Annotated in this window: 34 protein-coding genes (1 of these 34 running past the window's edge); 6 read left to right on the top strand and 28 right to left on the bottom strand. The window is 34.1% G+C overall.

The features are described from left to right. Window positions 1-238: 238 nt before the first annotated feature. Entirely contained in the window at window positions 239-976 is a 738-nt protein-coding gene (locus GKG00_RS06285; RefSeq protein WP_110058695.1) for an LPXTG cell wall anchor domain-containing protein, read from the bottom strand. 559 nt (window positions 977-1,535) lie between these two features. Between GKG00_RS06285 and GKG00_RS06280 the strand changes: the two genes are divergently transcribed. Both GKG00_RS06280 and GKG00_RS06275 read left to right on the top strand, forming a co-directional pair. Next, complete coding sequence (locus GKG00_RS06280) at window positions 1,536-2,087, top strand: hypothetical protein (protein WP_154254769.1); 552 nt, start codon at window positions 1,536-1,538, stop codon at window positions 2,085-2,087. A gap of 62 nt (window positions 2,088-2,149) precedes the next feature. After that, window positions 2,150-2,362 (top strand): hypothetical protein, encoded by a 213-nt coding sequence (locus GKG00_RS06275; RefSeq protein WP_154254768.1) that lies wholly within the window; start codon window positions 2,150-2,152, stop codon window positions 2,360-2,362. A 36-nt stretch (window positions 2,363-2,398) separates the two neighbouring features. Here the strand turns inward: GKG00_RS06275 and GKG00_RS06270 are convergent, their stop codons facing one another. The 12 genes from GKG00_RS06270 to secA form a co-directional block, all read right to left on the bottom strand. Then, window positions 2,399-2,905, bottom strand: coding sequence for a M50 family metallopeptidase (locus tag GKG00_RS06270; protein ID WP_154254767.1), 507 nt, complete (start codon window positions 2,903-2,905; stop codon window positions 2,399-2,401). 35 nt (window positions 2,906-2,940) lie between these two features. Continuing rightward, window positions 2,941-3,414: a site-2 protease family protein gene (locus GKG00_RS06265; RefSeq protein ID WP_002840771.1), complete on the bottom strand. Its 474-nt coding sequence runs from the start codon at window positions 3,412-3,414 to the stop codon at window positions 2,941-2,943. Window positions 3,415-4,179: 765 nt separating this feature from the next. Next, window positions 4,180-5,175, bottom strand: coding sequence for a DUF5633 domain-containing protein (locus GKG00_RS06260; protein ID WP_154254766.1), 996 nt, complete (start codon window positions 5,173-5,175; stop codon window positions 4,180-4,182). A 936-nt stretch (window positions 5,176-6,111) separates the two neighbouring features. Further along, on the bottom strand, window positions 6,112-6,534 hold the full coding sequence (locus tag GKG00_RS06255; RefSeq protein WP_094206380.1) for an ATP-binding protein: 423 nt from the start codon (window positions 6,532-6,534) through the stop codon (window positions 6,112-6,114). A 44-nt stretch (window positions 6,535-6,578) separates the two neighbouring features. Continuing rightward, window positions 6,579-7,514: a TIGR01212 family radical SAM protein gene (locus GKG00_RS06250; protein WP_154254765.1), complete on the bottom strand. Its 936-nt coding sequence runs from the start codon at window positions 7,512-7,514 to the stop codon at window positions 6,579-6,581. Continuing rightward, complete coding sequence (locus GKG00_RS06245; RefSeq protein WP_094207729.1) at window positions 7,507-7,947, bottom strand: peroxiredoxin; 441 nt, start codon at window positions 7,945-7,947, stop codon at window positions 7,507-7,509. Before GKG00_RS06245 ends, GKG00_RS06250 begins: the two co-directional genes overlap by 8 nt. Further along, complete coding sequence (locus GKG00_RS06240; protein ID WP_154254764.1) at window positions 7,940-8,776, bottom strand: Cof-type HAD-IIB family hydrolase; 837 nt, start codon at window positions 8,774-8,776, stop codon at window positions 7,940-7,942. Before GKG00_RS06240 ends, GKG00_RS06245 begins: the two co-directional genes overlap by 8 nt. Continuing rightward, window positions 8,766-9,089 carry a DUF1292 domain-containing protein gene (locus GKG00_RS06235; RefSeq protein ID WP_002836077.1) on the bottom strand — a complete coding sequence of 108 codons (324 nt, stop codon included), beginning with the start codon at window positions 9,087-9,089 and terminating at the stop codon, window positions 8,766-8,768. The genes GKG00_RS06240 and GKG00_RS06235 overlap by 11 nt, the downstream gene beginning before the upstream one ends. 14 nt (window positions 9,090-9,103) lie before the next feature. Further along, the gene (pepD, locus tag GKG00_RS06230; protein WP_154254763.1) at window positions 9,104-10,495 is read right to left on the bottom strand and encodes a beta-Ala-His dipeptidase; all 1,392 of its coding nucleotides are present in this window, start codon (window positions 10,493-10,495) and stop codon (window positions 9,104-9,106) included. Between the two features lie 64 nt (window positions 10,496-10,559). Next, window positions 10,560-11,678, bottom strand: a complete 1,119-nt coding sequence (locus tag GKG00_RS06225; protein ID WP_154254762.1) for a HipA domain-containing protein — start codon at window positions 11,676-11,678, stop codon at window positions 10,560-10,562. A gap of 53 nt (window positions 11,679-11,731) precedes the next feature. Next, window positions 11,732-12,827, bottom strand: a protein-coding gene (gene prfB, locus GKG00_RS06220) for a peptide chain release factor 2 (protein WP_194164429.1) whose coding sequence is annotated in 2 segments (ribosomal slippage) — window positions 11,732-12,754 and window positions 12,756-12,827 — 1,095 coding nt in all. Because the reading frame shifts where the segments join, the coding sequence is not laid out codon by codon here. A 359-nt stretch (window positions 12,828-13,186) separates the two neighbouring features. Further along, window positions 13,187-15,916, bottom strand: coding sequence for a preprotein translocase subunit SecA (gene secA, locus GKG00_RS06215; protein ID WP_154254761.1), 2,730 nt, complete (start codon window positions 15,914-15,916; stop codon window positions 13,187-13,189). Window positions 15,917-16,552: 636 nt separating this feature from the next. Between secA and GKG00_RS06210 the strand changes: the two genes are divergently transcribed. Both GKG00_RS06210 and GKG00_RS06205 read left to right on the top strand, forming a co-directional pair. Further along, window positions 16,553-16,861, top strand: a complete 309-nt coding sequence (locus GKG00_RS06210; protein ID WP_154254760.1) for a type II toxin-antitoxin system RelB/DinJ family antitoxin — start codon at window positions 16,553-16,555, stop codon at window positions 16,859-16,861. Beyond that, a complete protein-coding gene (locus GKG00_RS06205) occupies window positions 16,858-17,193 on the top strand; it encodes a type II toxin-antitoxin system RelE/ParE family toxin (protein ID WP_154254759.1) in 336 nt (111 codons plus the stop codon). Before GKG00_RS06210 ends, GKG00_RS06205 begins: the two co-directional genes overlap by 4 nt. 812 nt (window positions 17,194-18,005) lie before the next feature. Here GKG00_RS06205 and GKG00_RS06200 read toward each other — a convergent pair. From GKG00_RS06200 to GKG00_RS06155, 10 genes are all read right to left on the bottom strand, one after another. After that, a complete protein-coding gene (locus GKG00_RS06200; protein ID WP_154254758.1) occupies window positions 18,006-18,716 on the bottom strand; it encodes a transaldolase in 711 nt (236 codons plus the stop codon). 33 nt (window positions 18,717-18,749) lie between these two features. After that, window positions 18,750-20,108, bottom strand: coding sequence for a PTS ascorbate transporter subunit IIC (locus tag GKG00_RS06195; protein ID WP_094209087.1), 1,359 nt, complete (start codon window positions 20,106-20,108; stop codon window positions 18,750-18,752). A 28-nt stretch (window positions 20,109-20,136) separates the two neighbouring features. Next, window positions 20,137-20,412 carry a PTS sugar transporter subunit IIB gene (locus GKG00_RS06190; protein WP_154254757.1) on the bottom strand — a complete coding sequence of 92 codons (276 nt, stop codon included), beginning with the start codon at window positions 20,410-20,412 and terminating at the stop codon, window positions 20,137-20,139. Continuing rightward, complete coding sequence (locus GKG00_RS06185) at window positions 20,405-20,875, bottom strand: PTS sugar transporter subunit IIA (RefSeq protein WP_154254756.1); 471 nt, start codon at window positions 20,873-20,875, stop codon at window positions 20,405-20,407. The genes GKG00_RS06190 and GKG00_RS06185 overlap by 8 nt, the downstream gene beginning before the upstream one ends. Window positions 20,876-20,982: 107 nt before the next feature. Continuing rightward, complete coding sequence (locus tag GKG00_RS06180; RefSeq protein ID WP_277752817.1) at window positions 20,983-21,888, bottom strand: AEC family transporter; 906 nt, start codon at window positions 21,886-21,888, stop codon at window positions 20,983-20,985. A 792-nt stretch (window positions 21,889-22,680) separates the two neighbouring features. Continuing rightward, entirely contained in the window at window positions 22,681-24,141 is a 1,461-nt protein-coding gene (locus GKG00_RS06175; RefSeq protein WP_094225197.1) for a flippase, read from the bottom strand. Between the two features lie 189 nt (window positions 24,142-24,330). Continuing rightward, window positions 24,331-25,476, bottom strand: a complete 1,146-nt coding sequence (locus GKG00_RS06170; protein WP_154254754.1) for a double-cubane-cluster-containing anaerobic reductase — start codon at window positions 25,474-25,476, stop codon at window positions 24,331-24,333. 679 nt (window positions 25,477-26,155) lie between these two features. After that, entirely contained in the window at window positions 26,156-27,592 is a 1,437-nt protein-coding gene (locus GKG00_RS06165; protein ID WP_154254753.1) for a UDP-N-acetylmuramoyl-L-alanyl-D-glutamate--2,6-diaminopimelate ligase, read from the bottom strand. A 109-nt stretch (window positions 27,593-27,701) separates the two neighbouring features. Then, window positions 27,702-28,556, bottom strand: coding sequence for a beta-carotene 15,15'-monooxygenase (locus tag GKG00_RS06160; RefSeq protein WP_154254752.1), 855 nt, complete (start codon window positions 28,554-28,556; stop codon window positions 27,702-27,704). A 19-nt stretch (window positions 28,557-28,575) separates the two neighbouring features. After that, window positions 28,576-29,442 carry a polyphosphate kinase 2 family protein gene (locus tag GKG00_RS06155; protein ID WP_154254751.1) on the bottom strand — a complete coding sequence of 289 codons (867 nt, stop codon included), beginning with the start codon at window positions 29,440-29,442 and terminating at the stop codon, window positions 28,576-28,578. 198 nt (window positions 29,443-29,640) lie between these two features. On the opposite strand from GKG00_RS06155, the gene GKG00_RS06150 reads away from it, so the two are divergent. Beyond that, window positions 29,641-30,627, top strand: a complete 987-nt coding sequence (locus tag GKG00_RS06150; RefSeq protein WP_154254750.1) for an LLM class flavin-dependent oxidoreductase — start codon at window positions 29,641-29,643, stop codon at window positions 30,625-30,627. 150 nt (window positions 30,628-30,777) lie between these two features. Here the strand turns inward: GKG00_RS06150 and GKG00_RS06145 are convergent, their stop codons facing one another. The 4 genes from GKG00_RS06145 to GKG00_RS06130 all read right to left on the bottom strand — a co-directional run bounded on the left by GKG00_RS06145 (window position 30,778) and on the right by GKG00_RS06130 (window position 43,445). Continuing rightward, a complete protein-coding gene (locus GKG00_RS06145; RefSeq protein ID WP_154254749.1) occupies window positions 30,778-32,394 on the bottom strand; it encodes a cell wall-binding repeat-containing protein in 1,617 nt (538 codons plus the stop codon). 155 nt (window positions 32,395-32,549) lie between these two features. Beyond that, on the bottom strand, window positions 32,550-33,428 hold the full coding sequence (gene rbsK / locus GKG00_RS06140) for a ribokinase (RefSeq protein WP_154254748.1): 879 nt from the start codon (window positions 33,426-33,428) through the stop codon (window positions 32,550-32,552). 148 nt (window positions 33,429-33,576) lie between these two features. Next, window positions 33,577-37,548, bottom strand: a complete 3,972-nt coding sequence (locus GKG00_RS06135) for a leucine-rich repeat protein (protein WP_154254747.1) — start codon at window positions 37,546-37,548, stop codon at window positions 33,577-33,579. Window positions 37,549-37,820: 272 nt separating this feature from the next. Continuing rightward, on the bottom strand, window positions 37,821-43,445 hold the full coding sequence (locus GKG00_RS06130) for a leucine-rich repeat protein (protein ID WP_154254746.1): 5,625 nt from the start codon (window positions 43,443-43,445) through the stop codon (window positions 37,821-37,823). Between the two features lie 272 nt (window positions 43,446-43,717). On the opposite strand from GKG00_RS06130, the gene GKG00_RS06125 reads away from it, so the two are divergent. Then, the gene (locus GKG00_RS06125; protein WP_154254745.1) at window positions 43,718-44,572 is read left to right on the top strand and encodes a hypothetical protein; all 855 of its coding nucleotides are present in this window, start codon (window positions 43,718-43,720) and stop codon (window positions 44,570-44,572) included. Between the two features lie 114 nt (window positions 44,573-44,686). On the opposite strand, the gene GKG00_RS06120 is transcribed toward GKG00_RS06125, so the two are convergent. Continuing rightward, a protein-coding gene (locus GKG00_RS06120) for a G5 domain-containing protein (RefSeq protein WP_241673662.1) crosses the window boundary here: on the bottom strand, window positions 44,687-49,309 show its 3' portion. Its footprint extends 4,035 nt past the window's final position; 4,623 of the gene's 8,658 nt are visible here — the last part of the coding sequence; the start codon falls outside the window, past its right edge; it ends in the stop codon at window positions 44,687-44,689.

Below are 49,309 nucleotides of genomic sequence, written 5' to 3'. Positions count from 1 at the left end.
TTCTGTTCTATATTTTGCCATTAAAAAACTGACCTCCTTTAGTTAGTTTTTTGGTCTAACTTTTGGGGGTCAGTTCATTTCTCTGATGCATTTAATTATATCATGTAACAATATTTATCTTATCATCAGTTAGTATAGTCTGCAAATCAACTTATCTAACAAGATTGGTATTTAAAAATGGGACCAATATTGATCCCATTTTCTCTTTAAATTAATTTCTTATTCGGTTAAGGAAAAGCTATTTACGTTTTTTAAGTGAAACGAATGCACCTGCTGCTGTTGATAATGCTGCTACTGATAGTGTTATGATTTCAGCTTCGCTACCAGCTTTTGGTAATGTAACTTTTGCTTTTTTCTTTGGAGTTTTAGTGGCTTTTTTATTTTGTTGTTTTGCTAGTTTTTCATTAGTACCAACCAAAATTACTTCATCAACAACTTTATCTTTAACTTCAACATTAGTTTTAATATTATTAAGTTTACCAGTTACAGGGTCAACATCATAAGTCACAGTGTTTATAACTTTTCCGTCTTTTCCTTTAACTTTAATTTTTCTAACACCTTTTGCTAAAGTATCATCTTTCTTTTCGATTGTTTTGAATTTAGTTATTTCTTCTTTGACTTCTTTATTTCCTACTTCAAAAATACCAGCTTGTTCTTTAACAAGAACTTCTTCTTTTTCTTCTTTAACTTCTTTTCCATCAATAATCTTAGTAGTAATAGTTACTTTAACTTTACCATTAACAGGTTTTTTTAAAGGTTTTTTACCAATTTCACCTAATTTTAATTTGTCAGATGCTTGATATTTAATAGGTGCTTCAATTTCTCTGATTTCAACCTTTGTAATAACATCAGGTGTGTTTTTTTCATCGACTTGAACATTATCCGCAGGTTTTTCTGCTGCATAAGTGTTTACTCCGCCACCAACTACGATTGCACCTGCAAGTGCAGCCATCAATAATTTTTTACTAAGTTTCATAATATCATGACAATGGAAACTTCCCCAATAAGGGTGGAATTTGTCTCCTCCTTTTAAAATTTTTGCAATTGAATGCTATTTAAATCAAATTCGTTTCCAAGCAATTTCTTGCCATTCCTCCCTAGAAATCATCTCTCAATTACTGTGAGCAAACAATTTCCTAAAATATATCATGAACTATTCACGAAAAAGTGTCCTCGCTTGTGTTTATCACACTAATTTTTCGAGGATAGGCTTGGCTAGTTCATAGCCTGCCTTATGTATTGTAGCTACTTTTATAAGTAGTTATAATTGTGGTAAAAAAGTTGCTTCCATAAGAAAATTTGAATGCTTTATTCGTTAATCTTAATTATATATTAACTATTCTTCTTAAGTTTATTATACTATATAATTTTAAATAGTACAATGAATAAAACCTGTTTTCATATATTTATTTTCATGATATTTAAATTGATGGTTGTTTGGAGATTTATTATCAATTTTAATAGATTTTGTAACAACGGTTACAGAAACCTTCACTTCTTATTAGTATAATATAATCAAAAAATGGAGGGATAATATGTCAAGATTTTTAGGAAAAATTCATTATATAATGTTCGATAAGATAAATTACGTTGATGAGATTACACGCAAGATGAGTGAGTTGTTGGATGAAAATGTCGATTTGAAAAATATTGAACGTGGAGCGTTGGAGGATTTGATTGACACGGACAATATTCACGGATGGTTGCAGGTGAGAGTTGGAATCGTCGAGGATAATTTGGCGAAGGTTTTGAGTGAACTTAAAAAGGAAGATAAGCTTGAAGATGTTCTTAAAATCGCCTATGATTTTGGTGCGAAAGAGGATTTTTCGGGTGATGCTTCTGATGCTTTTCAATTTATGTCCGATAAATTCTTGGATGGGATGCCTTGTGATATGGCTAATTTGCCAGTGGAATCAGATAACGGAGAGTTCCGTTGGCTTAAGAGAATTGATGTGCATGAACAGTATTACATCTACGGCGAGCCTTCTGAAGTTTACGATGAATTCCGTCGTGCTTGGATGAATGGATTGTTGAGTAATTGTGATTTGAAATACGTCGTGGAAGATGGAATTAATATTATAAGGTAGATTTGTGCGTTTTTGGGGTATAATTATATGTAAGATAACAACAAGTGTAGGAGGTATGTTATATGTATATTAGAGAAGAAGTACTTAAAAACGCAAATAATAAGGAAAAAGTGTCAGAGATTTTGGAAAATTATTTCAAAACAGATGCAAATTACGAAAACGAACACGAACGTGACGAACTTCGCCGCCGTGGCTTTGAAGAATTGAAGTTAATCGGAGAAATCCAAGTTTATCAATTGTTGATGAACTCAGATAATGATAGAAGTAAATTATAATAATCAATCCCTTGTCGTGTGGCAAGGGATTTTTAGTTAGTTGTTGTTTGATTTTCGTGAGTTTTTCATCGCTTTTATAATATTAAGAAGTTTCAATCCGTCAGTTTGATTTACTTTCATATTTTCATATTCTTTTGGTAACAAACTAATCAAAGCCTTCCAGAAATTAATATAAAATGTGATAAATACGATGTTACGGTAAAAACCACTCACATCAGTTGAATGATTAATATCATAGATAAATGGAATCATACTTACAAATAAAATAACATTAACAAGTGGCCCCGCCAAAAACACGATCAAATTTTTCTTGTAATACCATTCTTCATAATCATCATCTAAGTAGCATGCTCCATCGGCGGGAATTAAATGTATTTTAAACCTTTTGGTTTTCAATATTTGTTTGCCTCTTCCGATTTCAATTCTCCATTTCTTTGATTGATAAGCTAAGCGATAAGCAATAGCATGTCCCATCTCATGTAAGAGTTGAGAAATTTGATAAACAAAATAAGATATTACGACTATCATTAGTGTATTAAACATTTTAACCTCGATTATGTTAATTATACAATTATAAATTAGTTCTTAATTATTTCAATTATTCTTCTTCCGTCGCTAGGAACATCTCTTTTATAATAAATTGGCAACAAAGTCCAGAAAAGTTGTGCCATATTGAATCGCAACAAAAACTTTATTGATTCTTGAAAAAGATGTGAATATCCAGCTATCATTTTCCCTTCACTTATTAATAATGGAATTGTAACAATCAGTACTATTAAATTAAATAATGGTCCACCTAATGGAATCATTATTTTTTGTAATTTGCTCTTGCTATTATAATATTCCCCATCTAACTGTGGGAGTATCTTCCCAACAACAATTATAGGTCTTATAATAAGTCTTTTAGTTTCAAATAAAACCTTACCAAGTCCCATATCTATTTTCCAATCTTTACATTTAAAGAAAATAATACACATTAAAATATGTCCCATTTCATGACAAAAAACAAGTACAATTATTATCAAGTATTTAATGATTAACTCAATCATCATCGTCTCCTCCTGAATATTTATGATTACGATTTCATTCTAACCCTTCCCACTATTTTTTGTCAAGTATTTTGTGAAAAATTATGCATTTAGGGAGTAGATGGTGCATGGTGCCTTTCCCTTGTCAGTGAAATAAATCAGATTACTTCGTTTTTCTAGAATCAATTGTAGCACTCTAATAAAAGATCGTAACTAAGCGAGTCATCTGGAGTAAATTGTGTCAAATTCAATCGAAGAAATTCGTTAAAAAATCTCATTGTCTGAGTGCGTAGCACGAGTTTGAGATTTTAGAATTTCGAGGTTAGAATTTGTCAATTTACGTAAGCCAGACGATGCGTGTCACGACTTTTATTCCGTATGTTTGTATAGCGACAGATTGCCTTTTCCTTGTCAGTGAAACAAATCAGATTACTGCTTTTGCTAAGAATATCGTCTGGATAAAATAACTAAAAATCCAAGCGAAGTGACCCGTCAAAAATCTCACTCGTGAAAGCCGTAGGCGCACTTGAGATTTTAGGGTCACAAGCGTGAGGATTTTTTTATTTTCGTAAGCAGATATTCGTGCAAAACAGTTTTCTGATTTACCTACGTCTGAAACAATTTCGGCATTCAATTTACGTAAGTGAGACTCTGCGTGGTGAGACTTTTATTCATTATCTTTGTGTTGCGACTTATCCTCTCGTCCATGTGTTCATGCGATCAAGTATTTTACTTTCCAAATAAAAAATGGGATCAATAGACCCCATTTTACTTTTTTAAAATTAAATTTTATTTGCGTTTTTTAAGTGAAGCATACACACCAAGAACACCTGCTAATGATGCTGTGGCCAGTGTTAATACTTCTGTTTCAATACCAGATTTTGGTAGTTTTTTCTTATCTGTAGTAGTTTTCACTGGTCGACTAACTTTGTTGTCTGAGGTAGTTGTATTAACTTTTTCTGATTTTCTAACAAGAGTTACTTTTTTCTTTTCTGCGTTTTTCTTGAATTCTTCGGCTTTTTTCTTAGCTTCAGCTTTCATCTCTTCATATTTCTTTTCTTCCTCAGCTTTTTTTGCTTCCTCGGCCTTTTTCTTTTCTTCTTCAGCTTTCTTCTTTTCTTCTTCGGCTTTTTTTGCTTCTTCTTCAGCCTTCTTATTTTCTTCTTCTTTTTGTTTTTCTGCTGAATTTTTCAATCCATCTACTTTCTTTTCATTTTCTGCTTGTTTCTTTTCTTCGGCAGTCTTTTCTTCTGTTTTTTCTTTTTTATCTGAATTGTTTGATTTTTCTGGTTTGATTTCCTTAAATTTTAATGTGTAGTGCCATTTGCCATCTTTTTCTTCCACGTCAAATGCATTTTTTACTAATTCTGTTTCCAAGTCTTTCTTGGCTGCTTCTTCTGCTTTTTCTTTAGTATCAAATTCGGATTGAGGCTTTAATTGTTTGATTTTTTCAATTGCTTCATCAAAACGTCTCAACATTCCTATTGCGTATTCAGTATTTAAACCTGTTGGTATATCAAAGACCGCTCTTTCTTTTTTTACTTCTATCTTTAATTTTTCTACTTCAGAAATTTTTCCTTGTTTTTTTAACTCAGGATTTTTTTCTAATTTTTCTATAATTTTATCAACATTACTCAATATTTCATTTAAAACTTCAACAGAAACTTTTTCTTGTAGCATTTTCGCATTATTTGTATTGTCCGCTGTAGCATAAGTGCTAACTCCACTGCCAAGAACTAAAGTTCCCGCAAGCACTGCTACCAATATTTTTTTATTAAATTTCATATTAATATGACAATGGAAACTTCCCTCAACGGGTGGAATTTGTCGCCTCCCTTCAACTTTTCAAATACATTTCAAATCCGTTTCCAAGCAATTTCTTGCCATTCCATTCACACTATCTACTCGTATTATCTCCAACAGAAATATTCCTACCGAAATACTCCTCGTTTTCTGCACAAAACAATTTGAATTTTTTGTTAAAATGTATGCAAATTTTGGTTTGTCAAAAGTAGTTTTGCATATAACTATTTATATTGATATTTTTATTATACTATATGATTTTAAGTAATACAATATATCCTTAATATTTCAACCTCTTTTCCTGTTTTTTCTCTACTGTTAAACAAAATCAGATTTTTGTTCTTTTTTAAAAACCAATACTAGCACTCTAATAAAAGCTCGTAACTAAGCGAGTCATCTGGAGAAAATTGTGTCAAATTCAATCGAAGAAATTCGTTAAAAAATCTCATTGTCTGAGTGCGTAGCACGAGTTTGAGATTTTAGAATTTCGAGATTAGAATTTGCCAATTTACGTAAGCCAGACGATTCGTGTTACGACTTTTATTCTGTATGTTTGTGAAGCGACAAATTTTTTTGCATGTCAGTGAAACAAATCAGATTACTGCATTTGCTAAGAATATCGTCTGGAGAAAATAACCAAAAATCCAAGCGAAGTGACCCGTCAAAAATCTCACTCGTGAAAGCCGTAGGCGCACTTGAGATTTTAGGGGCACAAGCGTGAGGATTTTTTTATTTTCGAAAGTCAGATATTCGTGCAAAACAGTTTTCCGATTTTTTCATAAATCTAAACTATCTTTGCATTCACAACAATTTACGTAAGCCAGACGATGCGTGTTACGACTTTTATTCCTTACCCTCGTGCAGCGACAATTTTTCACCAAAAAAATAGACCCTATCAAAGGGTCTATCGTGAAGGAATTATTCGTGCAATTCCACTGTTTCTTCGTGGTATTTTGCTGGTAAGCTTGATTTTTCTTTGTTCATTCCTATGAAGAAGTTAACATTAGCTTCTTTTGATAAAACTTCCAAGTTTTCTAGGAATTCTTCTAATTGTTGTTCTGTCATTTCAACGATTGAGTAAATTCCGTCTACGTAAATTGTTTCGATGTCGAAATCTTGTGACATTATTCCTGCCAAAAATCCATACAAACTTTCTGGACTTGAGATGTGGAATGTCGATGCATCTATAAGTCTTACTGAGTGATCAAGCGAGAATATGTGCTTGTCATCAGAGTCTATAAATATTATGTTACCGTTTTTGTTTTGTTTTTCGTCGTTGGCCTTATCGATCAACCATTTTGTTTTTCCGCTACCTTTAGGACCTACTACAAATTTAACCATTATTATCATCCTTTCTTAAACCATTTTAAAAAGTTTAATTTACTTTATATTATTATACCCATTCTTTTACTAAAATTATCACCTTGGAAAATATTTTCTCGTTCCATTTTTTCAATTATCATATCTTGTATTTTCCAGTGACTTGTATTCCAGTTGCAAAACACGGAAGTCTCTTCGGGCATTCTGCCGACTAGGCGTTGAATGAGGATATCCTTATCCAAATATTTCAAAAATTCACAAACTTCATTCACGTAATCGTCCAGTGATTTGAGTTTCACTTTTCCTTCTTCGTACCACTTCGCAAGTACTGTGTGTTTGGGAATGTACAGTGAATGGATTTTGCATTCGTCGATTTTTAATACCGACAAAAGCTTCGCAGTTTCCCTGACATCGTCCATGTCATCCCAAGGAAGTGCCAATATCACGTGTGTGCAAATTCTAAATCCGTATTCTTTTATCATCAAACAAGCACGAATGAAATCCGCGACTGTGTGTTGTCTGTTGATTATCTTCAAAGTTTTATTGTTGGATGTTTGAAGTCCAAGCTCTATAATAATGTCGACGTTTTTTTCGTTTTGAAGTTGTTTCAATATTTCCAAATGCTCACGTGCTATGCAATCCGGTCTTGTGGATACGCTGACCGCAACTACATTTTCTACAACTGCTTCGTTGACGTATTGTCTGAACAATTCAAGCGGCATGTATGTGTTGGAGTAATTTTGAAAATACGATATAAATTTGTGGGCGTTGTATTTGTTTTCGATGGTTTGTTTGTCTTTTTCCAATTGCTCACGAATTGAAAGGTGTTTTTCTTTGTTTTCGAAGCTTCCACCTTCTTCGTGACAATAAATGCAACCACCATGCCCCAACCTTCCATCTCTGTTGGGACAAGTCAAATCCAGTTTTATGGGAAGTTTGTAGACTTTTTCTCCGTAATGTTCTTTTAGATATTTGCTGTAAATGTTATATCTATCAGTCATTTAGGTTGTCTCGTACGAAATCCAACACTTCTTGTGGATTTTCGTCTGGTTTTACTTTTCTGAATTCTTTGACCAAGTTCATATCCTTGTCAAATACAAACGTGCTTCTTTCTGTTTTGGTAACTTCTTTGCCGAACATTTTGCCCTTGTAAACGCAACCAAAATTGTTCAAGAATATTCTTTCTGGGTCGGATATTAATTCTTGTTTTAGTCCTTGTTTTTTTCTGAAATTTTCGTGTGTTTTTTCTGTGTCCTTACTGATTCCCACAACTTCTGTGTTAAGCTTTTGAAATTCGTCGTAAATTTCGGAAAATCCGTCCGCTTCTATTGTGCATCCACTTGTGTTATCTTTTGGATAAATGTATACTACCAAGTTTTTGCCCTTGTATTTGTCATAATATTCTTCATTCAAAAATTCTTTTAAATTATTCATAATCCCTCAACTCAAATAGTTCTTCTAAAAATTTCGCCAGTCCGTCTTCTTCGTTTGTGTATTGTGTTATTATGTCTGCGTTTTGTTTCAAAATATCGTCGGAGTTTTTCATCGCAACTCCAAGTCCACTGTTCACAACCATTTCCAAATCGTTGTGCGCATCGCCAATAGCAACCACTTCATCACTTGTTATTCCAAAATGTTTAAGCACATGAATTGCCCTTTTGTATTTGTCTGTGTTAACGTTTTGCACTTCGAGCATTCTAATGTTTTTGGAAAAATATTTCGTGTGAATGTGATATGTCACGTTAGGATTGGGCTTGATATGATCAACAATATCGTAAATACGGTCTTTTCTTGCTATCATAATCATGCTTACACAATCATCTATCGGCAAATTCCTCTCAGACACTGTCATGATTTCACCAATATCCCCAACGCTATCCTCAAAATTCTTCTTATCATCTTCATCTTGGATGAGAAGTGCGCATTTGTTTTCCACAAAAAAATATGGTCTTATCCCATACTCCTCTGATAGAGTGCTAAGCTCATCCACCACTTTGGATTCCAACTTCAAATCCTCATCCGTTGCAATATTGGAGCTACTGTGAATAATAGCTCCATTATTTGCAAGGATTATTTTGTCAAAATCTAATTTTTCGGTTAATTGCTTAGCTCTGGATAGACCTCTTCCTGTCGCAATAATAATCTTTATGCCGTTGTCATAAAGTTTTTGTAAAATTTGATTACTGAAATCAGTAATTTTTTTATCATCTGTCAGAAGAGTTCCGTCCAGATCAATCATAACAGCCTTAAAATTATTCTTCATCTTCTCCTTCGAAATCTACGAAAAGAGATTCAAATGTTTCTTTTGCTTTTTCGTATTCAGCATCGTCTTCGATAACATCTAAGTTAGCTTCTTCTTCGTTGATTTCTTCGTATTTGTAAATCATAATTTCGTTGTCATCTTCAGATACAAGTGCGATGTAATCACTGTCGTAGCCTTCAACTTCGAATACTCCAAGGATTCCACATTCGATTTCGCCGCCATCTTCTAATGTTAGTACGATTGTATCTAACTCTTCTTCATCATACATTTCTTCGTTTAATTCTTCGTTTTCTAAATTTCTTTCGTCACTCATTTTTATCCTCCATTTTATAATGATTCTACTAATTTCTTCAAGAATTCGTACACCCTAGCTGTAGATTCCAAATCCAAAGTTTCTTTTGGTGTGTGAACTCCCGTCATATCTGGACCGATGGAAATCATGTCCATGTCCGGATATTTCTTTGAAAATACTGCACATTCAAGACCTGCGTGAATAACATTCACTTGCATATCTTTTCCTGTGACTTCCTTATAAACTTTCAAACATTTGTCTCTTAGTTCGCTATCTTCTCGGTATTCCCGAGGTTCGTAGAATCCTTCAGATTTAACTATTCCATTGTTTGATTTTGTTGTATTTGTAATCAAATCTTCAACTTCTTTTATCTTATCCAAAACTGAGGATCTGATTGATACCATAAACACGAATTTGTCTTCTTCTGTTTTTGCGATTGATTGGTTAAGAGAAGTTTCCACCAAATCGGCGTTTCCTTTTACCATGTCCACAACTCCGTTTGGAATTGTAGTTAGAAAATTCAAGATGTGTTCAGTAGATTGTTCGTCCATTGGAGTTTTTTCATCTACTTGTTCAAACTTAAATTCCATCTTTTCTTCGACTTGTTTGAAACCATCGACGTTTATTTCGTCGTCTTTGATTTCATCTTCACTTGCAATTATAAGTTCACAATTTCTTGGGATTGCGTTGTGTTTTGTACCACCATTTAATGATACAATTCTCAAATTGTGACGTGTCGACAATTCTTTTAGGATTTTAACTGTAGATTCGATGGCGTTAAGGTGATTTTTGTTGATATCTTGACCACTGTGACCACCTCTGAAACCATTGATTGCTATCCTGTAGAAATATTTTCCAAAATCTTCACGTTTGATTGCAAATTCAGAATTCAAAGTGTTTCCACCAGCGCAACCACAAGTCATGATTCCTTCTTCTTCGCTGTCAACGTTGATAAGGTATTTGCCTTTTAAGAAATCTTCGCTTACGGCATTCGCACCGATAAGTCCAACTTCTTCGTTTGTCGTAATCATCAATTCCAAATCAGGATGTGACAAGTTTTCATCTTGCAAAATAGCAAATCCCATTGCGATTGCTATTCCATTGTCAGCTCCAAGTGTTGTTTTGTTGGCAGTTAACTTGCCATCTTTTTCGATAAATTCTATCGGATCTTTTGTAAAATCATGATCGCTATCATCTTCTTTTTCGCAGACCATGTCCATGTGACCTTGCAAAATAACTCCTGGATGACCTTTTTTATCTTCTGTTGCAGGCTTTCTGATTACGATGTTTAATTCATCGTCAACATCGTATTCTAGACCCAATTGTTTTGCTTTATTTACTAAGTATTCGTTAATTCTTTTTTGGTCAAATGAACAACGAGGAACATTCGACAATTCTCTAAAATTTTCTAATACTATATTTTTCATTTAATTACACCTCAAGACTTATATACCCAATATGAAATCAAAAACCACAAATTTTATGCATTAATTATATAGATTTTGCTACTCTGTCTGCGATGATTTTTTTCCTATCAGGTGCAAATTCTTCGAGATAATCACTTTCTGAAAGTACGTCTACGATTATTTCGTAAATTTTATTCGCATCGATTTTTTTGTCGATTTTTTCTTTGATTAGCTCAAACTGTTTTTTTCTGTCAGTGTAGAACGGCTTCACATCAGGATTGTAAGAATTTATCGCAGTATCAAGTGTGTTGTAGAATAAGCTTGTTCCCGAATCATAAATCGGAGCCATTCCTCTAACTTCAAGCGTTTCAACATCTCTTATGAATCCAAAATTATTAAAATGTCTGTCTTCGTTGAAAATTATATAATCAAGAAATAGCATGTCATCGATTTTGGCTTTTGCATCAGATATCCCAAGTTTTTGTAATTCTTCTATCACAAAATCATACATAGATATGTGGTTAGGTTTTTGAGTGTTTTGGACAATCGCATTAACTGGGACAAGCTCCGTGTTTTCATCGATGAAATTCTCACACACCGAACAATATTTATCTCCGATTTTTTTAATCTCGTATTTTATATGATTAATTCCAAGAATTTTTGAGATTTCATACGCTATTTTTTCGTTGAAAGCTTCTTGATAGAATGGTTTCGAAGATCCTTTAACGAGAATTCTCTTACCTTCATTTAGCATCCATGCTTTTTTTAGCCAACCATCTGATGTGTTGTTCGGAGTTTTTAGTGAAAAAGAACTGTCGGATTTACCAAACATAAAAAGCCCCATATCTTGTGAGAAATCATTTTGGAAAAAGTTGATGTCTTTCCATTCTACGCTGTCGTTTTTTTCTTTTATCCAATATTGATCCGAAAGAGATAGTCCGAAATACGCCAAGCTAAGTTCGTAAAGCGATTTGCCTTGAATGTTTTTCAAAATAATGTCCTTGTCCTGTCTAGTATCTGGAATTCTTCTACCTTTTAGAAAATGTTCAAAGCTACTTTTTTCGATTATATTTTTCTTGTTATTGTATTTAACTTGCACCGGTCTGTATTTTGGATTGTATATTTCTATGATTTTTATAATTTTGTTGTGAATCATTTCAAACGAAAACACCGGCGTGTTTTTATTGTAGATTACATATTCCATTCTATCCCCTCCTTTTCTATATTGTACTATATTTGTGTTATTTTATTGTAAATTTAATTGTGGCTCAAATACGCATTTATGAATTTATCCAAATCACCGTCAAGCACATCTTGCACTTGTGAGCTTTCAAAGTTTGTTCTGTGATCTTTTACCAATGTGTATGGTTGGAAGACGTAGGATCTGATTTGGGAGCCCCACGCTATTTGGTTGTATTTGCCTTGGATGTCTTCGATTTTTTCACGCTTTTCTTCTTCTTTTATCATGATAAGCTTGGCGATAAGCATATCCATGGCGTATTTTCTGTTGGCGATTTGCGATCTTTCTGTTTGACATTGGACTGTGACTCCTGTTGGAATGTGTGTGATTCTAACTGCAGAGTCTGTCATGTTGACGTGTTGTCCACCGGCACCTGATGCTCTGTAAGTGTCCACTTTCAAATCTTTGTCGTCTATTTGGATGTTGTGACTGTCTTTGATTTCTGGGAAGACGTCCACTGATGCGAATGATGTGTGGCGACGTTTTTGTTGGTCAAACGGAGAAATCCTGACAAGTCTGTGTACTCCTTTTTCGCTTTTCAAAAAACCATAGGCGTTAATTCCTTGTACGATTAACGATACTGATTTGATGCCACCTTCTGTATCTTGGTTGTAGTCGGTGATTTTATAGGAATATTTCTTGTCCGCAATCCACCTCGTGTACATTCTCAGTAACATTTCCGCCCAATCTTGTGCTTCAGTCCCACCTGCACCTGCGTGAATGGACATAATCGCATTATTTTTGTCGTATTCTCCCACCAAGAGCGTTTTGATTTTGAATTCGTCGACTTTTTCTTCCAAACTTTTGAGTGTCTTGGAGATTTCTTTTTCGTATTCTTCTGTATTGTCTTCCTTGCTAATTTCGAGCATCATCTTGACTTCTTCGATTTTTTCTTCGATTTCATCGTATTTTTCGACATCAGCTTTTATGGAATTCAATTCGTCGAAGATTGCTTGTGCTTTGTCGCTGTCATCCCAAAAGCCCTGTTTCAATGTTTCTTGTTGCAATTCATCTAATTTTTTTCTTAAATTGTCTAAGTCAAAGAGACTCCTTTATTTCTTTTAGATTTTGAGATAAATTTTCTATTTTTTCGTTAATTAAAAATACGTCCATTTTTATCCTCCAATTGCATATATTTTTTGAACAAAAAAGGAGGATTTCTCCTCCTTTGTGTTTGTATTTGTTATTATAATAGTGGTGGTGTTTGAAAAGTTTGATAAATGACACCAAACTTTATAGCACGGATATCTACCTTTTCGCATTCTAAGAAGTATTTATTCTTGTGCTAAGAATATCATACGGAAAAAATTGTTCTGATTTGAAATTGAAGAGCTCCGCCTAAAAATCGGACTGCTCGAGCTTTAGCGAGGCTTGCGATTTTAGGAGCTTGAAATTATGAAATCATCAATTTTTGTAGTCAGATATTCGTGCATAAGGATAATTTACTTCGCCTAGGGCTTTTCCACTATTTATTATCTGTTTTTACCACAGCAGTTTTTGTATTTCTTACCACTTCCGCATGGACATGGATCGTTTCTACCGATTTTCTTACCTTTAACTACTGGTTTGTTGATTTCTTCTTCACCACTTGATGCAGAAGTTTCGTGAGCTACTTGTTTTCTTTCGATTTCTTCAACTGGTTGAACGTTGAACATTCCTCTAACTGTGTCTTCTTTTATAGAGTGGTTCATATCTTCAAACATTTCGAAACCTTCGTTGTTGTAAGCTCTTACTGGGTCTTGTTGACCGAACGCTCTTAGACCGATACCTTGACGTAATTGATCCATCGCATCAATGTGATCCATCCATTTTCTATCTACAACCATAAGAAGAATTACACGTTCGATTTCTCTGAATTTTTCTTTGCCGATGGCTTCTTCTTTTTCTCCATAAACTTCCAATGCTTTTTGTGTTACATAATCTGTGAAAGTTTTCTTGTTGTAGCTGTTAAGTCTGGTAAGATCCAATGTTCCTTCTGGAATGAATGTGTTAAGATATGTCATCAATGCTTCCATTTCCCAATTTTCTGATTTTGGATCTTGGCAATATGTGTCAATTGCATTAGCAATGATGTCCTTAATCATAGCCACGATAGATTCGTGCATGTCTTCACCGTCAAGTACTTTATCCCTTTCAGTATAAATTACTTTACGTTGTGCATTCATAACGTCGTCGTATTTTAATACGTTCTTTCTGATACCAAAGTTATTAGATTCAACTTTTGTTTGCGCTCTTTCGATTGCTTTAGTGATTGTTCTGAATTCCATTGGTTCGTCTTCTGGGAATTTGCCAGATTCAGCGTATTTTTGGATAGTTTCTCCACCGAACAATCTCATTAAGTTGTCTCCTAATGATACGAAGAATCTTGATTTACCAGGGTCTCCTTGACGGCCAGAACGACCACGCAATTGGTTGTCGATACGACGTGATTCGTGACGTTCAGTACCAATTATATATAATCCTCCGACTTCAAGAACTTTCTTCTTATCTTCGTCAGTCATTTTTTTGTATTTTTTGTATAATTCATTGTATACATTTCTTGCTGCAACTAATTCTTCGTCTGTACTTGGCAAGAATGAATCCAAACTTTCGATTACGTATTCGCCGTAACCTTGTTTTTTCATATCGTGTTTTGCTAAGAAATCTGGGTTACCACCTAAAAGAATGTCGGTACCACGACCTGCCATGTTTGTTGCGATAGTAACTTTGTCAAACATACCTGCTTGTGCTACGATTTCTGCTTCACGTTCGTGTTGCTTAGCGTTCAATACGTCGTGTTTGATTCCGTTTTTCTTCAACAATTTGGACAATCTTTCTGAAACTTCAATTGAAATAGTACCAACTAGAATTGGTTGTCCAGTCTTGTGAATTTCTTTTATTTCTTCAACGATTGCGTTGAACTTAGCGTTTTCGTTGATGTAAACTCTGTCTTGTTCGTCAACTCTGGCTACTGGTTTGTTAGTAGGGATTTCAACAACGTCCATCTTGTAGATTTCGTTGAATTCCGCTTCTTCAGTCTTGGCAGTACCAGTCATACCACTTAATTTGTTGTACATTCTGAAGTAGTTTTGGAATGTAACTGTTGCCAAAGTTTTGGATTCGCTCTTAACTTCAACACCTTCTTTTGCTTCGATAGCTTGGTGAAGACCATCAGAATATCTTCTACCTTCCATGATACGACCAGTAAATTCATCAACGATAAGTATTTCGTCATCTTTTACTACGTAATCAATATCGCGTTTCATTGTATTGTTAGCCTTCAAAGCTTGGTTGATGTGGTGAGCTAATTCCATGTTATTAGGGTCAGACAAGTTTTCCACGCCGAAATATTCTTCAGCTTTTTTAGTACCAATTTCTGTAAGACTGGCAGTTTTTCTCTTTTCGTCAACCAAGAAATCAACAGTTTCATCCTTGAATTCACGATCGAAAATATCTGGCTTGTCTTCTTCTGGATCCATAATACGTCCAGTCAAACCATTAGCAAACATATTTGCTCTCATGTACATGTCTGTAGATTCGTCGCCTTGACCAGAAATAATAAGTGGAGTTCTAGCTTCATCTATTAAGATAGAGTCAACTTCGTCCACGATTGCAAAGTTAAGACCTCTCTGAACCTTGTCTTTTTTGTAAATAACCATGTTGTCACGCAAATAATCGAAACCGTATTGGTTATTAGTACCGTAAGTAATATCACAAGCGTAGTTTTCACGTCTTTCATCATTGTCCAAACCATAAACGATAACGCCTACAGTTAATCCCAAAAATTCGTGAACTTTTCCCATCCATTCCTTATCTCTCTTTGCAAGATAATCATTGACAGTAACCACGTGAACGCCCTTACCACTAAGCGCATTCAAATATGCAGGTAAAGTTGCAACCAAAGTCTTACCTTCACCAGTTTTCATTTCTGCAATTCTACCTTGGTGTAATACAAAACCACCGATTAATTGCACACGATATTGTTTCATACCCAAAACTCTGTAGCTGGCTTCTCTAACTACAGCAAATGCTTCTGGTAAAATATCGTCCAAAGTTTCGCCGTTTTTTAATCTTTCCTTGAATTCAACAGTTTTATGCTTTAATTCATCATCTGATAATTGTTGCATAGACTTATCATATGATTCAATTTTTTTAATAATTGGTTCTATCTTTTTTAGTTCTTTTTTGTTAGCTGAGCCAAAAATAGATTCAAATAATCCCATATAAATCTCCTTACTTTAATATCTATAAATACTACCTTTTATTTTAACATTAAAACACATCATTTACAACAAAAACATCAACATTTAAAGGAAATCACTTATAAAATTTTCCAATAAATTACAGAGCATATAATTTTGGGTGTAATTCATTCCTCTCTCCTCGTTTAAGTTAAATTACACTCTGTAATTCTTCGAAAACCTTCAAGCAATTGAGTTGAATATCCTCAATTTATGTAAACAGTCAAGCCTTTTTGCTAAGAATATCATACGGAGAAAATTTTCACACAGGATATTTGTTCCACTCTCCCTGTGTAAAGTCGTGCACTCCGCAATCATCATTGTGTCCGTTCAAGAAAGCAATCGATCTGAATATCATCATAGAAAATTTAATGTTTCTTATGAGCGACGCTTCGAACAAGAAAATCTTCACTTCATTTTCCTACACAGAAGATTTTCGCAGTGAGGCTGAGCGAATGAGATTATTAAATTTTCCCCAAGATATTCGTGCAAAATGCTTGATCTGTGATTTCTTGCGAATAAGATGATTAAACTGAGAATACATGTTATTTGTATTGCTGTTGTACGCACATTTTGATATAATAATATTATAAAAATATCAGAAAGGTGGTGCTTTATATGGCAGCAAAATCAGCAAATCTTTATGCTCGTATTGAACCGGAGGTAAAAGAAAAAGCAGAAAGTATTTTATCTGCACTTGGTATTCCTGCATCCAGTGCTATTAATATGTTTTATAAACAGATAATTCTTCAGAGAGGACTTCCTTTTGAAGTAAAATTGCCATCTTCTCATCCTGTAGATATGTCCTTTTTATCAGAAACAGAACTGAACGAAGAGCTTGAGAAAGGATATGCGGATATCAAAGCAGGAAGAACAAGAGAAGCAAGCGCAGTTTTTGCAGACATCCGTAAGGATTATAACCTATGATTTATGAAATCAAAATTACTGACCAAGCTTATAATGATATTCGTAATATATATGAATATATTGCCTACGAATTGCAGTCACCTGAGAATGCCAAGGGTCAACTGGACAGAATTGAAAAGTGTATTATGAGTCTTCACGATATGCCAGAGCGCCATCGTTTTTATGATAGCGAACCGTGGAAAAGTCGTGGACTTCATATTGTTCCGGTAGATAATTATTGCATTCTATATATTGTAGATAATGATGATACAACAGTTTCCATCATGCGAGTGATGTATTTAGGTCGTGATATTGATGTTCAACTTAACAAATACACAAAATACGAAAAGTAGAGCAAATTAGAATTTGTGAGGTTGATGTAATGATTAGAAATTGCATTAACTGCTGTTTATAATCATTTCAAAATTTTTGTTTCATTCTTAACTTTCCTTTTTTTATACACATATTCCCGTACCATAAAAGATACGTCAGACCAATTGAAAGATATCATTATATAATTAATTAAATTAAAAAGGCTAAGAGCATCTCTGCTCTTAGCCTTTTAACTTGCCACTAAAGACTATCTAATTTAGTTTTCTAAAATTCACTCTGCAATCATCCTTGTGTCCGTTTAATCAAACAATCGAGCATACGTATATTGTAAATCCATGTAAACAATCAAGCCTTTTTGCTAAGAATATCATACGGAAAAAATAAGTATAAATTCAAGTGAAGTGAACCGTTAAAAAATTGTGCTGTCTGAGTGCGTAGCACGAGTTCACAATTTTAGGTTCACAAGCTTAGAATTTATTTATTTTTATAGTCTAGATATTCGTGCAAAATGCTTGATCTGTGATTTCTTGCGAAGGTTGTAATCTACATTTGTCCTGCATTCCTAAATCCTGCGAAACCTTTAAGCAAACAATCAAGCTGAATATCATCATAGAAAATTTAATGTTTCTTATGAGTGACGCTTCGAACAAGAAAATCTTCATTTCGTTTGCCTACATAGAAGATTTTCGCAGTGAGGCTGAGCGAATAAGATTATTAAATTTTCACCAAGATATTCGTGCGCGATTGTTGCCGTAGCCTAGATATTCGTGCATGATGATTTTTCAATCACAGGACTAAAAAAAGAGCCCACATTTGTGAGCTCTTGTATTTATTAAAGAATTGAAAATCCTAATTCTTTTGAGTCTTTGCAGAATGTTTTCACTGTGTCTAGTGAATATTCGTTTAAGTCTTTTCCCATCAATGAAAGTTTCTTGATGATTGCAGGAGTACATGTGATGATGTCTACTCCCAATTCATTTGCTTGGTAAATGTTGAACACTTCTCTTGGAGATGCCCACAACAATTCACAACCTTTTTTAGTTTTGCAAATTTCCAAGGATTCTTTCATGATTGGCATTGGATCAACTCCAGTGTCTGCAATTCTTCCAGCAAATACTGAAACGATGCTAGGCACTCCTTCTGTCAAGTTGTCTACGACTTCTCTTACTTGATCCACTGTGAAGATTGCTGTTACGTTAAGTTTAATTCCTTTTGAGCTAAGTTTTTTCAATAGTGGAGCAGTTGATGTTCCATTACTTGTAGTCACAGGAATTTTGACGTAAACATTGTCTCCTAATGAAGAGATTTTGTCTGCTTCTTTTTCCATAGTTTCCAAATCATCTGCAAATACTTCAAATGATACTGGATATTCTGTGATTTCTTCTAAAACTTTCTTGGCAAATTCAACGTAATCTGTGATTCCAGCTTTTTTCATCAAAGATGGATTAGTTGTAAATCCAGTTACTTTTTTTGATGCCAATGATTCTAACATATCTTCTAAGACTGCACCGTCTGAATAAATTTTTGTATTAATTTTCTCCATTTCAACCTCTCTTTTCGTGTAGTAAAATGTGAATTATTGTTCGTTGTTAATTGCAGTATCTTTCTTTGTAATTATTGATGGAGCGATTAACGCTACTAATAAAACTGCGATAATGATATACACTCCGACATTACCCATAGCATTTCCGATTTTTCCTAATAAAATTCCCAAAACTCCGAAGTCAAAATCCCCGAATGTTGTATTGTTAAATCCTAATTGTCCTAAAACTGGAAGTAAGAATGCTGGTAAGAATGCCAAGAATAATCCGTTGATGAATGAACCCACCATAGCTCCTCTTCTACCACCTGTTGCATTACCGTAAATACCAGCAGTTGCACCGCAGAAGAAGTGAGGAACAAGTCCTGGAATAATTAATACTCCACCGATAGCTCCCAAAATAAACATACCGATCAATCCGCCTACAAAACTACATGCAAATCCCAAAATAACTGCTGTTGGTGCGTATGGGAAGAATACTGCACAGTCAACTGCAGGAACAGAGTTTGGAATTAATTTTGTAGCGATACCTTCGAATGCAGGAATTAAATCTGCCAAAATCATTCTAACACCGGCATATACGATTGCTACACCAACTGCGAAGTTTAACGCAGAGATGATTGCAAACAAATATGGGTTTTGTCCGTTAGACATTTTGCCGACGAAATCTGGACCAGCTTTGATGCTTGCGATTAGATAGAACACAATCATTGTCAACGCTGTTGAAATTGTAGTATTTCTCAAGAAACCCCATTTTTCTGGAATTTCGATATCTTCAGTTGATTTGGAATCTTTTCCAACTAATGAACCGATAAAAGCTGACAAATAATATCCCAATGATCCGAAGTGACCAAGTGCGATTTCGTCTCCGTCAGTAGCTTTCAAAGTGTATTTTTGTCCGATTGCTGGAGAGATTGAACTCCAAGCTCCCAATATAAATCCACCAGCCAATACCAAAGCTACGCCCTTAAATCCTATGGCTCCTAATGTTGCTGATAGTAAACAAGCCATGAAAAAGCTGTGGTGACCAGTTAAGAAAATATATTTGTATCTTGTAAATCTTGCTATTAATAAGTTAAAAATAAGTCCTACTAACAAAATTGACATTGTTTCAACGCCCAAAACTTTTTGAGCAACAGATGTGATAGCTTCGTTATTAGGAACAACACCTGTGATGTTGAATCCGTGTTGAATCATTTGACTCAATGGATCCAAGTTAGTTGTAATAACATTCGCACCTGCAGCCAACATTAAATATCCCAAAATAGGACCCAATGTACCAGTCATTACCTTGTGAGCTGGTTTTTTAAGTGCGATAAGACCTACCATTGCGATAAGACCCATCAAAAACGCAGGCTCAGATAGAATGTCTTTTAAAACATTTAAAAATCCCATAAATTCCTCCTTAATTTTTTAAATCAATTTATTTGAATTCTTCTAAAATAGGAACCAAATCTTCTTCGATTTTCTTTCTGTTAGTGTAGCTTTTTACTATGGCTACTTTTTGATCATCTGAAAAAATTGACTTAAATTCCTTAACAGTTACAAAAAGGTCAGCGCCTTTTCCTACAGCTGCGTTAGAATCACAAGATTCTACGTTAGCTTCAATTCCCATATCCTTGCAAATAGCTTCCACTTTCATTTTCAAAAGAAGACTACTTCCAATTCCGTTTCCACAAACAGTTACAATATTAATCATCATTTCCCTCCTCTAATTTTTCGTTAATAATATCCAACATTTCGTCCTCAGATTTTGCGTCGATAAGCTCATCTGTGATTTCGTCCGAATCCAAAAGCACTGCCAATTGTTGAAGTGCTACAATGTGTGATGAAGAATCCACAGCTGCCAAACAGAACAAAATTCTTACCCAGTTGTCCTCATCTTCTTCTTCGTTTCTAAAATTCACAGGCTCATTTAATTTTGTCAAACTAATAGCCATTTTGGCTACATTGCCGTTTGGTCGTGCGTGAGGAACCGCAACATTCGGAGCAAGCACAATGTAAGGGCCAGCATCCTCAACGCTTTTTATCATGTCTTCTACATATTGTTCGTTAATGTAACCATTGTCCAACAAACTTTTTGCTGCAATTCTGATTGCATCCTTCCAATCATTTGCATGATCTTCAATTCGTATCAATTCTTTTTTGATTAAATCGCTCAAACTATCACCTCTTTACAAAAAAATATTGGTTAACAAAAGTATTGTTAACCTTATTTTACCATATATTTACATTAGATTATATATGCGTTTCAAAAAATTTTGCCAATTTAAAGGATTAAACTACCAATCAAAATTATAACCGGCAAAGTCACCACTGAAAAAATCGTCGACAGACACAAAGCCCTCGATGGAAAATCCGTCGATTTGTCAAACATCAAACAGAAAAGCACACTCACACCTGCAATAGGAGCTGATGCCATCGCCAATGTTGCAATCTTTGCATCTGTTTTCATCGGAATAATTAACAAAATTGCGATATAAATCAAAGGAAACAAAATATTTCTGATAAAAGAAACTTCCCACGCCATTTTGTCCCTGTGAAAAGGCTCAGTAATACTCACGAAATTTGCACCGATAATTATCATACTAAGAGGAGTATTCATACTAGCCAAATAAAAAACAGGTTTTGTCACAACATTCGGCATTTTATAAATAACCCCGAAGAAAAACAAAATAAATCCCAAAACAGACGAAATAATACAAGGATTTTTCACAACTTTGTTCCATTGAATCTTGCCATTTCCAGTCATCTCGTACAAACCAATTCCATGACTCCACAACAAAATATTGAACACTGCCAAATAAGGAATAGCGAAAAAAGTTCCTTCCGCACCAAGCAACGCTTCAATCAAAGGAATTCCCATGAAACCACAATTGCTGTATACAGATGCGAATTTGTATGTACTTATGTTTTCGTTCTTAGAAAATCTATCAAATTTGAACAAAAAATGAGAAATCAAAATAGATGAACCCATCAAAACTACTGCAGCAAGGGCAGTCATCAAAAAATTATTCAAAAGCACTGGCGTAACAGGTCTATTAAACGCGTTAATAATAACGCTTGATCCCACAACATACATTACAAACCCAGTCATCTCTCTGATAGTTTCTCTACTGAAAAACCCAGTTCTTGCAAAAATATATCCCATAGCCATGAACACAAACATAATCAAAATCTGCTGTAACGTAACTAAAAAAATAAAAAACCACTCCTTAATACTCAATTATTTTATTATACCATCATTGTGAAAATTTTCTAGTATTATTTTATCGATTTTAGGCGTGAAATAAGTGATTGGAAAAATATCAACTAAATTTTCGAATGCACTAAAGCAGAAAACCAGCTTTGTTATTCTTGTTGCAATGAAAAAAGCAGATTACCAAGTTTGCTAAGAATATCATACGGAGAAAATAATCATAAAATCAAGCGAAGTGAACCGTTAAAAAATTGTGCTGTTTGAGTGCGCAGCACGAGTTCACAATTTTAGGTTCACAAGCTTAGAGTTTATTTATTTTCGCAGTCTAGATATTCGTGCAAATTGGTTTTCTGCTCTGTATGTTATGAATCTACCTACGACAATTTTTGTAGACAGATGAGCGATTTGCGAGTTTTGTAGTTTTCTTCGTTCGAAGTCTAGATGTTCATGCAAATTGGTTTTCTGCTTTGCAATTTTTGAAACGGTCTACAACATTTTCGGATTTTAGTGAAATAAAATAGACACCCGATACGGTTAGAATATCATACGGAAAAAATTGTTCTAAATTAAAGCGAAGTGAATCGTTAAAAAATCGCACTGTCTGAGCGATAGCGAGTTTGCGATTTTAGATTCACAAGAGATGAATTTATCAATTTTTGTAGTCTAGATATTCGTTTGTATCGATGTCTATTTTTGTATGTCCCTGTAAGTGTAAATGTACTTCGATTGTTTTAATCAAAAAAGAGCATCACGTGATGCTCTCATTATCTATTTTACTAATTTTTTAAGTGGTGTCTTCTTCAAAGTTTCAATAAAAACTTCATTTTTGCCGAAGAACAATATCAATGTGTAGCCGATGACGCTGATGAAGAATACTGTCAACAAGTTAAGTGTGTAATGTGTGATAAATTTTGTGACTACAAACTTTGTCAAAAGTATCCACAAAGCTCCTGCTACTGCGTATTTCATTGTGTAGAATAATTTGTCCATTTCAAAATAGAACTTCGCCTCTTTGAATTCAAATAGACACACAACAACTACTACTAATTCTGAAATCGCCGTAGTGACTGCTGCACCGTTTTGTTGCCAAAGTGGTATAAAAACTAGATTTAATCCTACATTTACGAACGCCGATATAGTCGTCGCTTTCAAGTTCAACGCTTCTTTTCCCAATGGAACGTTCATGCATGTTGTGATTACACCACCAGTTATTGCGAAAAATACTGACACTGCTAGAATTTGCAATGAAAGTGTCGCCGCAATGAATTTTTCTCCAGAGAGAATGTACACGATGTTTTTGGATAAAACTCCAAGCCCAGTGCACATTGGTATCATTAATAATAGCAAGAAACTTGAGATTTCTGTTAACAAATGTCTGAATTCTGTTTTATCATCTAATGTCGCTGCCTTGGAAAGCCTTGGAATTGTAACCATGTAAATCGCACCTAGCATTTGCTTTACAACGGAATATACCTTTACGCTTACTGCATACAGTCCTGTGTAAAAATCTCCAGAAATCCAGCCAAGCATTGTCATGTCTGCACTTACATACACCAAAACTGCGATGCTGTTTGAAAAGAAAAGCATGATAGGCTTCAAGTGTCTTTTTAGATTTAGTTTGAGAGTTGGTTTCAAGCTTACATATCTTCTTACATGTAACATATTTGAAATGCACACCAAACCATTTACGAAAACCGTAAGTCCAGCGTATTTTAAGTAATCGTCTTTGGTTTTTACTACGAAAAATAATAAAATTACACCAATAGTTTGAATTATGATACTTCTGATTGTAATGTACAAATAATCCTCGTGGATTGCGTTAACCCATTCAACTCCAAGTGTTGCGAAGATTATGCTCAAACTTTGAATGAAAACAAGCGTTGCATAGTCGTGCATTTTCACAGAAACTACACAGAATACAGCCAAACAAATGTAAGAAATCAACGTAGACAACAAGTTGATGGAGAAAACTTCCCTCGAAAATTGATTGAGTTTTGTTCTATTTTCTCTGTATTTGGAACCTTCTCTGACTGCGTAATTGGTAATTCCAAGCGATGCAATCAGCATGAATATTTTAATAATTGAATCCCCGTAGCTTACCTTTCCCATGTTTGCTACTTGCAAAATTCTCGTAGCGTAAGGAAAAGTTATCAACGGGTACACAACGCTCAGCCCAACTTTGATTAAATTAAGCATCGCGTTTAATTTAAGTGATTTTTGCTTTGCCAAGTTTTTCCTCTCCTATGTGCAAAATTTATACTTACTATATTGTATCACACCTATCCAGATAGATTATTACAACATTTCAAAATTTCCAACAAAAAAATAACCGTCACTTCAAAACAATGACGATTATTTTCCAGGTAATACCTGTATGGACTTTGCTGAATCTATTATACCACAATTTTTTAAAAATTGTTATAACATTTCAATAAAAGCTCCAATTCTTGTATTTAATTGTCCGATATCTGATTTTGAATAATCAGTTTCCACAGCGATGTATGGAACATTCTTCTTATCGTTGCAGAATCTCTTAATTGCCAAACCTTCAACTTGGTATGGAGTACAAGCTTGTAAATGCATGTCGATAACACCATCAACCTTGTATTCGTCGATTAATTTATCCAATAATTTAAGTCTGTTTTCGTTTGGACTCACACATGCACATCCGATGTTCATGTATTTTCTAGCAATCGCATCAATCATATCTGGATTGTCTACATCGACATTTTCATCAATAGCCTTAGCTCCACCACAGTTTTCGTAGCTAACCACAACTGCACCGTTGTTTTCGACAGCTTCGATAACTTTTTCAGTCGCACCACCGATTGGACAACCAGTAATCAAAATTCTTGGCTTACCACTGATATGCTTGTGTTCAGACATAACCTTAGCTTTTAATTCTTCAAGCATTTGTGGAATTTGTTCCTTGTCGAAATCAAATTGCACACCATTTAAAACATGCCACAATTCTCCACCTGTGATTGGCAAATCATCAGCCTTCATTATAGAATAGAAGTCCTTTATAGCAGATCTCTCAGCGTTTTTCACTTCAATACCATGTCTTAATTTTTCATCAGTGATTTCAACGCCGAATAAATCTTCGATAGTCTTAATCATTTTTCTGATTTCTTCTTTCCATAAAATAAGACCTTGTTCAGTGTTCTTGTTTGGAAGCTCCATAACGTGAACTGGCTTGAATTCTCCCAAATATTCGTACATCTTCTTCTTGCCATCGCAAGTAGTTTCTCCAACAACCAAATCAGAGAAATAGAAGAACGGACACTTATCAGTCAACGCAAAACCATAAGAAGATTTGATAAGTGGGCATAAGTTTTTAGGCAAATCCCTCTCAGCATCTTGAATAGTTTCGTCACTTGTAGCACACAAACTAACACAAGTAGCACCAGCTGCAACAGCTAACTCTTGTGGAAAAAACGTACAAAAAATTCCTATAACAGGAATATCCTTATCCTTTATTTCTTTTACCTTCAAAAAAGCATTTTGACGACTTTCTGCAAAATCGTTAAAAACTTCTGGTAATTGCTTCTTTAAATCAACCATTTAATCACCTCGTAACAAATAATATCATTTAATCAATAATATATCAAAATGATAATCGTTATTTATAGATTTTTTCTATAAATCACCTCTCTCGCCTCTCCCATAGATGATTTTGGGAATAAAGAAGGTATTGTCTTAGATAGCTTCAGAATACACAAAGCAGAAAACCAGTTTGCACGAATATCTAGACTACGGTACAGAAAACACAAAAACTCGTAAATCGCTCATCTGTCTACAAAAATTGAAAAATTCTAATCTCGAAATCCTAAAATTTGAAGCACGCTTCGCTTACGCGGTCAAATTTTAGACGGATTTCTTCGATTGAATTTAAAACAATTTTTTCCGAATGATTCGCTCTTTTACGATGTTTTTGGCTTTACAAAACAAAGTTCTTAGCAAAACTGGTAATCTGCTTTGTATTTTTTTGAATCTACCTACGACAATTATTGTATTTCAGTGAAATAAAATAGACAACCGATACGGTTAGAATATCATACGAAAAAAATTGCACTAAATTCAAGCGAAGTGAATCGTAAAGAAATCGCACTGTCTGAGCGTTAGTGAGGTTCTCGATTTTAGATTCACAAGCGATGAATTTATCAATTTTTGTAGTCTAGATATTCGTTCGTATCGGTGTCTATTTTTGCTTTTATTGAAGATATGTTTGTATCTTTACTGCTTATTTATTCCTCAATTCATCCAACACTTCGTTGACTGTTTCTTTTTCAGAATAAGGTGTCTTTTCATTTCCTTTGAGCTTGATGAAGTTTTCTTGTCCTTTTCCCAAAAGTAAGACAAAATCTCCCTCATTTGCAATTTCTATCGCATGTTTAATGGCAGATTTTCTATCTTTGATTCTGACATATTCACCATTTTCTTTCTCAATTCCACTTACGATATCATCAGCAATGTTTTCGTATGTGTCGAATTTTGGATCGTCAGTCGTAACCACTGAGAACACGTTGTTTTCAGCGGAAATCTTTCCGACCTCGCGTCTGATTTCAAGAGTTCTGTCGCCACTCATTCCATAAACTGCGATTTTTCGTTTGTCGTTTGGCACAGATTTGTAGATATTTTCAAAAGCTTTTGGAGTGTGTGCGAAATCAATGACAATATTTATCCCCAAATCATTTTTAACAAATTCAAATCTCGCTTCAACGCCTGTAAAACTTTCCAACGCTTTGGCGATATCTTCCATTTCATATCCCAATAAATTCACCGCAACAATAGCAGCCACCGCATTGTACACATCAAACATAGCAAATCTGTTGAGTACGAATTTCACGTTTTTGAGTTCAAAATGCATCTTTCCATCAATCAATTCTACATTTTCAGCCTTGAAATCGGATTCATTTTCAAGGGAGAATGTATATGCTTCTTCAAACCTTCCTTTTGCTTTTCTTCCGTATTCATCATCTACGTTCACGATTTTCTTCTTAGAATTTTCAAACAAAATCATCTTCGCATCGAAATAATTCTCCATATTTTTGTGAAAATCCATATGCTCCATCGATAAATTGTTAAACACTGCCACATCGAAGTCTATCCCGTCTAGTCTATGCAAATACAATCCATGACTTGAACATTCCACAACAGCGTTGTCGATTTTTTTGTCCACCGAAAGCTTCAAAATCTTGTCGATTTCTGAGATTTCTGGAGTCGTGTTTGGCGTTTCGTATTTTTCTTTCGCGATAAAAGTTCCGTTCGTACCGATATTTGTGCATTGTGAATTTAAGTTTTCCAAAATATGACTAATCATAGAAGCTGTTGTAGTCTTGCCATTTGTTCCAGTGACTCCTATCACGCGAAGCTTCTTTGATGGAAAATCACACACCACATTTGAGATTTGGGCAAGAGCTATCCTTGCATCTTCGACTTTGATGTAGTTGATACCTTCTATTTTTTGTGTATCTTGTGTAACCACAATCGTGTTTGCGCCGTTTGTAATCGCCTTGTCGATAAATTTGTGTCCATCAAATTCCATCCCTGAAATCGCCACAAACACTCCACCTTTTTCGATTTTCCTGGAGTCATTTGTCACATTTGTAATCTCGTCATCGTTGTTTTTTGTATAATCTAAATAATCAATTTTCTCTAATATATCAGTTAAGTTCATATTTTTCCCCTTTGGTTTTCATTTATATATTATTATATAACATCGGGCTACATATTTAAAAACAAAAAACTGACCACCCAGTCTAGCCAAGTGATCAGTCTACAAATTTTTATTTCATAACAGCTACTGCAACTGCTATTGCTGCGATTCCAATGATAAGTCCAAACACAAGTCCTGCGACAATACTTACTATCGCTGATTTCACACCTACTGCAAGCATTCTTTCATCAGAAATTCTGTCGTAGAATACTGATGAGTAAAGGATAACTCCAATTATCATGCCGACGATCGATGGAAGGAATGTTGTTGGAAGTGCCATCAACAAAATGTTAATCAACGCTTCGCAAGCTACATACACTCCAAGTCTTGTGTCTCTTTCTACAGGATTTGGAACTGGTGACATATCTTTTTTAGTGAAATGGAACATAAGTCTACTCACTGCATAGTAGAAAAACATTGATATAACAGCCAAAATAATAGTATATGTTATTGGATTCAGTCCTGTTTTTGTTACTTGTTCCAATTGTTGTGCTTGTTCTGGGTGAAGCTTGAATTGTACTATTGTTGCCACAAACGTGAACACTCCGTACAACAAGAACAATATTACGAATGCACCCTTCTTATTGAATTTTTCAATAAGTCCATGTAACATTGAGAAAATATTTTGGCAGAAACCAGCATAGCCTGAACTCTCCCTTTGAGTGTAGTCTTCGATGTATTCTTCTTCATCATCTTGACCCTCAAAGAAAAAACTGTCGTCTGTTTTTTCGTAATGATCTTCTTTCGTATTCGAATAATTATCATCATTAGATGCTTCGAAATAATTGCTATTTCTGTCAGAATAACTGTCCTTATCTTCGCTAAATCCGCCTCTTACATCTTCTTTTTCACTAAAATAGTTGCCGTCTTTAGTGTATTCACTGTCATCATTTTCAAAGTTTCTGTAATCTCTGTCGTCTGACATACTCTCCTCCTACTTATTATTAGTCTTCTTTTTCATCCTTCTCGTCTTGTTCCAACAAAACCTTCTTCCATTTGTCTAGTTGTGATTCTTCTTCCTTGGAAAGTTTTGGTGTTTGTGGGTCCAATTGCTCGAACAAATCCAACATAACCTCACTCACAACAAACCTCGTGAACCATTTGTTGTCCGCAGGAACTACATACCAAGGTGCATAATCAGTTGAAGTATGCTCCAACATATCTTCATAAGCCTTGTGATAATCGTCCCAGTTTTCTCTTTCCAAAATGTCACTAGCTGCAAACTTCCAATGTTTTTCGTCCAAGTTAATCCTGTCCAATAGTCTTTCTTTTTGTTCGTCCTTTGACACATGCAAGAAAAACTTCACAACCTTGATACCATTATTGTCCAAATATTTTTCGAACGCATTGATATCTTCGAATCTTTTTTCCCAAAAATCATCGTCGTTTTTCTTGTTAACCAAATTGTGAACTCTGGTTACAAGAACATCTTCATAGTGTGATCTGTTGAAAATCCCAACCTCTCCATAAGAAGGAGTTGCCTTTGTAATTCTCCACAAATAATCGTGATCCAATTCTTCTGTGGAAGGTTGCTTGAAGCTTGTAACCTTGCAGCCAGCAGGATTAAGCGCCGTGAACACTTTTTTCACCAAACTGTCCTTACCCGCAGCATCCATCGCTTGAAGCACAACCAAAATTCCCCTCTTGTTTTCAGCATATAATTTTTCCTGAAATTCAAACATCTTTTCCAAATTTTGTGGAAGAATTTCTTCCTTCACTTCTTGTTTTGAATATGAATCATCTTTTTTAGTGCTAAATTTTTCCAAATCAACTTTTTTGTTAGGTTTTACCCTGTATTTCTTAATATCCATAATATACTTCCTTTTAATATCGTTATTATATATTTATCCAAATTGGGTAAAAATAAAACAATTTCATTTATTGAATTAATTATATCATTTGTTCAAAATTTCTTCAATAGTTTACTATCACATTAGTATTACGTAAAATTTATTTGACAATCACCGTTTTATATAATAAATTCATATTAATCAAAAGGAGGAACAATTATGAAAATATCAATACTAAATTTAATACCAAGATTTATAGATGAAACTGCCAAACAATCCATCGAACGTGGATTGGAACTTGCAAAATGGGCAGACGGACAAAACTTCGAAAGATATTGGGTCGCAGAACACCACAACTCAAAGTCAATCTCATGCTCAGCAACAGATTTGATTATCGGATATATTTTGGAAAATACAAAAAGAATAAAAGTCGGAGCAGGTGGTGTAATGCTTCCTAACCACACACCATTTCAAGTTGCAGAAAGATACGGAACGCTCGAAACATTATATCCCGAAAGAGTTGATTTGGGAATTGGAAGGGCGCCTGGAACAGACATAGAAACAGCGAAATTAATCTACCGTGACACATACAAAGAAGATAACTTCAAAGAAGCCATCAGAACATTGCTAAGCTATTTTGAAGAAGAGGCAGAAAATTTCACCGTGCGTCCATATCCTGGAGTTGGCACACACGTTCCAGTGTATATCTTAGGAAGCTCCATGACATCAGCGCACATCGCAGCACAATTGGGACTACCTTACTCATTCGCAGGACATTTTTCGCCAAACACAGTTGAAGTCGCGCTCAAAATCTACCGCGAAGAATTCACACCGTCGAAGTATTTGGTCAAGCCATACGTAATGCTTGGAGTATCTGCAAACGCAGCTTACGAGAAAGACGCCGCAGAACACATCAAACAACAAGCCATCTCCATATTCTTGCAAATCCAAAACAGAAACAACAGAGATGCATTTTTAAAAGCAGACCCTAACAACAGCCCAGAACTCACATCAATCGAAAAATTCATGATAAGAACTGCCCGTGGACTTCGAATCGAAGGAGATGTGAATTCTGTAAAAGATCAATTCATGGAAATAAAACAAAAATACAACCCAGACGAAATCATCGCCGCATCATACATTCCTGATTTCAAATTATTAAAAGAAAACTATGAAATCATACAAGATTTGGCGTTGAATGATTAGAAGGCTATTGAAAAACCATCCAGACAATTCTGGATGGTTTTGTGGTTTAATAAAATTTTTAAAAATTCCTAGCCGGTGTTTTGACACAATACACTCAATAAAACAAAAGAGAGGTTCAGGTCAAACTTATGTCTACTCTTTTATTGTTTTTTAGTTAAATTCGTAGTATCCCATAGGGTCAACTATTCCGTTATTGTTATTTGTAAACCAAATACAAGCATAGTTACCATTGATAGCTACACCCATATTAGATAATCCTGTAAAGCCATTTTCTTCTTCTTCAGGCGTAGGATCAGACCATTTATTTTGAGATAAAATTGTGTCATTATGACCTGGAGAATTTTTCCATTTTTCTAATGCCCTTTGAGGTGTAATCATGAAACCATTTACAGCTACTTCATAGCCTGTTTGGTTATAGTTAGCGATTTCTTTAGGTTTAATTTTTGTTAATTTATCATATTTGTGGTCATCTGTATAGATTACTGGAGTCCAGTTGCCTTTATCAGACCATGAGTGCATATTTCCTTTTATTCCTCTAGCGTCAACTGGAGGGTTATTCATATCGAAATTCATGTTTAAGTCATTGATATGAGTTCTAGCAACTTTCATTAATGATTTACTAACTTTTAGTCTTTTTTTACCATGTTGTTCTCTGTAATCATTTACAAGCTTGATTAACTCTTTTTCTTTTGCTGATAATTCTGGACTATCAACATCTAATAATTCGTTTGGATTTTCTTCTGGTTTTTCTTCAGGTTTTGAAGGTTGTTCAGGTTCTGAAGGTTGTTCTGGTTTTTGTGGCTTGTCCTCAGGTTTTTCTTCAGGCTTTTGTTCAGTTGATGTTTTTGTGAATTTTTGTTCTTGATATTTTGTTATTGATTTTTCGCCACCGATAAGAGTTATATCTGAGATATTTTGACTATCAACATATTCTTTTATATTGTCGATAGCTGTATCATCTGATAATAAGATACCAGTGTTTTTCTTAACTGCGTAAGGTGCTGCTGCTAGTGCGTCTGGGTAATCTCTACCGTCAGCGATTACAGCACTTTGAGTTTTGTTCATGTGTTTTAAAACTTCAAGAGAAGTTTCGTAACGATCTTTACCTGAAATTCTTTGAACTTTGTCTAAGCCTTTGATGTTTACTGATTTTTCTCCACCAATGATTGCTTTGACGTCTTGTGCTTTAACGTCTTTAGGTAAAGTTTTACCGTCAGTTAATACTAAAGTTTGTTTCTTTTGTACTGCGTAAGGTGCTGCTGATAATGCGTCAGCAAATTTTTCACCATTAGCTAAAACAACATTGTCTTTATTTTTAGCTTTTAGTTGTTTAGCAAGTTTAGTAGATGTTTCGTATCTGTTTCTTCCTGCGATTCTTATTACTTTAAAGTTTTCTCTTTTAAGTCTTTCTTCTACAGATTTAGGTACAGATTTTTCACCACCGATGATTACTACTTCTTTTACATCTAATGAACGCATTGTGTTAATTGTTCTTTGCATCATATCTGCTTTTTCTGCTAAAAAGATAGGTGCATGATCTGCAAGATTTCCTGCTGTTAGTGCGTCAGCGAAGTTATTGCCACTTACTAAAACTGCTCTGTCAGATGTTGTGAAAGCAGAATCTGCAATACTTGCTGCTGTTTCATATCTATGCATACCTTGAATTCTTTTAACATTGTAATCATTAGATGCTAATGATACTTGTGGTACTACGTTTGCTAGCATCATTCCAGCTAACATTAATCCTAAAATTTTCTTGTTTTTCATGAATGCTTACTCCTTTTTATTAAAACATTTTACTATAATTTGATTATAATATTTGCCTTTTATAAAGTCAAACAATAAATGATAACCATTTATACAAAACATTTTATCTACTATTTTTCCCAAAAGAAAAACTTTCAGGAAAAATCCTGAAAGTTCTACATTATTTCATCTATTGTTGGGATGGATTCTCCCGATCCTTTTCTGGTTACAGTCTTTGATGATGCTTTTGTGGCAAATTCCATCGCTTCTTTGATGGATTTTTGTTGATCTAACATGACAGCCATCGCTCCGATGTAACAATCCCCTGCAGATGTTGTGTCCACGACTTTCGCTTTGATTGCATCTTGAATGATGTGTTCTTTTTTCGAAAAATACTCAGAGCCATTTTCTCCCAAGGTTATTATCACAGAGCCGACATTTTTGCCCAGCAATTCATCTGCTGCTTCTTTTAAGTTTTCTTTGGTTGAATATCTCAAAATTTCATTTTCATTAGGTACGAACAAATCCACCTTGTCCAATATATCTTCCACTTCAAACTCACTTGGGGCAGGGTTTAATATTACGTAAACTCCCTTTTCCTTCGCTTTTTTAATAGCATATTCATTGACTTCTTGCGGAATTTCCATTTGCAAAATCAAAATATCGCATTCATCCAAAAGTTCGATGTTATCGTCTATGTCTTGGATTGTAATCGCATAATTTGCCCCATGATCCAAAACTATTTCGTTTTGTCCAGTTTTATCCACATTTATTAGCGCAGTTCCAGTGTCCACATCTTTTTTGATGATGTTTGTAGTGTCCACACCGTATTCCTTCATATTTTTGAAAATAAAATCAGCGTCCATATCATTTCCCACACACGCAAGAAACTTCACATCGCCACCGAGTTTTTGACAAGCAATCGCTTGGTTAGCCCCCTTGCCACCGACAGATCTGCTCTTTGATATGGACGATATTGTTTCTCCAGGTTTCGGAAAATTTTCCAAATTATATGTAGTGTCTACATTCACGCTTCCTATAACTAAAATTGACATAAATCTCTCCTCAAATCTTTGCATTTACGCTAAGAGTTTTTTCTTAATATATCTTATATTATACAATACAAATCAAATTTTGTAATTCAAACAAAAAAACAACGTGACTGAATTTTAAAATCCAATCACATTGCTTTGTTAATGAATACTATTTGTATTCTTCAATACTTAGTTTTCCACCTAGTATAATGGAGTCTTTAATTTTGTTATCTCTCAAGTATTGTTTTACTGATACCGATGCTTCGTCTTTATCTATCAGCATTATTGGTGCTTGTTCTGTTTTTGATAGATATGGCGCTATTAATGCATCTGGGTATGCTGTTTTGTTTGCAAATATTACTTTGTCAGGGTCACTGTTTACTGCTTTTGCTACTTCTAATGCTGTGTCTACTCTTGTTCTTCCTGCTAGTCTGTCTACTTTTAGTCCACTGTTTTGTAATTTTTCTTCTATTTTTTCTGATACTTGAGTTTTTCCACCTATTATTGTTACTTTTTCTATGCCCCAATCTTTTATTGCTTTTTCAGTTGTTTCATTTAATTGGTCATTTTCTGTTAACAATACTGGTATGTTTAATTTTGATGCTAGACTTCCTGCTGTTAATGCGTCAATATTATTGAATCCATTTACAAGTATTATTTCTTTTTTGTTAGTTGAATTTGCTCTGACTTGTTCTCCAAGTTTTACTGCTGTTTCGAATCTGTCATGTCCTGCTATTCTTTGTTGTTTTATTCCTAGTTGTTTGATTTGGTTTTCAACTTTTTCGCTTACTGATAATTTTCCACCGGCGATTATTATCTTAGATGGGTTGAGTCTTTTTATTTCTTGAAGTACTTCATCCATTATTGAATCTTTTTCAACTAATAATGTTGGTGCGTTCTTTCCTACTCCGTATGGTGATGATGCAAGTGAGTCTACCATTTTATCGCTTGATGTTATTATCACTGTGTCTGCTTTTTGGAATAATGTTTTGCTTACTTCTACTGCTGTTAGTTGACGATTTCTTCCTGCTATTCTTGTTGCTGGTATTTTTTCGAATATTTCTTTTAATGTGTCTGTGTCTTTGATGTCTTCAACTGTAGTTTCATTAAATACAACTTTTTGATTTTTCAATGATTTTTCATTGTTAAATTCTAAGTGTTTTTTGTTTTGAGTGTTCAACTTAACTACTACATGTTTTTTATCCGTCGTTTCAGCGTCTTTGAATGCATCATCTGAAAGCTTCTTCAAGCTCTTTGGTAAGTTTGTTTCTTTAAGCAAACTAAATCTAAATGCAGAATCTCCGATTTCTTCTATTCCTTCTTCAAGCGTTAATTTTTTAAGTCTCTTCCATTTGATATTGTGAGCGAAAGCTTGTCTTTCGATTTTCTTAACATTTCCAGGAATTGTCAATTCTTCTAGTTGATGTCCTGTAAATGCTCTGTCTTTGATTTCTTCAACAGTTTTTGAAATAGTAAGTTGTTTTAATGGGGCACCTTGGAAAGCTGATGGTCCAATAACTTTAATTCCTTCTGGTATTTCAAGTTTTTCTAATTTGATGTTTCTGGAGAATGTTCCGCCAGCGATTTCAGTCATATTTGGTGAAATTCTAAGTTCAGTAATTTGGTTCAAAGAGAATGCTCCTCCTTCGACTTTTGTTACTGAGTCTGGCAAATAAACTTTTTCTAGTCTATTTCCATTGAATGCAGATCCGCCGATATATTCTAAAGTATCTGGCAATTCTACATTTTCGAAATTATTAACTCTGAATGCATAATTTTCGATTCTCTTAAGTTTCTTTGGCAATTCTAATGAAGTCATTCCATTAGCAGAACTTACAGTATCTGTACCGAATTTAACTCCTTCATCCTTAATTAAATCAAATGCAGATTCTGCGATTACTTCGACATCTTTGCCATCTAAAGTTGTGTCTGGTAGAATTAGATTCTTGTTGAATTTGAATTTCGCTTTACCACTATCGCTAAATCCTGTAATAGCATTGTCCTTGTAAGTGAAGTCTTCTTTCTTGTACAATGAATTTTTGTTGATAACCAACGCATCGACAGACTTATCCAAGTTTTCTTGTGCTGATTTTACTTCATCAGATGATTTATCCAAATCAGCCAAGACAATCTTTGCCTTGTCAAGTTCCTTCTTCATAGCATCGTAGGATTCTTTTTCAAACATTTCAGGAACTAATTCGTCTGCTTTTTTGATAGAATCTCTAAGTTTTGATCTATCTGGAGCTGATTTTCTCAAATTACCTTCAGCTTCAATCAAATCATCAAGTGCTTTGTCCACTTGTTCTTGTGTTGATTTTTCGTCTTTAAAAATTCTCTTTGCTTCTTGTAATACATTGTCGAATTCGTCTATTTTTTCTTGTTTATAGTCTGATTTTACAATTGATTTAACAGTTTGCAATTCCTTGAAAAGTTTACTTCTGTCTACATTTGTAACCAAAACTACTTTGTGATAATCATTTTCTGGAACGATATAAGTTACTGATTTCAAATGATCAGGATTTCTAGTTTCTAATCGTACAACCTTGCTATTTTCATAGCCTGGATTGTCTCTGAATACAAAATCTCTAAACTTAAATATAGAATAAGGAAGCTTTACAACTGAAAGCTTGTTGTTAGCAAAGCTATAGTTGTCTATTTGAATGCTGTTTACATCATCGGATATTTCAAGCTTACTTATTTCATTGTTCATGAAAGATTCGCTACCTGTCTTCCATACAGTGCTTGGAATGTAAACTTCAGTAAGTTTATTGTCCCTGAATGCATAAGATTCAATGGATTTCAAACCTTCTTCAAACTTAACTTTAGTAATGCCTGAGTTAGCGAATGCGTAATCTTTGATGATAAATTCTACATCTGTTTTAGGGAAGGTTACGCTGTTAATCTTTTGATTTCTAAATGAACTTTCTTTAACTCCTTCAACAGCCTTTTTTTGTCCGTCAATAGTTACTTCTTTTGGGATAACCAAATCAGGATTCTTTGCTAACTTAGCCTTACCTTTTTCAGAAAAACCAGTAATTCCGAATCTGTAAGATTCTTCTTCCATTCTTCCCTTGTATTTGAATTGTCCATAAGTGAAATCTTCTTGTGACCATTTTTCAGTAGTAGGTTGTTCTGGTTGTTCTGATTCGCCAAGTTTAACTGTCAGTTTAATCATTAAATTTGTAGCTGAACAAGTTACACAAGGTGATGTATATCCTTCGATTTGTTCAAGCTTTGAAGCTTTTTCTTTGTCGATACTTGCAAATACTTCGAATTCTTTTGTTTTGTCGAATTTATCCAAATTCCAAACTTTTGCAAGTTCTACTTCTTTATCACTGGAACCTGTGTTGTCTTTCTTATCTACATAAGTTGCGATAAAATCAGTATTGATATTTTCATCTAACCAAGCTTGTAGCTCTTTTTTTGAACCTGCTTTTGCTTCAACTTTTCCCAAATCAAGGTATTTGTCTCCTTCACCTGTTCCAAGTGAATTAAAGTTGATTCTTATATGTTTAAATGGACTTTCTGATTTTATTTCTTTTATTGTTTCCCCATTTAATGATGATTTCAATAAAACTGAATTGGATTTTTCATCACCTTTTAACAATAGACCTGTTACACCTGTTTTGTTAAAAGATGTTGTCATAACAGTTTTTACTGTAGATGGAATTGTAATTTCTCCAGCTAATGAACTATCATTCATAAAGGCTTGTTGACCAATATATTCCAAACCTTCATTTAATTCAATTTTACTTAAATTCTTGTTCATTCCAAAAGCTAATCTTTCGATTTGTTTTACAGTTGAAGGAAGCTTGATTGTTGTAAGCGAGTTAGCTGAAAAAGCTCCTTGGTCGATTGTTTCAACGCCTTCTGGAATAACTACTGAGGTAAGTCCTTTTCTTGCAAAGGCTCCCTTACCAATATTTGTTACAGCCTTTCCATTAATTTTTTCTGGAATAACTACATCAGTAGCTGTACCATTATACTTTTTAATAGTAGCGCTACTTTCATCAAAATCAAAATCACTTTCCGCAGTGACTTCTTGTTTTTGTGGAACATCACTTGCGTATATGTTTACAGGAGCAAATCCTATAACCATAGCAAAGATCAGTATCCACGAAACGATCCTTTTTCTATTCATATTATCCTCCTCATTTTTTTGTAACAATCGTTACTACATCTGCGTTAAACTAATATTTGATAATAAAAGTTTACAATACTATTATACCCTTATGTAAATAAAGTAAACTTTTTATATGGTTAATTTGTTGAAAAATCAACATTTTATTGATTTATAACTGCTAATGTAAAATTATAATAATCATTTTACATTTTTGTTCCTAACATTAAAATTAAACAAAAAACAATGTGACTGAATTTTAAAATCCAATCACATTGTTTTGTTAATGAATACTATTTGTATTCTTCAATACTTAGTTTTCCACCTAGTATAATGGAGTCTTTAATTTTGTTATCTCTCAAGTATTGTTTTACTGATACCGATGCTTCGTCTTTATCTATCAGCATTATTGGTGCTTGTTCTGTTTTTGATAGATATGGCGCTATTAATGCATCTGGGTATGCTGTTTTGTTTGCAAATATTACTTTGTCAGGGTCACTGTTTACTGCTTTTGCTACTTCTAATGCTGTGTCTACTCTTGTTCTTCCTGCTAGTCTGTCTACTTTTAGTCCACTGTTTTGTAATTTTTCTTCTATTTTTTCTGATACTTGAGTTTTTCCACCAATTATTGTTACTTTTTCTATGCCCCAATCTTTTATTGCTTTTTTAGTTGTTTCATTTAATTGGTCATTTTCTGTTAACAATACTGGGATGTTTAATTTTGATGCTAGGCTTCCTGCTGTTAATGCGTCAATATTATTAAATCCGTTTACTAGGATTATTTCTTTTTTATTGTTAGAATTTGCTCTGACTTGTTCTCCAAGTTTTACTGCTGTTTCGAATCTGTCAGCTCCTGCTATTCTTTGTTGTTTTATTCCTAGTTGTCTGATTTGATTTTCAACTTTTTCGCTTATTGATAATTTTCCACCTGCGATTATTATTTGAGTTGGGTTAAGTCTTTTTATTTCTTGAAGTACTTCATCCATTATTGAATCTTTTTCAACTAATAGTGTTGGCGCGTTCTTTCCTACTCCATATGGTGAAGATGCTAATGCGTCTACCATTTTATCGCTTGATGTTAGTATTACTGTGTCTGCTTTTTCAAATAGTGTTTTGCTTACTTCAACTGCTGTTAGTTGACGATTTCTTCCTGCTATTCTTGTTGATGGTATTTTGTCAAAGATTTCTTTTAATGTGTCTGTGTCTTTGATTTCTTCTGGTGTTTCCGGTTCAGAAGGAGTTGTTTCTTTCTTTTCAACAACTACAGGAATTTCAACAATTCTCTTTGAACCATTTTCAAATGTTATTTCAACTTTTGCAGTATATTCACCAGGTTTATTTGTGTCGATTTTTGGTTCTGTAACATCTTTAGCTGTTGCTTTTTCTGGTAAGTTTTTGATGTTATCTGTTACATCGATCTTTTCACCTTGTTTTACAACTTCTTTTTTGATGTCTTCTGCTTTGATTTCAGGAACAGGAACTATTTCTCCAATACCATTGAAAATTACTTTTTGATTTACTAATGATTTTTCATTATTGAATTTTAAATGTTCAGGGTTTTTAGTAAATAATTTTACGACTCTTACTTGAGCGTCAGGATTATTTAAATCCAAGCTGTTTTTGAATGCATTGTCTGCAATACTTGTAAGTGATTTTGGTAAATTAACTTCAACCAAGTTGTTGTTACTGAACGCTTCTACTCCTATAGATTCTAATCCTTCTGGTAAAACTACCTTAGTTATGAATCTATGTTTTTCTTTTTGTTTGAATGCATCTTTTCCTATTGTCTTAACATTTTTTGGAATGATAATTTCTTTAAGAAGATTTGCTTGGAATCCCTTAGTTTCTATAGTTACTAATGAATCTGGTAATTTTAATTCTTCTAATAGGTTGCCTCTGAATGCTGACTTGCCAACTTTTTTGATTCCTTCGTTTAGTTCTAGTTTTTTGATTTCGTTATAACTAAACATACCTTCGTTTACTTCAGTCAATGAGTTAGACAACTTAACTGTTTGAATCTTGTTTAATGAGAATACTCCAACTCCTAAATCTGTAACAGAGTCTGGCAATGATACAGAGTGTAGTTGGTTGCCACTAAATGCCAAGGTATCAATAACCTTCAACGTATTTGGAAAATCAACTTCATTCAATGCGTTATATCTGAAAGCTTCCCTGCCAATTTTTTCTAGTTTGCTTGGCAATTTAACTGTTTTAATTCCTTCTGGTGAATCTGATATTCCTGGTAAGCATCCTCTAATTATTTCAAGTGAATCAAAATCGACGATAAATGCTTTTTCTCCAATTTCTGTTATCACTGTTCCATCCGGGTTTTTGTCTGGTAGAACTACGTCTTTGTTAATTGCAAACTTAGCCATACCACTGTTGCTAAATCCAGTAATGACATTTTGATTGTATGTGAAATCTTCTTGTGTGAATTCTTCTTTTACAGGTTTTCCTGTAAAGATGAATTTTTGATTCTTTATAGATTTTTCGTTGTTTAATTTTAGGTGATCTTGTTTCTTAGTATATAAGAATACGACATCTTTTTGGTCTTTCCCTACATTACCTTGGAAACTGTCATCTGCTATTTTTTCTAATGAAGAAGGAACATTTACTTCTTCTAAAATATTGTTAACAAAAGCTTTTGACTCAATTTCCTTCAAACCTTCATTTAGTGTTAATTTTTTTAGTGTTCCTGTCTTAGCGTACCTGTTTCCTGATTTAAACGCCATTCTTCCAATAGATTCAATAGATTTTGGAATTGTAAGTTCTGTCAATTCATTTCCAACAAAAGCGCTTTGTCCTATTTTTTTGATTCCGTCTTCAATTGTCAATTCTGTAATAGGATTCATTGTGAACAATCCGCCTGGTATTTCTCCGATATTTGCTGGAATTGTAACTTTTGTTATTTGGTTAACTCCGAAAACAGATGTTCCTAGCTTCTTCAAGTTTTTGCCTAAATTAATTTCTGTTAATTTGTTATTATTAAATGCAAAATCTTCAATTGTAGTTACAGTTTCTGGAATTGTTACTGATTCAATTCCTTTATTTCTAAATGCAGCTTTTCCTATTGTAGTAATTGCGGTTCCATCACTTGATTTTTCCGGTAATTCTACATTCTTAGATGTTTCTAACTTCTTAAGTCCTTCTTCGGAAAAGCCTGTAATTTTAGATCCGTCGTATGTGAAGTCAGAAGCTGTAAACATAGAATTATCTTCAACTAATACAAATTTTTGATTTTTTAATGATTTTTCTGTGTTGAATTTTAAATGGTCTTCATTAGTTGTTTGTAATTCTACAACTTGTGCATTTCCTTTAAATGCGTCATCTTTTATGGAATTCAAAGAAGCTGGAATTTTTACTTCTTTTAGAATGTTGTTTTGGAATGCTTTGGTGTCAATCTTTTCCAATCCTTCATTAAGAATTAATTCTTTTAATTTCCCATTTTGTTCCTTTGCTCCACCACTAAACGCCATTCTTCCAACTGATTTTACAGAAGCTGGTAGTGTTAAACTTTCTATCTTACATCCTGTGAATGCAGATTGTCCTATTTTTTCAACTCCATTTTCTATAACAATCTTAGTTGAAATATTTGTCGAGAACATTCCACTAGGAATTTCTTTAAGTGTTCCAGGTATTGTTACTTCTTTTATTTTGTTAGTTGCAAAAGATGCTGCACCTGCTGTTTCTAGTTTTGACGGTAATTTAATTTCAGTAAGTTCATTCATTTGGAATGCAAGGTTTCCAATTGATTTAACTGTTTCTGGAATACTTACTGATTTAATCCCTTTTTGTTTAAATGCTGCATTACCAATTGAAGTAATAACTGTTCCTTCTGAGGATTTCTCAGGTAAGTTTACATCTTTTATTGTTTCAATCTTCTTTAATCCTGTTTCAGAAAAACCAGTAACTGTAGAGCCTTCATAAGTGAAGTCTGAAGCAACAAATTTTGAGTCATCTTCTTTAGGTTTGTCAACAATATTGAATGCAAATTCAAGAGTATTTATTCCACCATAGTTCGAGACTTTGTTCATAATAAAGCCTGGTTTTTGTGGGAACGTTTCATCTGTTATTTCTTGCATTTTAGCTTTTGCAATTGCTTTATTATCCTTAAAGTCAGCTATCGGTTCCCAAACTGTGTCAATATTTACATATTCATCGTATTTTCCAGTTTTGAACTTTTGAAGCTCTGCTGTTGAGCCTTCACCAGCTTTTTGATAAGAAGACATAAATTGAATATTTACATTGTCTTTTATCCATTTTTCAAGTTCTTCTGGTGATGATACACCTACATCTGTTGGCTTCTCAGTAGTAATAAGATTTGTCTTTTGATTATTACAGAATGAAGTAAAGTCAACATAAAGTTGTTTTTGAATATCTTCAAGTTCAAATTCTTTTATTTCTTGACCCAAATTATTTTTTAAAGTAAGCTTAGCAGAATCTTTGCCACCTTTGATGTTAAATTTATTTACATTAGTGTATCTAAATGCTGATGGTCCTATCCATTCTACTGTAGATGGAATTACGAGATTTCCGCTTAATACTTTATCATTAATAAAAGCATGATTTCCTATTTCTTTCAATCCTTCATTGAACACAACTTCTCTTAAATTTTTGTTATTATTAAAAGAATATGAGCCTATGCTCTTCATAGTATCCGGAAATACAATCTTTGAAAAATTATTGTTTGTGAATGATCCAAATTCAGTGAATTCAAGATTTTTTGGAAGAGTTACAGATGTTAAGTTTTTGTTTCTGAATGCACCTGAAGCAATTCCTTTTACCTTAACGCCATCTATTTCATCAGGAATAACTAATTCAGTTTTATTGCCAAGATATTTAGTTATAACGCCTTTTTGCGAATCAAATTCATATTCTTTTTCAGTTTCTGCAGGTGATGTTACAACAAATTTCAATGAAATAGTATTTGAACCTTGGCAATTGTCAGGATTTGCAAGCATATATCCATCTTTTGATGGAAGGTCTCTTATAGAGTCCTTATCCATCACACCAGTTACTTCGAATTCGCCATTCTTAACAAATTTTTCTGCAGTATTCCACTTAATATCTACTGGATTTTTGATATCAGAATGACCTGAATTGTCACTTGCCTTAACATAATAAGTTGCATATTGAATATTAATATTGTTCTTAATCCAATCATCCACTTCTTTTACAGATGAAGCTGTTATGTTGATCTTATTAACTGGCGCTGTAACTGTAACTTTATCTTTTACTTCTCTGTTGCAAAAAGCTGTATAATCAATAGTTATATCTTTTCTTTCGTTTTCAAGATTAATATAATTCAAGTGATCGCTTAAAGCATTCTTCAATACTATAGGAGCTGAGTTTTCATCACCTTTAATATTTAAAGTAATTAAATTGCTTTTAAAAAATGCTTTTGGTCCAATCCATTCTACTGTTGATGGAATATCCATTTCTCCTGAAAGTTTTGGAAGATTAGCAAACGCAAATGTTTCAATTGATTTTAAACCTTTGTTTAATTCAACATGTTTAAGTTGTTTATTAAGAACAAATGCGTAAGCTTCAATTCTTCTCATAGTTGATGGCATCTTAACAGATGTCAAATCATTTTTTCCAAGTGCTCCCCATTTTAGATAAGTCATACCTTCAGGTAGAACAACGGATGTAAGTCCCTTTTCATTTAAAGCACTTTTTCCTAATCCATACACTTGTTTTCCATCAATTTTAGATGGTATTACAAGGTCTTTTTCATTTCCTTTGTAACCAGTTATTTCACCTTTTGCACTATCAAATTCAAAATCTGATTCACTAGTTGCATTAACAGTACTAGAAGCTTTTTGTACTTCTGGTTTATCTGCTATTGCTGGCAAAGGCGACAATAACATCGACATTACAATCATCAGCGACAAAAATCGCTTATTGAATTTCTTCATTTTTCCTCCTTTTATTTGATTTTTTACATGAACAACAGGCTTACATAGAAAAAAATTAGTATAATGAAGCCTTGCTTCTTTTATATACCCTTTTGTAAATTATGTAAACTAAAATTGTTAAAAAAGGGCTAAAAATACATAAAAATTATCGCTTTGTTAAAATTTTGAAATATTTAATATTAAAGCAAAACTTTTTACAAAATTTAAAATTCTTGAATTAATATTTTTCAAATGGGTATATTATTAAATAAGAATATTAATTGGAGGAAACCATGGACGATAAGAAACAAGATTTCAAACAAAATCTCAAAAGTTATGTATCGGATGAAGAAATTGTTCAGCCTGACGATTACTTTGAAGAAAAACCTGTAGATGTGGGTGTTAATTATGATGTGAATGGGGTATCTGATGTTACTCAGTCACAAGAATCCACTAAATCTAATGACGATTATTTTGCAGAAATCAATGAAAAATACACTAATAAAGAAAGAAGAGAAGATAACGAAGAATACGAAAACTACAAGCAAAATGATTCACCTGATTGGTATTTGAAATGCGTTAAATTTATCAGTGGATTTGCAGACAAAATCTATGATTTTTACGCATCGACAAAACACGGAATCATTTATTCATTTTTGACATCAGGTTTAATCGCTGCTTTGACTAGCGCAGTGTGGGTTAGCGTTACAACACAAGGATCACTTGGAGAATTGTCGAAAGTTTTCCACAGACCTACGATATCTATAATGACATTGATTTTAGTACCGTTAATCAACTATGTGATGACAAGATTCATATACATGTTTACGAAAAAATACATGAGACCAACTCCACCTCCTTGCACAAGAGATGTTAAGGGCGGGGTATTTTCGATAATTAATTCTATATTTATGTTCATTCTTACGCCGTTAGGATTTATCGGAAGTATAATCGGTTGCTTCACAGGAATGATAGCTTACTCTGCAACTTTCTTAGATTTGTATTTGGAAAAGGACAGTTTCAAGGTTGGTTTGAAATCATTCATCGCACAAATCGTAATCAAAGTTATCGTATTTATATTAGAGATGTTACTACTAGCTTTGATTGGAATTTTAATTTATAATTCATTTTCAAATATGATTAGATAAAACTTTACCCGATCTCGTAAGAGGTCGGGTTTTTGTGTGCAATCAAAAAGCCTAGCTCAAATGAGTTAGGCTTTGTTTGATTATTGTATAAGACTTTTAATCTTTTATTGAAGATTATCTGTCTTTACGTTTTTTCTTCAATCCTATGAAACCTGCTGCTGTTAATAATCCTGACATTGCAAGAGTCATTATTTCGCTTTCACTACCAGATTTTGGCAATTTACTAGAAGACTTCCTATTAGGAGTGTCTGCTTTTTCTTTGCCTTCTACTTGTTCAGTAGTTTCAGGTGTTTTAGGTGTGTTATTTGGTTTCGTTGGAGTGTCTCCAGATTGATTGTCAGGAGTCTTTCCATTTTCTTCTGGAGTTTCGTCTGGTGTTTCTGGATCCTTTGGATCTTCACCTGGTGTTTCTGGATCCTTTGGATCTTCACCTGGTGTTTCTGGGTCTTTTGGATCTTCACCTGGTGTTTCTGGATCTTTTGGATCTTCGCCCGGTGTTTCTGGGTCTTTTGGATCTTCACCTGGTGTTTCTGGATCTTTTGGATCTTCGCCCGGTGTTTCTGGATCTTTTGGATCTTCACCTGGCGTTTCCGGATCTTTTGGATCTTCACCTGGTGTTTCTGGATCTTTTGGATCTTCACCTGGTGTTTCCGGATCTTTCGGATCTTCGCCTGGTGTTTCTGGATCCTTTGGATCTTTTCCACCTGGTTGTTCCGGATCTTTTGGATCTTCCTTACCTGGTTTCTCCGGATCTTTTGGATCCACAGGTTTGTCTGGATTTTCTGGATCTACTGGTGGAATTTCACAGACATTTTTAGTTCCGATTTCAATAATCTTATCTTGTTTTTCTGTGATTGTCTTAGTATCCCTAGAAACTTCCTTGCTGTTTTCAATCTTAACAGTAGTTTCAGTTTTACCAACAATACCTTCTTGGACTACCTTAGTCTTGCCAGCTTCTAAATCTGGGTTTTCTCTGATAATGATGTCGTAAGCTTTTTCACTTTCATAAATGAACTCACCTTCAGTTTTAGAACCATATTCTACAACCTTGTTCTTTGGCTCAGTTCTTTCTTCAGCTACTTCAAGCTTACCAGTTTCCTTGTTGAAAGTAGTTGTGTATTTTACAGATCCATTAGAACCTTCTTCAATGACTTTTGTTTCGCCTTCTTTAAGGTCTGGGTTGTGTCTGTACTCTGTATCATTACCAAGTTCTACAATTTTTTCAACTGGTTTAACACCGATTCTAACAATTCTATCCTCTTTTTCTGTGATAGTTTTTGTAGTTTCTGTTGGATCACCAACTGGTTTAGAATCTTTAACCTTTTGAGTGATAGTAACTTCTTCCTTACCAGCTTTTCCTTCGTTTTCAATCTTTTGAGTTCCAGATTCTAAAGTTTCATCATAGATTACCTTAGTTTCGTAAGGAATTTCTCTTTCGATAGTTTTTGTAGTTTCGCCTTCAGTTGATTTTACTGGTGGGATTTCACAAACATTCTTAGTTCCAACTCTTACTATTTTATCTTGTTTTTCTACAATAGTTTCAGTGTTTTCGGAAACTTTTTTACCGTTTTCTATCTTAACAGTTGTCTTGCTTCTTCCTGTTACGCCTTCTTGATCCACTACCGTTTTTCCGGCTTCTAAGTTTGAATCTTCTATTATTTTAGTATCAAAAGCTTGTTCGCTTTCATAAGTGAATTCTCCATCAGTCTTGGAACCATATTCTACAACTTTATTCTTTGGTTCAACTCTTTCTTCTGTTACTTCAAGCTTGCCAGTTTCTTTGTTAAATGTTGTAGTATACTTGACAGATCCCTTAGAACCTTCTTCGATAACTTTTGTTTCGCCTTCTTTAAGCTCTGGATTGTGTCTGTATTCAGTATCGTTACCAAGTTCAACTTCTTTTACAACAGGTTTAACACCAACTCTTACTACCCTATCTTCTTTTTCTGTGATAGTCTTAGTTGTTTCTGTTGGATCGCCAACTGGTTTAGAATCTTTAACCTTTTGAGTGATAGTAACTTCTTCCTTACCTAATTTACCTTCTTTTTCTATAACTTGACTACCTGCTTCTAGGTTTTCATCATAGATTACCTTAGTTTCATAAGGAATTTCTCTTTCGATAGTCTCAGTGTATTCACCATCAGTTGGCTTTCTACCAATCTTAATTACTCTTTCTTGAGGTTCTTTAGTTGTCTTGAATTCTCCTTCTTGAACTTCAACTACCTTGCCATCCTTGATTACTAGTTTATTAGTTCTTTTTTGCTCTCCTGGAGAACCTGGAGTAATAACTTTTTCTTCGCCTGGTTCTAGAGAATCATCGTATTCATACCTAGTTTCAAAAGGTAATTCTTTCTTTTCAACTATTTCATGAGTACCATCATTAGTTCCCTTTCCTACTTGGATAAGAGCATCTTCTGAAGGAACACTTTCTTCAGTAGGCTCACCCACTACTTTTGAATTTTCTATTGTCCAAGTTGTAGTCTTAGTTCCAACCTTACCAGGTTTTACAATTCTGTATTCACCCTTCTTTAGGTCTTCTGCTTCTTCTACCTTGTAACCAAATGGAATTTCTTCCTTGTGTTCTACCTTACCTTCAGTATTTCTACCAACTTTAATAATTTTATCTTTAGGTGCTTTAGTTTGAGTAAATTCGCCTTCGTCGGTATTTGTTACCTTACCATCTTGGATTGTAAGTGTTATGTGTCTACTCTTCTTACCTGATTCACCTTCTTGGATTACTTTTTGTTCACCTGGTTTTAGAGAGTCGTCAAATTCTATTTTTGTTTCAAATGGGACGTCTACTTCTTCTGTAATTGTATGAGTTCCGTCGTTAACATCTTCGCCAACTAATATTACAGCTTTCTTAGGTTGTTTAGTTACTGTTGGATCAGATGTTTCAGTTACTTTTGAATTAACGATAGTAAGAGTCTTTTCTTGTTCACCCTTTTCTCCCTTTAATTCATTGCCTTCATCATCAGTGGCATACTTCCATTCACCCTTCTTAAGTGATGGATCCTTTTTAACTTCAACTTCAAATGGAATTTCTTCCTTAACTTTTTCAGTTCCGTTAGTTTTACCGCCGATTTTTACAACTCTATTTTGACCTGCTTCTTCTGTTTCAGAAGTTACAACTTTCTTTTGGTCCTTGTCATAAGATGTTGTAATAGTAACCTTGCCATTTTTACCTGGAGTTACTTCTTCAGTCTTTCCAGCTTCAAGATTTTCGTCATATATATATTCTGTGTTGAATGGTTTTTCTACAACTTTTGTTACTGGCTTTGTACCAATCTTTACAACCCTATCAGTTGCTTCTTTAGTTGTCTTAAATTCGCCTTCTTTAGTTTCAGTTACTTGGCCATCCTTGATTACAAGTGTATTTGTTCTTTCTTGTTCTCCTGGATTTCCTTCTTTGACAACTTCTTGTTGACCAGCATCTAGGTTCTCATCATATTCAATTACAGTCTTGTAATCTATGTTTTTCTTTTCAACTATTTCATGAGTTCCATCATTAGTGCCTTCTCCAACTAAGACAACTGCCTTCTTAGCTTTTTTAGTTACTGTTGGTTCAGATGTTTCAGTTACTTTTGAATTAACGATAGTAAGAGTCTTTTCTTGTTCACCCTTTTCTCCCTTTAATTCATTGCCTTCATCATCAGTGGCATACTTCCATTCACCCTTCTTAAGTGATGGATCCTTTTTAACTTCAACTTCAAATGGAATTTCTTCCTTAACTTTTTCAGTTCCGTTAGTCTTACCACCGATTTTTACAACTCTATTTTGACCAGCTTCTTCTGTTTCAGAAGTTACAACTTTCTTTTGGTCCTTGTCATAAGATGTTGTAATAGTAACCTTGCCATTTTTACCAGGAGTTACTTCTTCAGTCTTTCCAGCTTCAAGATTTTCATCGTAGACATATTCAGTGTTGAATGGTTTTTCTACAACTTTTGTTACTGGTTTTGTACCAATTCTAACTTTTCTATCTTCTTTTTTAGTGATAGTCTTAATTTCTTCAGAAGCCTCACCTGTTCCGTCGGTAATCTTTGTGGTAATGGTTACTTTTTCCTTACCGACCTTGCCTTCGTTTTCTACTTTTTCACTTCCTGCATCCATAGTATTATCATAGATATATTCTGTTTCAAAAGGTATTTCTCTATCTACAGTTTTTACTGTTGAGCTTTCTGCAACCTTAGTACCAATACGAACAATATGGTTTTTAGGTTGAGAGTTTATTTTTTCGTTTAGTTGCTTTGGATCTCCATCAGGATTGCCGTTCTTAATTCCTTGTTCGTAGTAAGTTGTCTTAGATCCAGCTTCGCCTTTTTGGTCTACAATTTTTTCGCCTTTAGCAAGATTTGGATCTTCTTTGATGACTACTTCAAATGGAAGCGGACAAGTCTTTTCATACTTGTAAGTTCCTGTAAAGTCTTTAGTACCTACAACAATCTTTTGAGTGGCTTCTGTGACTTTTTCTTCTTCAGTAGTTGTTATTTCGCCTGTTTTTGGATCGTACTTGTTAACAGTCTTTATTTCTACCTTGCCCTTAGTTAGTTCGCCAACTTGAACTACACCCTTGTCAAGGTTTGGATTATATTCATATTCAACTTTAACATTTACATCTTTGTCATAGTCTTTATTATTTTCAGCCGGTTTTGTACCAACTTTAATTACTTGTTGAGTAGGATTTGTTTCTGATGTTACTTCAGATTGAAGCTTGCCCTCAGCTTCGCCGTTTTTGAC

The organism is Finegoldia sp. BIOML-A1, assembly GCF_009678325.1.
In the GTDB taxonomy this organism is placed as follows: domain Bacteria; phylum Bacillota; class Clostridia; order Tissierellales; family Peptoniphilaceae; genus Finegoldia; species Finegoldia magna.
This window is presented reverse-complemented; position numbering and strand designations above follow the sequence as displayed.

What these genes read in the sequence shown, in the direction of transcription:
- GKG00_RS06270 (WP_154254767.1), bottom strand. Translation starts at nt 2,905, where the DNA reads ATGTTTAATACACTAATGATAGTCGTAATATCTTATTTTGTTTATCAA.
- GKG00_RS06145 (WP_154254749.1), bottom strand. Translation starts at nt 32,394, where the DNA reads ATGAAAAACAAGAAAATTTTAGGATTAATGTTAGCTGGAATGATGCTA.
- GKG00_RS06200 (WP_154254758.1), bottom strand. Translation starts at nt 18,716, where the DNA reads ATGGAGAAAATTAATACAAAAATTTATTCAGACGGTGCAGTCTTAGAA.
- pepD (WP_154254763.1), bottom strand. Translation starts at nt 10,495, where the DNA reads ATGAAAAATATAGTATTAGAAAATTTTAGAGAATTGTCGAATGTTCCT.
- GKG00_RS06190 (WP_154254757.1), bottom strand. Translation starts at nt 20,412, where the DNA reads ATGATTAATATTGTAACTGTTTGTGGAAACGGAATTGGAAGTAGTCTT.
- GKG00_RS06225 (WP_154254762.1), bottom strand. Translation starts at nt 11,678, where the DNA reads ATGGAATATGTAATCTACAATAAAAACACGCCGGTGTTTTCGTTTGAA.
- GKG00_RS06275 (WP_154254768.1), top strand. Translation starts at nt 2,150, where the DNA reads ATGTATATTAGAGAAGAAGTACTTAAAAACGCAAATAATAAGGAAAAA.
- GKG00_RS06150 (WP_154254750.1), top strand. Translation starts at nt 29,641, where the DNA reads ATGAAAATATCAATACTAAATTTAATACCAAGATTTATAGATGAAACT.
- GKG00_RS06160 (WP_154254752.1), bottom strand. Translation starts at nt 28,556, where the DNA reads ATGTCAGACGACAGAGATTACAGAAACTTTGAAAATGATGACAGTGAA.
- GKG00_RS06155 (WP_154254751.1), bottom strand. Translation starts at nt 29,442, where the DNA reads ATGGATATTAAGAAATACAGGGTAAAACCTAACAAAAAAGTTGATTTG.
- GKG00_RS06195 (WP_094209087.1), bottom strand. Translation starts at nt 20,108, where the DNA reads ATGGGATTTTTAAATGTTTTAAAAGACATTCTATCTGAGCCTGCGTTT.
- GKG00_RS06285 (WP_110058695.1), bottom strand. Translation starts at nt 976, where the DNA reads ATGAAACTTAGTAAAAAATTATTGATGGCTGCACTTGCAGGTGCAATC.
- GKG00_RS06255 (WP_094206380.1), bottom strand. Translation starts at nt 6,534, where the DNA reads ATGGTTAAATTTGTAGTAGGTCCTAAAGGTAGCGGAAAAACAAAATGG.
- GKG00_RS06130 (WP_154254746.1), bottom strand. Translation starts at nt 43,445, where the DNA reads ATGAAGAAATTCAATAAGCGATTTTTGTCGCTGATGATTGTAATGTCG.
- GKG00_RS06245 (WP_094207729.1), bottom strand. Translation starts at nt 7,947, where the DNA reads ATGAATAATTTAAAAGAATTTTTGAATGAAGAATATTATGACAAATAC.
- GKG00_RS06165 (WP_154254753.1), bottom strand. Translation starts at nt 27,592, where the DNA reads ATGAACTTAACTGATATATTAGAGAAAATTGATTATTTAGATTATACA.
- GKG00_RS06240 (WP_154254764.1), bottom strand. Translation starts at nt 8,776, where the DNA reads ATGAAGAATAATTTTAAGGCTGTTATGATTGATCTGGACGGAACTCTT.
- GKG00_RS06265 (WP_002840771.1), bottom strand. Translation starts at nt 3,414, where the DNA reads ATGATGATTGAGTTAATCATTAAATACTTGATAATAATTGTACTTGTT.
- GKG00_RS06235 (WP_002836077.1), bottom strand. Translation starts at nt 9,089, where the DNA reads ATGAGTGACGAAAGAAATTTAGAAAACGAAGAATTAAACGAAGAAATG.
- GKG00_RS06205 (WP_154254759.1), top strand. Translation starts at nt 16,858, where the DNA reads ATGATTTATGAAATCAAAATTACTGACCAAGCTTATAATGATATTCGT.
- GKG00_RS06260 (WP_154254766.1), bottom strand. Translation starts at nt 5,175, where the DNA reads ATGAAATTTAATAAAAAAATATTGGTAGCAGTGCTTGCGGGAACTTTA.
- GKG00_RS06250 (WP_154254765.1), bottom strand. Translation starts at nt 7,514, where the DNA reads ATGACTGATAGATATAACATTTACAGCAAATATCTAAAAGAACATTAC.
- GKG00_RS06170 (WP_154254754.1), bottom strand. Translation starts at nt 25,476, where the DNA reads ATGGTTGATTTAAAGAAGCAATTACCAGAAGTTTTTAACGATTTTGCA.
- GKG00_RS06210 (WP_154254760.1), top strand. Translation starts at nt 16,553, where the DNA reads ATGGCAGCAAAATCAGCAAATCTTTATGCTCGTATTGAACCGGAGGTA.
- secA (WP_154254761.1), bottom strand. Translation starts at nt 15,916, where the DNA reads ATGGGATTATTTGAATCTATTTTTGGCTCAGCTAACAAAAAAGAACTA.
- GKG00_RS06135 (WP_154254747.1), bottom strand. Translation starts at nt 37,548, where the DNA reads ATGAATAGAAAAAGGATCGTTTCGTGGATACTGATCTTTGCTATGGTT.
- GKG00_RS06125 (WP_154254745.1), top strand. Translation starts at nt 43,718, where the DNA reads ATGGACGATAAGAAACAAGATTTCAAACAAAATCTCAAAAGTTATGTA.
- GKG00_RS06280 (WP_154254769.1), top strand. Translation starts at nt 1,536, where the DNA reads ATGTCAAGATTTTTAGGAAAAATTCATTATATAATGTTCGATAAGATA.
- rbsK (WP_154254748.1), bottom strand. Translation starts at nt 33,428, where the DNA reads ATGTCAATTTTAGTTATAGGAAGCGTGAATGTAGACACTACATATAAT.